Raw genomic sequence first — 57,671 nt, forward strand, 5'->3', positions numbered from 1 at the left:
CGGCTTTCAGTTCGTCTAGTGGGAAGAGTACCAATGGCGTACAGGTGTAGCTTGCCAACAGGAATTTTTTACCGTTAATTTCCGCAGTTGTGAAGGTTCGTATTGGCGAAAGTGTTTCATATTTCCCATGAGCCGCATGGTATATCTCCAATGAAGCTTCATCCTGTTTATTGGTAAATGGAAATGGAATACTACGAAATGTCGAATTAAATTCTTTTCCAGCCAATCCACTTACCAGAAGTTTCCCATCAGAAAAACCAATATCGGAAATAGCGGATACCCGGATCGAATTTCCTCTTTGATCTTTCGCGTCTTCCGCCGGAGCATTATTAAGTACCAGACTTGAAAAAGGTATATCCTTGGTGATGAAGGGCTTAATTTTGTCACCATCAATTTTGAACAACACCGGGGTTCCGTCGCTGTGCTGAACAGCAAGATATATACTTTTGGATATGGGGTTAACTGCCAGATCCTGAATGGTGATATTCTGAACTTCGGTACCTAACAATGCCGCAATTTTTTGATCTATATTTTTGATCTCAGTTGGCGTAGCCTTATTAAGAACAGCATCTTTTGTATCGACAGCAAAAACAGTTGCACTTTTGGAATCTCCGATAAACAGTACGCCATCCGGACCAAAGGTCAGCGCATTAATAGATTTGATTTCCGGGGTTCCAACAACAAACCCATACTTCCCACGGTTAAAACGACTCGTATTGGCCAGCAGTACAATTCCGACACATGCAACTGCCAATAATAGATATACTTTTTTCATATCTTTGTTAAAGTTAAAGCGTTAATTGTCAAGTAAATAAAACAATAAATCCTCGTTTTAACTATCCCGACAGACAGAAAGGAATGGTTTATCGACAGGGATCAAGAATGTGTCTGCGAAAGCCGCTTTGATAGATTAATGGTAGCTTAAAAAATCAAAAACCATGGGCGTGAGCTCATGGTTTTTGATATCTATATCAGACGTCGCAAATTTGAACGCCTTGTTGTAAAGATGCAATCGGATCGCGTTTAGGAATGAATTCCTGAGCAACATATCCCGTAAAACCGGTTTCAACGATTGCTTTCATAATTGCCGGGTAATTCAATTCCTGAGAGTCGTCAATTTCGTTACGTCCGGGAACACCACCAGTGTGATAATGTCCAATATATTTATGGTATTTACGAATTGAAGCAATTACGTCTCCTTCCATAATTTGCATATGGTAAATATCATAAAGCAACTTAAAACGCTCAGAGCCAACCATCTCGCAAAGCCCGGCACCCCATGCCGTATGGTCACACATATAGTCAGGGTGATTGACTTTGCTGTTCAACAGCTCCATGATCATGGTAATATTATATTTTTCCGCCGAGGCCATAAGACGTCTCAGCCCTATCGCACAATTTCTCATGCCATCTAGATCCGACATGCCACGTCGGTTTCCAGAGAAACATATCACTGTCGTGTAACCTGCTTCTTTGAGTTTTGGGAAGAGCTCTTCGTAACTTTTTACCAGTTCGTCATGAAGGGCCAGATCATTAAATCCCTTTTCAATACCCATTCCTGCACCGTTTGGCAAAGCGCAAGTCAAGCCATATTTCTGTAATACAGGCCATTCAGAAGGCCCCAGTAACTCAATGGACTTAATACCCATTTTTTTACAATCCTGCGCAAAGCTTTCGAGGGGAATTTTGCCATAACACCATTTGCACACCGAATGGTTGATATTGCCTTTTAATACCAGGGGTTTTACCGGTTCGAATGGTAAAGAAAAAGCATTCGTTTGGGTGGAAGCCAGGGTAATGGCCGCCAACGCCTTTTTAATTGAAGATCTTCGCGATAGGTTGGTTTTCATATGAAAAGAGTGAGTGAATTATTAAGTGAGCGAATGAATGGTGATGGTGAAAGAGTTTCCAAGTTTTGAAACTTTGGCGACTCTAACCAGAAACGAGAAAGCTGATCGCCTTATATTAAACGTCGCAGATTGTTACACCCTGTTTCAACGATGCGATATCGTCATTCCGACTTGGAATAAACTCCTGTCCGACGTAACCTTTATATCCGGTTTCCACAATGGCCTTCATAATGGCCGGATAGTTAAGTTCCTGTGTATTATCAATTTCGTGACGACCAGGTACACCACCGGTATGGTAATGAGCAATATACTTATTATACTTTTTAATGGTTGCGATCACGTCACCTTCCATAATTTGCATATGGTAGATGTCGTACAGCAGTTTGAATTTTTCAGAACCAACCATTTCGCAAAGCGCCGCTCCCCATCCGGTGCGGTCGCACATGTAATCCTTATGATCCACTTTACTATTGAGCAATTCCATCACAAGGGTAACGTTGTGTTTTTCAGCCAACGGTATCAACTGTCTCAAAGCAACCGCACAGTTTCGCATTCCATCGTCATCAGAGATGCGATTTCTGTTGCCGGAAAAGCAGATGATTTTATCGTAACCGGCCTCCTGAACACGTGGAATGATATTCTGAAATCCTGCAATCAGCTCGGCATGATTCGCTGGGTCACAAAAGCCTTTAGTCAGATTTCTGGTAATACCCTCTCCCCAGGGAAGTGCAGAAGTCAATCCATACTTTTTGATGACCGGCCATTCCTCCGGACCGACCAATTCGATGGATTTGATCCCGATTTTTTTTGCGTCCTGAGCCAGGGTTTCAAGCGGGATTTTTTGGTAACACCAGCGACATACGGAATGATTGATTTTTCCATTGAGCTTTGGCCCTAACATTTCTGCAGACCGGGCGAAGATATCCTGCAACGGCGTGACCGAAAGAATCCCTGAAGCTGCTGCTATATTTTTGATAACGTTTCTACGGGATTTATTTTGTTTCTGAGAATCTGACACTTTTAAAAAGCTTGATAGTTAATAATTTATGATGTTGTGACGGTGTTTTTAGCTACCGCCGGCGTTAGTAGGTCCCCTACCCTTTTACAATATTCAGGTCACAAAAAAAGGGTATTTCCGGTTGAAGGAAATACCCTAAGTAAAGAAGCGAAATTGTGTTACTTACCCGTCTTCGTTGATTTAGAATTCGAATAAATCGGATTTTTTTCGTTTCCGCCAGCCATCAGATATGCAATTAAATCTCTTAGCTCGTCAGGATTTAATCCGTTGATCAAGCCTGGAAGCATCACTGAAACAGTTGAAACTTTAATAGATTTAACTTGTTTCTTAGCGATTTTTCTAACCAATTTAGGATCAAATGGATTCTGTGAAATACTATAAGAAGTAGCATCCTCACTCAATTGACGACCCAATACCGTTTCGCCATTTTTCAATTCATAGATGAACGAACCATATTGATCTGATATCGTTTTGTCAGGAATAATAATGGATTCCAGCATATCTTTCACTGAGAATCTGTTGCCCAGTTGAGTCAAATCCGGACCGACATCGGCACCTTCACCTTTTATAGCATGGCATCTATCGCACATTACGGCCGAGAATATCATTTTTCCCCGTTCATAGTCGCGGTTTTGCAAACTATCTTGTACCAAAGCAACTGCCTGATCCACTTTCCATCCACGCCCAGGTCCCTTAGGGCTGTATAGTTTAACTAGGTCATTACCGCTGGTTGTCAATCTTTCTGCACCTGACAGTTTATCGTAATAAGCGTACTTCTCGGTAGGTACGTTTTTCAAAGCAATTTTACGAGCCTTTTCAACAAAACCGATGTAACTACGTCCTCCCTGAAAGCTGAAAGCTTTGTCAAACCATTTGAAATATTGTTCTCTGCTTTGATCGTTCCACCCTGTTTTGGCAAGACTCAGAACAAATGCATAATACGTTTGTTGAAATGGTGGAATTTTCTCCAGCATCCCGGCAATATCCAATCCGTACTGCGGATTACGAAGAATTAAATCGGCAGATGCAGTGGCAGTTTCGTTGTCTTTATCAACGAATGCTTCATCGTTCACCAATAGCTTCAAAGTCTTTTCGGTTGCACCCGGAGCTTCCAGATTGATCAGCACTTTGCTATACAATCTGTTGGCAAGTGCTGATGGCGACGGGAAGCTCGGGTTGATGTTGGCAATCAGTTTTTCCCTGGTAGCAGCCTCGGGAGCGCCGTTCCGGAACAGAGCAACTTCAACTGTTCTCAGATAATCCTGCTGCTTGGCCTCTGGCAATGCTTTCAGATTGATACTTGCCAATGCTTTCATCAATTCATTTTTTACCGTCGAACCTCCCTGACGTGCCAAAGCAAGCAATGCATATATCTTCACTTGAGGATCAGCTTCGGTCAACGCTTTTTGCTGCCATTCAGCAACTGGTTGATTCTCAACAGCTAGTCTTGCAGCATATCTGATGGCACGGTCAGCATGATTTAAATATGGCCATGCAGTAGCAACTGCCTTCGCATTTTTTCCAACATGAAAAGCTTCAAGATCTCTTCTGATTTTCCCTTCAGGAGTGATAACTGCTGTTGCAGTTGCGGAGCCGGCAGGAAGATTTTTGTAGTCTTTATAGTAAACCCGGTATAGATCCGACTCAAGTCGACGACCACCGGTAAGGAAGTAAAGTGCTCCATCAGGTCCTATGGCTCCATCTGTCAATGGAAGCGGAGAGCCTGAAAGAAATTCTTCGTGATCTGCTTTATAGGTTGCTCCGGAAGGCGAAAGGTGCAGTCCGTGCATGATACCAAAGCTCCAGTCAAATGCCAAAAGTGTGTTTTTGTATTTCGCTGGGAATTTAGCGTCTTTCAGATAAATCAGGTTGGTCGGTGAACCTTGTCCAATATTCATAACGGCAGGACGGCTATCTGGATAAGACGGAGCCCATTTGCCGTCTCCTGTTCTCCATCCAAATTCACCAGCACTCACAGCATGGCATACTCTGGTCGGGCGATACCATGGTGTACCAAAATCCCATTCCATATCTGAGTCATAGGTGAATAGATCACCTGCTTCGTTAAATGCGATGTCGAAAGGATTTCTAAATCCGGCTGTAACCAATTCCCATTTTTTTCCCTCCGGATCTGTGTGGGCAATCCAACCTCCAGGGGCGGCACGGTCGTTAGCATGACCTCTAGGGTCTTTGATCAATGGAAACAGGTTGTCGTCCTGCCATGTATTTGGCAAACGATAGATATCCATCTGTGGCAAATCCGTGTGGTTCCCTGCGACTACATATAATGATTGTTTGTCCGGAGAAAGGATTACGCTATGCGGACCATGTTCTCCTTCACCCTTCATTGCTTTCAGCAAGGTAATCTTGTCATATTGATCGTCATTATTCGTGTCCTGCAATCTGTAAAGACCACTTTGATCAGCAAATTTTGGGTTCGAACGGTTATTGACCATCACGTAAAGGCTGTTGAATGCATATAGCAAGCCATGTGAAAAGCCCATTTGAATTTTTGTTGTATCTCCGTTGATACCCAGCTTTTCTACTTTTGGTTTTTCAGTGGATCCGATCGGAGGCAATTTCAGGCGATAAAGGAAGCCATATTGGTCAGAAGCGATCATCCGGCCTTTATCATCGAAAGTCATCGATACCCATGAACCTTCATTGTTTTCTGACGGACTGTACAAATGCTCTGCCTGAAATCCGTCAGCCAGCTTTAATTTGCCCACTTTGTCATCTGCGGGGGGCAAGGTGTTCGGAGCGTGGTTACTCCATAATGTTCCACACACAGTCCCCACAGCCAACACAGCTACAAGTCCTGATGGGATTTTTAACCACTTTTTTTTACTGTGCATATTCTGGTAAGAGTTTAGAATGCAGTATGGTGATTGTGAAAAAATTACTTAGAATTATCTAATTAAGGCAAGTTTACTACTAATAAATAAGCCGACTATCCTGTTGTATCTGGTACTTGTCAAAAGTTTGATCTCTGAAACAAACAGGACGCAAATTAAGAGCGCGGTAACTGGATTGCCTTTTATAGATTCTTTAAACATAAAAAAGTCCGTCACACAAATGGTTGAATATAAGTGTAACGGACAGTTTTAAAAGAACGGCTTATCAGAATTCCGGTGTTAAAGCAGATTCAACTGCTGGCAAACCATAGTATTTATCCAGTACTGTGAATGCATTTCCAGGGGGAACTGCGCCAGCAGGGAAATAGTAGTTAAGCGGGTTAGCTTTTACTCGCGCACCATAAGGAACAATAATCTCCTGAATACGGTCGGTTCTGGTGATATCAAACCAGCGCTTGTTTTCGAAAGCCAGCTCAACGCGTCTTTCTTTGAAAACCGCTTCACGTACGTCTGCCTGAGACGAGGCAGTCGTTCCTGCCAATCCAGCTCTGGCTCTTACCATGTTCAGATATGGAATTGCGTCAGCCTGTTTGCCTTGCTCTGTAAGAGCTTCTGCAAGGAACAATAACACCTCTGAATATCTGAATGCAGGAAGGTTTTGGCCCGTATTGCCTTGGAGTGAATGCGGACGCGCATACTTCTTTATATATGGATAAACCTTGTTTTCCCGAGCGCTTTGGCTAAGCGTTACAAATCCAATGGTGATTTCCTTTCTTTTATCGCCTGTTTCATATGCAGCGATAATATCAGGTGTTGGGATATTGTTGTTTTCTCCCGAAATATCCTGAGGGTTGGTTGTACCGGTTATAGGGAAAAGTTCTTTTGCCAATATCGGTGTCGGGATAATCTGATAAATCAAATTTCCGTTGTAGCCAGCAGAACCTTCAAGGTACTGAATTTCAAAAACAGACTCAGCATTGTTTTTGTTGGCACTGGTACCTGAGAATGCATCGTCGTAGTTCGGCATCAAGGAATATTTGCCGCTTGTTACGACCTGTCTCGCAGCAGCTTCTGCTTCCGGCCATTTCTTTTGCGTGATATACAGCTCAGCTAATAACGTGAATGCACTTCCAGACGTAGCCCGTCCAGGCTCCTGAGCAGTTTTGTCCAACATCGAAGTTGAGGCTTCTTTTGCATCTTTTTCTATCTGAGCATATATCTGATCAACAGTGCTCAGAGGCAAAGCAGCAGCCGAACGATCGGCCACGGGCTCGAGGTGCAAAGGAACAGGACCAAATAATCTCACCAATTGGAAGTAAGCGAAGGCACGTAAAAACAAGGCCTGACCTTTTAGATTTGCTTTCACAGCAGCGTCAAAGTCTACGTCATCAATCAATGATAGAAGCTGGTTTGCACGAGAGATGATCAGGTAGTCTTGTCTCCATTGTTGAAGCACGTTGTCGTTCGCGGTCACACCATTGGCGGTAGGAACGGCGAAATCTGCAATATTTTCAGTTGCATCAACCGCTCCGAAAAGGATATTCCGGGCGTAGTAGGCGTTGTCCGAATGCAATTCTGTCAATTTCCAGATACGGTCATTATATATCGTCCGCAATGGGGTATATGTTGCATTCACCGCTTGTTCAAAATCCTTTTGGGATTTGAAAAAGGTCTCAGAGCTCAGCTGTGTTTCGGGTGTTACTGAGAGAAAATCATCAAAGCAACTGGTTAAGGTGAAACTGGCTAAGCATGCTAGTATAATACTTTTTTTCATCTTCATATTAGATAGTATTTTAAGGCTTGAGGCTTCAGGATTAGAAATTAAGATTGATCCCTACTGTCCAGGTACGTGGTACAGGATAGTTAGAAAAGTCGCGTCCCTGGCTCAGGTTACCGCCGTCTCCAGTAGCGTCACCACTCGCGCTAGTCTCAGGATTGGGCCCACCCCAGTATTTGGTGAATACATACAGCTGCTGAACAGAAGCATAGATACGGGCAGATTGGAAAGCCTTGGAAAGTTTATTGACCGTGTATCCAAGTGTTACGTTCTTAATGGTAAAGAAAGACGCGTCTGCAAGGAATTGAGTACTAGCCCAGTCTCTCTCTAAACCCGTGTAATTTCCACCGTTGTTAGTAGCACCAAACTTTCCGCTTCCTTCTGTAATCACCGTTGTTGCAACACCTTTATCATTGTTTTTCACTCTGAACCGGTCTTTCACACCTGCCACCATGTTGAATACCCCGTCCAAGTTGGCTGTACTATATAAATGCTGCACGTAAAGTTCATTACCCTGAGATCCTGAACCCGTAATCGACAAGTCGAAATTTTTGTAGGACATGTTGCTGGTCACACCGTAAGTAAATTTCGGGAACGGATTGCCAATAACAGTTCTATCATCTTTATCTCCACCGTTGGTAATTACGCCATCGCCGTTGATATCCTTGTACTTAATAACGCCGATAGCGGAACGGCCGGGAACAACCGGAGAGTTTTGCAGCTCTTCCGAGCTTTTGTAATATCCTTCTTTCTGTAATCCGTAGAATTGGCCAAAAGGTCTTCCCACCTGCGTAATATTCACTGCACCATATACGCGATCGATTCCATCAGCAAGAGCCATTACCTTGTTTCTGTTGAAAGAAATGTTGGCACTGGTTGTCCATTTGAATGCACCGATTGTGTTACGGGTAGTTAATGAAACTTCATTTCCCCAGAACTTAATCTCACCAATGTTGTCATTAAAGTTTCCAAAACCTGACTCCTGAGCGATCTGAACGCTATAAAGAAGATCTGTGGTTCTTTTGGTATAAAAGTCATAAATCAACTGGATGCGGTCATTGAAGAATCCCATATCCAAACCTACATCAAATTGCTTCGTTCTTTCCCATCCCAATTTAGGATTGGCAAGTGAAGTTACTGCCGCGCCCGCTCCGATATTAGTACCGAAAGGATTGTTCAAGGTATTGTTGATCAGCGCATACTGAGTGTAATTACCGATGTTATTGTTACCAATTACACCATAGCTACCTCTAATTTTCATGAACGATACAGTCCGGACATTTTTCAAAAACTCTTCGTCTGATATTACCCAGCCTGCAGATGCAGATGGGAAGGTACCCCAACGATTGTCTGCACCAAATCGAGAAGATCCGTCAGCACGAACGGCTGCGGTTAGCAAGTACTTACCTTTGAAGTTATAGGTAAGTCTACCAATATAAGAGGCAAGGCTCCATTGGTCTACTGAATTGGCAGTAGAGTTACCTCTTGCTACGTTGATCGCGCTCTGGATGGTATTGATGCGGTCGTCGGGATACACGCTCGCAGAAACTACCATCGCTTCACTTCTGAATTGCTGCACGGTCAACCCGCCCAACAACTCGAAATGGTGATCGCCAACAGATTTGTTATAAGTAGCATAATTTTCGTTCAGCCACGAAATGTTCTGCATATTACTTCTAACGCTAGATGCCGTAGTCGGGATTGGAACGTTGATCTGAAATGTGGCAGTAGATGGGTTAAAGAAAAGGAAACGTTGCGAGAGAAACTCAACATTGAATGTCGACTTCAGAACAAGCCCTTTGATGGGTTGCCATGAGACATACGCATTTGTAAGGACACTGACTTTTTTCGTTTCATTCGTTAACTCATTGGCTGCACGTACCCAGTTTGGATAGTTGAAGATGTTACCGGTACTTCCTGGGAAGGTATTGTATTTTGTCAATTCACCGTTAGCATCATAAATTGGCATCACCGGCCAGGTATGAAGGGCATTGAACAAAATACCTACACCACGGTTACCATCTGATCTAGGTGTATTATCAAACACATATTGAGGGGCAATATTGAAGCCCATCTTCACTTTGTCAGATATGTTATAGTTAGAATTTACGCGTAGAGAATAACGTCTGTAAGTATTGTTCAGAACAACTCCTTGCTGGTTAAATACCCCCGCAACTACGGATGTACTTGACTTTTCGTTGTTGTTTGAAACGGTCAACGTATAGCTCTGAAGGGGAGCGCGTCTCAACAATGAACCATACCAGTCGTTGTTTTTGCCAGCGTATTGTGAGGGATTCGCAAATTCCGTAGGAACTGTCTGGTTTTGGTCTTCGTAATATTCTTTTTTGAACTGAGCGAATTCTTCAGCGTTAAGCATTTTGATTAATCCGCGATCAGGCACACTTTGTGTACCGACGAAGACGTTCAGCCCAACTGAAGTTTTTCCTGTTTGGGGTCTTTTGGTAGTGATCAAAACTACACCGTTTGCCGCACGAGAACCGTATAATGACGTAGAAGCAGCATCTTTCAATACTGTAATGTCCTCAATTTCATCCGGGTTCATAGAGCCAATAGTCCCAGTAATCGGAAAGCCGTCAACTACGTATAACGGATCGCTACCAGCACTAACTGAAACTTGTCCACGAATTCTGACTGACATACCTTGTCCGGGTATTCCCGTTGTCTGGTTGATCTGAACACCGGCCAGTCTTCCCTGGAGTTTCTGCGCAATCTGTGAAACGGGAATATCTCTTATTTCATCCGCCTTAACAGTTTGAACTGCTCCGGTAATTTCCTTTTTCAACTGGCTACCATAACCTACAACCACCACCTCGGTTAATGCTTTCGCATCAACTGCCATTTTGAGGTTTACTGAAGTTTTGGATCCAATTTGCGTTTCCTGAGTCAGATACCCCACCGAAGAGAAAACAAGGATACCGCCATTGTCAGGCACTGATAGCGAAAATTTACCGTCTGTGTCTGTAACAGTCCCTGAATTTGTGCCTTTTAAAACGACACTTACACCTGGCAGCCCATCACCTTTTTCGTCAGAAATGGTACCTGTTACTGTTTTGTTGATCGTTGCTACCGTTAAGGTACCCGTAGAAGTATTTGGGTTAGGAAGGTAGGCATTTGATCCTGCAAAGGTAGAAGAGGTAAGTAAAATACCAGAGAATACCTTTATCAAGCACAGTTTGGACGGAATGTACCTGTCATAGTACAATTGCAATTGTCGAGGTTGATTCATAAATTTGATTGTTTTATTTAGATGATAGATAGACACCGACACTCTTCTATGTTTGCAGCACGCGAGAGTTCGGATTAATTTGGGCCGGGGGTACGCCAATACCCCCGGTTTTTTAATAAAGGTTTAGGAATAGGGTTAAGTCATTAGCAGTCTATTTTTTATGGGTAAATTAATATTTGATTATTGGCAATGATTTTCGAATCTATTTAAATTCCTTGCAATGATCCTTTGATGATTTGTTATTGGCCGAATGCCACATTTTTTCGCTGTCCCTACGTCCCTTTTTCTCTCTTCCTTTATGCCTTTTTGTTGACTCTCTTCAAGCTTTTGAAGAGCTGCTTTCAGCCCACCGTTGAACGGTTATATCTCCTATTATTTACTAGGATTGTACAATAATAAAAGTCTGTAAAAAATTAACTGTCCTGCTGTGTCTGGTATTAAGGAATATTTAATCTGGTAACCGTTATATTATCTACGGTAACGTTGAGGAATCCATAATGCAATAATAAACGTTTTAGCAAAGAAAAAGCCATCCGAGTGTTCGAATGGCTTTTCATCATGGATGGATACATTATACCAGGAGCTCTTTCACTACCTGCCCTTTTCCATCGGGTGTTGTGTAAAACGGACGCTTTTCTATTTCATACTGGGTTTCTGGTGGGATTCCCAAGGCATGGTATATTGTTTGATGGATCTGGTCAATTTTTACGGGATTTTCGATTGTTTTGCAAGGTCTCTCGTCAGCAGTTTTTCCATATGCGAATCCTTTTTTGATTCCGCCTCCAAACATGAGCATGGAACATCCGTCGGTAAAGTGACGGTGCATTCCGTAGAATTTCTCTTCTGAAAGAATATCAGGCTGCTGGACTTGCTCAAGCACTTTGGCATCTGGCCTTCCTTCTACCATCATATCCCTGCTAAACTCGCTTGCCAAAACGATCATCGTTCTGTCAAGATGTCCTGTTTTATCCAAATCTTTAATCAGCTGAGCGATCGGCCCGTCGATTTGTTTTTTCATTTCCTGAAGGCGGGTATGGCCGTTTTCATGCGTGTCCCATCCCTTGAATGGTTCGTACTCTGTTGTTACGCTGATAAATCTGGCTCCTTGCTCGGTGAGCCTGCGAGCCAGCAAACAGCCCAAACCAAATCGGCCTGTGTTATATATGTCATAACTCTTTTTAGGTTCAGTACTCAAATCGAAAGCTTTTGACTCCGGAGAATTTAGTAGGGCATATGCCTGCTCCATTGATCTCTTCAAAGATTCCCGCTGGTAATCGCTGCCAAACTCTCCCACCGGACTGTTATTGATCAGCTCATTGTATAATTGGTTTCTTCGTTCAAATCGCTTCGCGTCCATACCTACAGGGGGCCGAACACTTTCAAGACCCTGGCTTGGATCCGGAATAAAGAACGGCCCAAACTCATTCCCTAAAAAACCAGCAGTGTGAAATGCTTTTAGTTCTTCGGCCTCCCCTACAGAAAATCTTTGACCAATATCAATAAAGGCCGGGATTACCGGATTTTTAGGACCTAACTCCTTTGCGATCCACGAACCAATATGCGGTGCAGCGACCGACTGTGGGGGCTCATAGCAGGTGTGCCAATGGTATTGATGGCGGGAATGCAGGATATGGCCCATGTCAGCCGCGACATACGAGCGTATTAAAGTTCCCTTGTCCATCACACTTCCAATTGACTGGAGTCCGTCCGAAAAATGGATTCCATCAAGCACCGTAGGAACAGATTTGAACGTACTCAAAACGCGGTTACCCTCCATGTTTTTTTCAAAGGGCGTATATTTTTTTGGGTCAAAAGTTTCGGTGTGAGCCATCCCTCCGGCCATCCATAAAAGAATTACAGTATCTGCGGACGAATTAGCACCTGCTTTTCCCCGACAGCTGGTAAGAAGGCTGGAGAAAGGTGCTCCAGCTGCCAACGCACCCAACGTCGCTGCGCTTGCACTCCTTAAAAACTCTCGCCTATTCCAATTGTTGTATTTCATGTTGTTTTTAAATAACTGATTATGAATTATTTATAACACTTTAATTTCTTTACTAATAAAAAGTATTATAAGTTTAATATTTTTTATTAGTTCAATTCGTATTTATAGGTTAATATATAGCTAAAAGGCCTAATCATATAGTTCGTATTCTCCTTTTAATATATTAGTTGAAACTCCGGTACCAAAGCCATCGCCCATAACAAGTCTTCAATTCCTTCCTCGGTTGGCCTTGGTCCCAATATTTTCTTTGCTGACGCTAACTCTTTTTCAAGCGGTGCCCGCCCATATGCATTCTTATAAAGTTGCGTGACGATTGAGTCGGAAGTTGGATATTTTAGCCTCCATTCTTTTGCCCCACGTTTAATAGTCTCAGTGAATTTGTTTCCGTTCGTTAGTTCGAGAGCCTGGAGCAGATTCGCCTGCGATGTTCTGCTCGTTGTAACGGTTTCACGATTAGGTCTGCCAAGGGCGGTAAGGAATGGATCGTTTTTCACAAAGGCTGCACGCACAAATGGCATTCCACTTCTCGTGTTTTCCGGCAGGAGTTTTTTTACCAGCGCCGAATCTGCGTACATCGGAGCAAAGGCAAAACTGATGGCATCCGTGAATTGCTCCGCCGAAAGTCTTTTTCTCAACATCCCCGTAAACTTGTAATTATTAGCCATAATGTCTCCAGGTTCTTTCACAGAACTCGACGGCAGCTGATAAGTTTTGGAAGTTACAATCTGGAATATCAGCTTTTTGATATCATAACCGTTTTTCTCAAAGTCAGACGCCAGCCAATCTATCAAATCCTGGCTCCAGGGCATATTGTCCATCATGTCAACGGGTTCTATGATACCACGTCCGAAAAGTTGCGCCCATACTCGGTTTACCAGTGTACGGTATAGTCTTCCATCTTTTGGTTGAACCAGCAGATCTGCCAGCTGACGGAGCCTTTTTTCGGTACTTGCATTCACTGCGATCTCTCCCAATTCAGGAAAGAGTATCCGGGTTCCCGCAATTTTTCCGGTGGGTTTATCACAACGGTTAATTTCCAGCAATGTGTCAGCGAAGATGTTGGCGAACGCATATGAATCAGCCAATTTCCAGTCACTGATAAAGCTGTCATGGCAGGACGCACATTTTAAATTTAATCCTAGCAGAACCTGTGAAACGTTTTGAGCGGCTTGCATTTCGGTTCTTTGGCTGGAGTTGATCGTCCCCCTCCATTTTATTCCTTTTATAAATCCGGACGATTCTTTGGTAGGGCTGATGAGTTCCTTTACAAACCAATTATAAGGTTTATTGGTCTCCAGAGAAGTGTAAAGCCATTTTGTAATGTCAAACCTTCCGCCAGTGATGTAGCCCGTCCCTGAGTAGTCGTTTCTCAGTGCATCATTCCAAAATGACATCCAATGCTGGGCATACTCGCTATTTCTAGACAATAGTTCCGTTGCCAGTTTCTCTCTTTTCTGAGGATCATTGTCTGCTACAAAAGCCTCAATCTTCTCAGGTGGCGGAAGTAATCCGATCAAATCAAGGTATATCCTACGGATATAGATTTTGTCATTTACCGCAGGTTTCCATTCAATTTTATTTTTTTGAAAGTAAACATTCACGAACCGATCTATTGGCTGAACGACGTCTCCGCTAGCAGCCGGAAGTATAGGAGTACGAGGCGCAAGTTCGGCCACACGGTATATACTTTTTTCCTTGTCGGGCCAAGGCGCACCTTTTTCAATCCAATATGAAAGGATTTTTACTTCATTTGCGGTTAGTCTTTTTCCTTTGGTTGGCATGGCTTCTTTGTGTCCAGCCGGCAAGGTGATCCGTCTGATCAACTCACTTTTGCCGGGGTCGCCAGGGATCACCACTACTCCATCTTCACCACCTTTCATGATACTCGCTTTGCTATCCAACCGAAGGCCGCCTTTGAGTTTGGCCTCTCCATGACAGCTGTAACAATTATGTGCTAATATAGTTCTAACCTCAATATTCAGATCCTGAACTTGTTCGGGGGTCAAAGTGGCTGTGTTGCTGACAAACTGGAAATTGGAGTCTTCTGAGTTTTCAGCTACTGGTTCTGAACTAAACGAAGGAATGACACTGGATATATAGTCATCTCCGTGCGTAAGCAAGGCTCCGTAATGACCCGCTAGCGTTACGCCAAAAACGGTAACAAAAAGCAACGATCGGAAGACGGCAATCTTGTTGGTTTTTATAGCCCATGCAGCGAATAGCGAGAAAGCCATAGTCGCTATACCAGCCCAGCGGTGGATTTCCAGACTGTCGCCACCGTACTCTCCCGAACTTGCAAGCAGCAACCCGAAGGCCACCGATAAGACCGCGCTTCCGGCACCGATCCATACCAATAAACTTACAGCGTATTTAAGCTTTTCTGATTTATTCTTCCAATCGATGATTTCGAGCAATAACGCTACACAAAGCAAACCGACGGGAAAATGTACTAATAATGGGTGAAGCCGGCCAAGAAATTGCCAAAGCCAAAAAGTTTCAGTCGTTTGTACTAACACAGTTCAGTTTAATTTGGTGATTGGGTCTAGTAATAAAATACAAAATTTAAGAAGAACAATGCAAAATATGTCCGATGCAATTATACTTCCATTGAACTAGTTCGCCATCCTGTACTGTCATGGAAGTAGGTGCATCATATTATATAACGTTGTGGGATATAGAATATGCTATAAAAATGAGAGAACTATCCAGGTGAATAGTTCTCTCAATAAATTGACTACCAGATTAATACCCCGCGTTCTGAGTCAGCTTTGGATTAATCAAGATCTGCGGCGCCGGAATGGGAAGATAATATTCATAATCCGAGTACACATAATCCGTTGAATTGAAAGGTACACCACCTCTCGCTACAGTCGGATTTGCTCTTTCTCTTCCACCATGGGCATTCATGAAGGTCGCCCATTCAGTAGGAGTCATGGTTCTTTTGAGGTCTATCCATCTCTGGTTTTCAAAAGCTAGCTCAAGTCGTCTCTCCTTTAGAACCGCAACCTTAAAGGCAGCCTTGTCCAAGCCTGTCAGCTCAGTAAGTCCTGCACGTTTTCTAACCTGATTCAAATAGTCCAGGGGATCACCAGTTGGTCCTGATACCTCGTTTGTAGCTTCCGCTAGCATGAGCAACACATCAGCATAACGTAGAATAGGCCAGTTTGTGTTTGTTCTGTTTACGATGGTATGTGGGTAATTGTATTTAAATACATAAGGCACCGGATAGAATTTGGAATCCAACGTGAAGCCAGGCTTCAACGAAAGTTCCTTTCGAACATCCCCGGTTTCATATATTGACATAATATCGTTTGTTGGAACGTTCCGACCACCGTTACTTCCGGCAGCATAACCTGTTACGGCCCCTTTGGAAACCCTTGGTGCAAACACATATTCAAAGTTACTTTGTTCGCCAAGGTCATTATCTCCCTGATATTGAATCTCGAAAATTGATTCAACGCCGTTCTTTTTGTTTGGATCAAAGTTGTCAGCGTAGTTCGGTGCAAGCGAGTATCCCAGCGTTGTAACTTGTTTAAGAGTAGTTACGGCATCGCTGTACTTCTTGTTGATCAAATAAGTTTTGCCCAAAAGGCTCAAAGCAGCGCCTTTTGTCGCACGACCTTTGTCTGCTGCGTTGGCATATGCAGCAGGTAATAGGTCTGCTGCACTTTTGAGATCAGCCTCGATTTGAGCCCAGACTTCGGCTTGCGGAGATCGAACCAAATCGAAAGCGGGGTCGGGGGTGCTAAGAGTTGAAGTCACAATCACAACATCGCCGAAATAGTTTACAAGGTTGAAGTAGATATATGCCCTTAAAAATTTGAGCTGCCCTTCAACTTCTTTCTTACCTGTCTCGCTGATTTCTGCGGTTGCGAGCTTTTCCAATGTAAGATTATTGTTGTACAACGCGGCGTAATAGCCGTTCCAGAGATTGGCAATCTCACCATTCCCTGAGTTGACTGTAGAGAATTCGAAAGCTTCCCATCCACCAGCACCTCCTCTGTCTGAGGGGTTTAGGTCGATGGTCGTGTTGTCGGTCTGAAATTCTCCAAACAAATATGCAGTATTGTTCATGGCCTGAACCTGGCTATAAACGCCGTTCAGAGCCTGCTTGACCTGCGTCTCATTCTTATAGAAAACGTCGACGCCTACTTTTGTGGGGTCCGTTTGATCAAGAAAGTCGCTGCAAGAAAACTGCAGCATGCAAAGTGTTATTATTCCAATGGCCTTAATATTTTTCATCTGAATTAGTTTTAGAAGTTGATTCTGAGACCAGCTGAGTACGTTCTAGGAATTGGATATGACTCGTCGTCATTATTCAATTCTGTTCCGCCGCGAACACCGGCTTCCGGATTACTACCAGGATATTTGGTCCATATGAAAAGGTTGGCAGCGTTTACGAATATTCTGGCATCTGAAAGAACGCCTTTCATTTTTGGCAAATTATAACCGATGGTTATGTTCTTAAGCCAGGTATGTGTTCCATCATATACGTAACGTTCGCTACTTTCGCGAGACCACTTGAAGTAGTCGGTCCCACCCTGGGAATTTTTCGCATTAGGGTTGGATCCAGGATCTTCCGGTGATTTCCAGCGATCTTTTGCTTTTTCGAGTACATTGAATACACCATCCATATTCATAGTCGAAGCTTCAATATTTCTGTAGATATCGAATTTGTAAGCACCCATGAATAAAAGACTGATATCGAAGCGTTTGTAGTCCGCTCCAACGTTCCATGCCCAGGTAAATTTCGGGTTTGGATTTCCGATCGTAGTCATGTCTTTAGTATCATAAGATACGATTCCGTCTGGTCCGCCGTCAGGAGCTCCGTGCAAATCAGCAAATTTCATGGCACCAGGTATAGCTCCATCCTGTTTTGGCGCTGCATCGATTTCAGCCTGTGTATTGAAGATACCCAACTTCCGGTATCCGAAAATCATCCCAATCGGACTGCCAACCTGTTGAATATTGTATCCACCATATTGACTTCCTTGGAGGATGAAATCGTTCGCGCCACGAATAGCTAGAATTTTGCTTCTGTTGATCGTGATGTTTGCGTTGGTATGGAAGTTAACCCCACCCAATTTGACACGATAATTAGCCGCAAGTTCAAAACCTTGATTTTGTACTTTACCGAGATTCTTCAAAGTAGATGTAAATCCTGAAACCGCGGGGATATTGTAAGGAAGCAACATGTCATTGGTAATTTTCTTGTAGTATTCAAATGTGAAGACCAATGAGTTGTTAATCATTGAAAGGTCAAAACCAACATCCAATTGATTCGACTTTTCCCATGTCAGTTCCGAGTTGGCGAAACGTGTTACTGTTTTTCCGGGAACGAGCGTATTGTTGAACACATAGTTGTTCAACCCAAGAAACGCCAAGCTGGCGTAATTGCCATCATCTCCAGCATTTTGGCCTATTCCGAAGTTGTTATTTGCGCTTACGTTGTAGCTGTTGTTTCCAGTCATACCCCAACTGGCTCGGAATTTAAGGTCGCTCAGCCAATTGGTTTTTGGCATAAATCCTTCTTCTGAAATTCTCCATCCCACTGACGCAGCTGGAAAAGTACCATATTGATGACCCTCGCTGAACCTCGAACTTCCCTCTCTTCTAACACTCGCAGAAAGAAGATATTTATCTTTGAAGGCGTAGTTGACACGAGCCATATAGGCCATCATCGTCCATTTTCTTTCGATTGAATTGGAAGACCGAATTGTTGCATTTCCAAGATAGGGTGCCAAGTCGTCCGGGAATGTGTTACCTGAACCATACAAACCTTTTACCGTTTCCTGCTGAGCTGTGAAACCCAATAACGCATCCAAATGGTGATTTTCTCCAAAGTTAGTATTGTACGTAAGTAACTGATCCGCAGCATAGTTTCTCAATTCCTCGGAGTCGTCTCTTTCGGTTGCAATTCTTGGAGGCGCTCCATTACTACCGGTGGCAATGGTCAAACCTATTGTGGACGGTATATACTCTTTGTACTGATTGTAGTTGATCTTTGCATTGAGTGAAGACCTGAATTTAAGTCCTTTAGCCAAAGTAAGTTCAATATATCCATTTGCAAGTATGTCTGCGATATTACGAGTACGCGGAGAGTTTTTCAACACATAAAGCGGATTTGGAAATCCGAAAATATCGCCTACGCCGTTGTAATATGGGATCAACTCTCCTTTTTCGTTATAAGCCGGATATCGCGGATCACTGATAAGTGTCAGTCCGACTAATGCATTTCGACCATCAGTACTGGCAAGTGATGATTTGGAGTAACTACCAGCCATATTCACACCGATTTTTATAAATTTATTTACATCTCCCGAAATGTTGGTTCTTAAGGAAGCGCGGTTATAACCTGTATACTGCAGAGCACCGTCTTCTTTGTAGTAACCCAAAGATACCATGGACTTGATCGGCCCTTTTCCAGACATGAGTTGAACATTAGCATCCATATAAGGTGCATTGTTATTTTGGATCAGGTCAAACCAATTGGTGGAGTACTTTGTATCCGCCGGATTTCGGAAGTCTATTGGGATATCAGTTTCAGCGGGCAGTTTACCATTGGCCAATTTGTACCGACCAATAAATACCTCTCTTTTAAACTGAGCAAAATCCGGCCCGTTTAGCACATGGGTTTTTCTCGTATCAGGTACATTTTGGATACCATAATCTAGTGAAACACTGAGATTTACCTTTCCTTCTTTTCCTGATTTGGTGGTAATCAGCACCACACCATTCGAACCTCTGGCTCCATAGATCGCAGTGGAAGCAGCATCCTTCAGAATGGTTATGGTTTCAATATCATTGGGGTTTAGGTTTTGTCCTACGGATTGTCCCACAGGAAATCCGTCTATAACGTAAAGAGGATCGCTACCGGCGCCTAGTGAACTGATACCACGAATTTTAATATCAAATTGCTGGCCGGGTGTTCCACTTTTTTGTTTGATCACAACGCCGGGGGCCTGACCTTGCAACATTCTAGTCACATTGGATTTTGGCACTTCGCCAATATCGTCCATGTTGATAACCGATACCGCCGAAGTAACGTCCTTCCTTTTCTGGGTACCATATCCGACAACGACTACTTCCTCAAGGGCCTTGGTGTCGGCAGCCAGGGTAACATCCAAGATCGACTGTTTTCCAAGTGTTACTTCTTTACTTAAATATCCAACAAAAGAAAAAACCAAAACACGGGTTCCATTGTCCGGTACACTAATTGAATAGTTTCCATTTTCGTCCGTAACGGTTCCGTTATTCGTGCCTTTAAGAATTACGCTAACACCAGGTAGTCCGGCGCCTGCATCATCGCCAACTTTTCCTTTCAGAACTTGATCGGCAATGTTTGTTTCTTTTTGGGCAAAGTGAGTTGAATTGTTAGTAGCATGCGCTAGCGGGGACAAAAGTATTCCGCCACTTAGGAATGCACAAAGAAATGTGCTGCCTCTGGGTTTAATACCGTTGCCAGTCTGATTGAGTTGAAATTTAAACATTCGTCAGGGATTTTGAGATGAGAAAAATGAATGCAAAATTTTGGCGGACACCATATCAAATGGTTCCGACCATAGGGGTTCGGTTTAAAAACTAAAAAGGAGTTTAATCATATAGCGACGTTTAAGTGGAAGGTTAATAATCAGAATTAATCTTATTTAGATTTTTTAGAGAAATCTGTGAGCCAGGGAATCTGACTAAAATATCGACTAGGTTTGACGTGAAGTTTGTTCACAGTAGTAGTTAGGCATGATACTACTCAAAAATGAGAGTCTACGAAAAGTTATAAATTTCATGCAATATATTATACTAATGGCAAGCTAGCCAGAATGGAGCGCGGTACAATCCTGCTGTATCCTGTATTGAAGAAAAAATATCAATATTCTATTAATATAATTCGTAGTGGCGGGTAGTAATCATAGATGTTATTGAAATGTAGTGAACTAGGAAAAAATTTCGAATCAATTCGCACATTTGCAAAACATATGAAATTTTAAAACGAAAAAGCTCCTCTTTATATCAGGAGAGCTTTTTCGTTTTGGAGTTTGGGGGAGGTGGTGCTTTTTACGGTTTCAATTCTTGAAATGTTCCGTCGGAATAGAATAGCATCACGCGCTCAACCCTTCTTTCCGGTTTTTCGTCGGAATTATTCGCGCTGACACTTGTGTGTACTGATGTAGTATCCTGTGTTGCTTCTTTATGTAATTCTCGCGGCGATGGAACAGCCTCTTTTGGTAGTATTTTCGTATTATAATCGTCTGATTTATAGTTATTTGACTCGATCTCCATGGCAGGTAAATTTTCGTCATCCAAAATCCATTTCAACCCTAAATCCGGGAAACGTTTGACAATTTTCTGGACGATATCAAGGCTGGGCTTGTTTCTTCCGGCTAAAATATGTGAAATACTAGCTCTTTGAACACCGATTTCGTCAGCGAAGATCGAAGGAGACAGTTTCTTTGCAATTTGTATCTGTTTAATTTTGTCTGTTAAATCCATCAGTATGAAGCTAAATTGATTTACAAATATAAATAATTTAGTCAAGACTAAAAATACAAAACTAAATCAACTTAATATATAAAAATAAATAGTCTAGTGCAGAATAATAAACAACAAAAAAACCGGAAGAAACGATTTTATACGTCTTCCGGTTTGATTATTTAGTATTGTAAATAAATTTTATACAGCCACCTGATTATCCCTTAATGCGTCGTTTAGAGAGGTTTTTAGATCGGTGCTTGGTTTACGTTTGCCAATTATTAGTGCGCAAGGAACATGATAAGTACCCGCAGCAAACTCTTTTGGAAGCGTTCCGGGGATTACAACAGAATCTGCAGGGACATATCCTTTGTATTCTACTGGTGTTTCACCTGTTACGTCAATGATTTTTGAACTTCCCGTGATCGTTACTCCTGCCCCTAATACTGCTCTTGCGCCTACGCGTGCACCTTCAACTACTATACACCGAGATCCAATGAATGCTCCATCTTCAATAATTACGGGCGAAGCCTGAACAGGTTCCAGCACCCCTCCTATCCCTACACCTCCGCTTAAATGAACATTTTTTCCAATTTGCGCACAGCTTCCAACCGTCGCCCAGGTATCAACCATCGTCCCTTCATCAATATATGCACCTATATTTACATATGAAGGCATAAGGATTACACCTTTGGATATATATGCGCCATAACGAGCAACAGCGGGTGGCACAACTCTTACACCTAGTTCTGCATACCCTGTCTTTAGTTTCATCTTATCATGGTACTCAAAGATGCCGACTTCACTAACTTCCATTTGTTGGATTGGGAAATAAAGAATGATCGCTTTTTTTAGTGCTTCATTAACTTCCCAACTTCCGTCTGCCAAAGGTGTAGCAACCCTCAGGCGTCCTTTGTCAACTTCTTCTACAATACTTTTAATGAGATCAATCGAGGCAGGATTTTTTAAAAGCTCTCGGTTAGACCAGATTTCTTCAATCTGTTGAACAAATTCCATGTTAAACTATTTATTTAATAAACTAAATTTAAACGACTCTTAATCAGCTACTTACAAATTTATACAAAATGAAATATTAATACATATGCATTTTAACATATAAAGAAAACCGAAACAGACACATCGTTGTTACACATACAAAGATCATATATAGAGGCGAAAATACAAAAGGAAGAATAACTGAATAAGTGAGTTCAATCATACAATAATAACAGAAGTGCAATGCTAATTTTATTAGTAAATCTATAAAATACTATTAAAATTAGTAACTAAAGCTATTTGCTAAATAAGTTAGTACGCCTAAATAGCGGCTTTGTTTTTGCTTATATCCTGCTTAACTCGCGGATTTTTCTTAATATTGCCATCGGAAAACATAATCCTATTATTTATATGTCAAAAGTAAAAGTTGCTATCAACGGATTTGGTCGTATTGGACGCTTGGTTTATCGCCAAATCTACAACATGGAAGGGATAGATATCGTTGCGATTAACGATCTAACAAGCCCTAAGGTACTTGCTCATCTCCTTAAATATGATACTGCACAAGGTCGTTTCGACGCAGATGTGAAGGCTACTGATAAATCAATCATCGTTAACGGTGAAGAAATCAACATTTACGCACAACGTGATCCATCTCAAATCCCTTGGGGTTCCCACGATGTGGATGTTGTACTTGAATGTACCGGATTCTTCACTAGCAAAGAGTCAGCAGCTGCGCACATTACAGCAGGTGCTAAAAAAGTAGTAATCTCTGCTCCTGCAACCGGAGATCTTAAAACTGTTGTTTTCAATGTAAACCACAGCATCCTCGACGGATCTGAGACTATAATCAGTTGCGCATCTTGTACAACTAACTGTCTTGCTCCTATGGCTCAAGTTTTGGAAAACCAATTTGAGATCGTAAACGGTTTGATGACTACCATTCACGCTTATACTAACGATCAAAACACTCAGGATGCACCACATCCGAAAGGTGATTTGAGAAGAGCGCGTGCAGCGGCTCAAAATATCGTACCTAACAGTACTGGTGCTGCAAAAGCAATTGGTCTTGTTCTTCCTTCATTGAAAGGTAAACTGGATGGATCTGCTCAGCGTGTACCCACTTTGACTGGTTCATTAACTGAATTGACTGCTGTTCTTGGAAAAGAAACAACAGTTGAAGAGATCAATGCTGCTATGAAAGCTGCTTCAAACGAAAGCTTCGGTTACACTGAAGACGAAATCGTGAGCAGCGACATCATTGGAATCAACTATGGTTCACTATTCGATGCAACTCAAACAAGAGTTCAGAAAGTAGGAAATACGCAGTTGGTTAGAACTGTGAGCTGGTATGACAATGAAATGTCTTACGTATCTCAATTGGTTCGCACAGTACATTACTTCGCCAAATTGATCAAGTAATTTCCATTTGGTCCGTTAAGAAAAATGGTCCGCGCTTGCGGACCATTTTTTATTTCTTCTCACACATAATGTACTTGATCGTATATCCTTTTTCTACAAATATCTTTTCATAGTGCGTCCTGACGCCATGGTGATGCTCCAGCAACTCTGAATGATACAGATCATTTGTAAATTCAAGGATCTTAAAATCATCACCCTCGCTCAGCATTTCCAATGTATATTCATATAGAAACGAGCTGTCCGTTTTCAAACAGAAAAGTCCTTTGGGTTTCAAATACCCTGCGTAAGTGGTCAAAAACGAAGGATTTGTGAGCCTTTTCACCTCGTCCCTTTCCCGCACCTGAGGATCGGGATGAATGAGCCAAATCTCATCAAGCTCACCATCATCAAAAAACTCATCAGAATACTGGATTCCTGCCCGTAAAAAACACACATTCTGCAAGCCGGATTCGATTGCAGCAGCACTTCCGCGTGCTATACGATCACCCTTGATATCCATTCCAATGAAATTCCGATCCGGAAACAGCTTTCCCAATCCAATTGTGTATTCACCCTTGCCACACGCCAACTCCACTACAATAGGGTTTTCATTTTTAAAGTAAGCTTCATTCCACTTTCCCTTCAACTTATCATAAAGTGGCTTTCCTAACTCAATGACATTGTCAGCCTGCTGACAATATTCATAATGCATTAATTTTCTCCTTGGCATTACCTATATATAAAAACTACAACTCATTTAAATCCGCAACAACAAACGTGCTCCCACCCACATAGATAGAATCTGTTGGTTTACTATCCATTTTTGCCGCTGCAAGCGCCTCATTCACATCTGTATAAGTATTCCCAGCTAAACCATATATCGCTGCTTCCTCGCGCAGTTTATCACTTTCTAACGCTCTTAAATTCCCTGGCTGACAGAAATAATAAACCGCATTCTTTGGAAATAATTTTAGAACCATTGAAATATCCTTATCTGCTACAAAACCGATCACAAATCGCAAAGTGCTGGCCGGTACGGAACAGAATTGATCTATTGTAGATTGAAGTCCAGCTTCATTATGGGCAGTATCACCAACAATAAAAGGTTTTTCACCTAAAATCTGCCACCTTCCTTTTAGGCCAGTAATCGAGCTCACCGCCGATAATCCTTCAACAAGTTCCTCGTTTCCAATACTATAGCCAGCTGAACGAAGATGAGATACTGCCGCAAGAACTCCTTTGATATTATGCTCCTGATAAGAACCGGTGAGGTCTAAACGCAGCTCTATTTCTTCCCCTTTGCCAGCAGCATTTTCTTCAATCTGCAAATTCAACAAACCATCCCTGAGCTCGGAACTTCTAACACTGTAAATTTCTGACCCATACGTTACATTGGTATTGTTAAGCCTCGCAGCTTCTTCAAAAATTGCAGAAACTTCCCAGTTCTGATATTCACTTACAACCACTGGTACTCCGTTTTTGATAATTCCAGCTTTCTCCGTGGCTATTTTAGGCAGTGTATCTCCCAGAAACTGTATGTGATCGTAACTTACATTTGTTATGATTGATAATATCGGAGTGATAATATTTGTCGAATCAAGTCTGCCACCCATTCCCACCTCAATAACTGCTATATCTATCTTATTATCAGCAAAATAACTAAAAGCCATAGCCACAGTTACCTCAAAAAAGGAAGGCGAAAATTTATCAATGTTAGATTTATTATCATCGATAAATTGCGCTACAAACCCTTCGCTGATACTTTCCCCGTTTATTCTTATCCTTTCTGTAAATGATTTGAGATGGGGTGACGTGTAGAGTCCCACCTTATATCCTGCCTTCTGTAATATGGCGGCTAGCATATGGGAGGTACTTCCTTTACCATTTGTGCCCCCAACATGCACCGTTGGATATTTGTTTTGCGGGTCTCCAAGCGATTTACATAACTCCTCTGTAGTATGAAGGCCCGGCTTAAAAGCCCGGGCCCCTATATTTTGAAATACCGGTAATCTGCTGAAAAGATAATCTACCGCTTCCTTGTAATCCATGAACCTTAGCGTGAACGTATTTTAAAAGTAATCTTGCCAACCGATTCGTCAGGTACATTCGAAGAGCTGGACTTAAAAGTCAGCGATCTAACCGCATTTTTGTACTGATTCACCACAGCATAATCAGTGACAGTAGTATTGAAAGTCACCACACTTTTTACGCGACCGTTTCTGTCCACCGTTATTTTAAAGGTGATATCACCCGTAGCATCTGAATTGTCATTCACAACCGGGCGCTGCGTCCATGTCCATCCTGAAAGATCAAGACCAACTGACGTACCGCCGCCGCCGCCTTCTCCTTTATAAGTCTTGGCAAACAAGCTTCCGTTTTTCGCACCTTTATCACCTACGCCTTCCGCGTCATCACCGTTGTTGTTTCCGCCAACTCCTGACTTCGTTCCATTCGTTCCGTTACTTCCACTCTTGCTACCTGATGACTTCGTAAATAAAGCATCTTTATTCACCGCTTTTTCAGGTGCTGGTTTAGTGACAACTGGAGCTGAGGATGTTGCACTTCCCGCCGATTTCTTCACTTCTGTCTTTTCAGGAGCTTCTACCGGACTTTCTACCTTTGAAGTGATCGTGGGCTTCTCTGCAACTGTTTTTGTAGGCTTGGTAGACTCTATTTTTGGAGGTGTCGGTGGCGTTGGTTTTGGTGTTGCAACCGATTTTACCTTTTTCACTTCCTCCGCATCAGCACGCATATTCTCACGTACTTTTGAGTCGCTCGGCTTATTGAAAGTCTGAATATCTCCTTTGCCGACTTTACTTGTACCATAGTTAACTTCAACAAAGAGCTCCATCGGCTCTATTTTTGGAACCGAAGAGGTGAGCCGAATAAAGAAAAACAACACCAGCAGCGAAGCTGTAATCCCAAATGAGAGAGTCCAGGATACCGCTATTCTTTGCCGGTCTTCCGCTTGCATTGCTAACATATCAATATCTACTTTAATGATGTTTTGACTGGAACGTAAAATTATGCCCTTTATTATAAAAGCGGAAAGGGCTACGTGAGCCCTTTCCGCAATTTCACTTCGATATTATTTCTTGTGGTAGACCCACCCTTTTTCTCCTATAACCGCCTTTAACTTACTTGAAGCAGCATATGCCTCTCCCTCTTCGTTAAAGCCTTCAACGGCAACTTTAACCTTGTTGCTAAACTCGTCCGCCGGAATCAAAATTGCGTTTGGATATCCTTTGGCTTTCATTTCTTCTAAGAGCACTCCGGCTTGTCTGGTTCCTTTGAATGCACCTGCAATTAAAAAATACCTCTTTTCGCTGATATTAGATGTTTTCGCCAATTCAACCACCGGGATGGCAACTTCCACTGGCTTTGTTTCAGCATCTGTTAATGACAAAGAATCTGGTTGTATCGTTTTTTCCTCAACAACCACTGCAGGTGCCTCTACTTTGGGGGCATCAACTTTAACAGGAACCAACTCCTGCTTTTTGCTGCTATGGAAGTACGAAAATGGATTCAGATTACTCTTATTTTCTGCATTTCCGGTAACCAGAAAAAAGCTAAAATAAACCAAAAGTCCTGATATCATTGCTGCTGCGGCCCATCTGCCCCAATGCCTTTTCACTGCCACTTCATTCTCTTCTTCAGAATCAAGGTAAACAACTTCAGTGTCTTCGGTCGTTAAAGCTGGTTTAATTAAAGTGCGAGGCTCAACTGGGTTCACATCGATCTTATGAAACCCATACCAATCGTCTTTAAAGTAATTTTCAGAGCCTGGTTCAAAAACCAGTTTCCCTTCGGCATTACTTACAAACGAACCAATGCCTTCGATTCTCGCCACACCACTCTTATCCAGATTTTCCCGCAATGTACCTGTGTAAGAATTGATATAGGTCAGCGCATCTGTATGACTTACTTTCTCGTGTCTCGATATGTAGTTAGCCAGCAGGCCATCATCCAACTTTACGTACTCATTAAAAGCCAATCGCTTTGAAGGTGGTGCGAAGCTGCCCGAATTGTCGTCATAGAATGCAGGCACCTGGCGCGAGAGTAGCGCACCGAATCCCGGAATTACCACGAATTCAAATTCATTTACCAACTTTTGTATTACACTTTCAACAGGTATCATTCAGAATGATTTTGATTACTAGAAGCGAAGTTAAAAAGAAAAGGACAATCCTCCAATAAAGTTCAAGCCTTGCTGCGGGTAATATTGATATCGTTGATATTCTTTTCCCAGCACATTATTGATGGCCACAAAGGCAGAAAAGTTCTTGGTTAACAGATAATCCATCTTTAGATTCAGGTCAGCAATAACGGGAAGTTTTGTAACTACACCGCTCTGAAAATTCTTTGCCTTAATGCCTTTTAACATATAAAAGTCCGCAGTGAAAAATAGTTTCTTGCTAATCGTCAACGCATTAAACCAGTTAATTTTCAAGTCAGGTCGATGCCACGCGTATTCCGTCGATCCCATTGAGTAGTCAAAAAAGTTAACCTTCAATGATGTCTTGAACAAATCATTAAGGCTGTATCCTGCTTGCGCCGAAATCGTTAAAACCTTTGTTTTCGCGGGGTCATATATGATCGAAAACTTTGAAGTATCTACCAGCGAATTGTTGAAATTGTAAAAGTTTTTATACTGAGCCAAAGAGACTTTCCCCTCAAAACTGATTCCCAGATCCGTTTCACCTTTTATCCCACCTTGAATATCGTAGGTCTTCTCGGTATTGGCAACGATTACGTTCGGCCCTAGCCATTGATTTTCATCCAGCATACTTTTCAGAGTATTTCTGATTATATCCCCGTTATATCCAGCGAAAACGTGAATCCCATATGCCGGCGAAAAGTCAATACTCACAACTGGAAAAGCTCGTGTTCTATTTATATTCAGCTGATTATCTGTCTCATTAACAGCGTTCAACCCGGCAGTCACTGACAACTGATCTGTCACATATTTAAAAGTCGGCTTTACTCTGAACAAATTACGGTTATAGGTAAAATGGTCAACCCTTTGAGAAACAAAGGCATCTACGTCTAACAATGCAAAGAAATTCTCGTTGATTGGAATAGCTGCATTTAGTTGAGTTCCCCAATCCAATTCCGACGCACTATAATGATCCCGTAAAGAATTGAGGCTGGTTCTAACCGAATAATCAATGGCCACTGACGGATCTGTATTTTCAAATCCCAGGCTAAGGCCATATTGATTAACGACCTGTTTTAAGCTATCCCTATTGACAACGTAGCTCTCTGGTTGCGGCTTATAACCATAGAAATAATATCCTTTTCGATCGTAGTTTAAGGAAGCGTCTACTTTATACCCTTTCTGAATGTACTTACCTCCAACACGCAGGCTTGTATTCGCATTGGCTGAATTCTTATTATCAACAGGTCCATTCGCGGCAGAAAGATGCTTAACCTCCCCGGTGAAAACCAAGTCCGAAGATCTTTTACCGCCTACAAACATCTCACCTAAAAAGCGACCATAGTTTCCAGCACCTAGCTTGATGTAATTATTAAGTGCGTCCGCCGCTCCCTGGCGTTCCTTTTCATCGGAAGATACGGTTACTGCTGGTGTCAATTTGGGAGAAGCAATATCGAGATTAGGATCTACTATATCGTACGCTACTTTCTTCTTTTTGTCGTCTCCTTTAACCGGCTGAACTTTATCGAATACCTTATTAGCCGGAGCAAATTCAATACTCTTTTCTTTTACAATTTCATATGTCTGGCTTTCAATCTCTCCTTTTTGCGCGAAGGTATACTCTGCAGAGAAACCTAAAAGACTTAATATAACACCAGTGCGAACCAGGCGTAAATTCATATTTTTCAAATTAATTTTCGAATTACTTTTATCAGCTGACCTCATCTTCAAATTACTTTATCTGACTTAGTTTCGTTTTAGCCAGTTCCACTGCCTCCTTATCGTCCGAATTCTCAATAATTGAGTTTAAAGTGGCTTTCGCCTGACCGATTTCCTTCATGCCGAGATATACATCAGACAATAAAATAAAGGATCTTACACGCCAGTAATCATATCCCTCGAAGCCTTTCGCAGCTTCTATAATGGCTGTTTCAGCCTCTTTATACTTCTTATTTTTATAAAGAACCATAGCAGACCAGTAGCTCGCTTCTGCTCCATATTCATCTTTAGAAGTTGCTGCAATCTTTTTAAACTCCTCACCCGCCTTCGTCAAATCTCCACGCTCATAAGGAACCTTCCCTTGATACAGCTTCGCCTTGCCCAAACTCTCCGGAATGATACTGCCCGCGTTGATTACCTCTTTCGCATAGTAAAGTGTCGAATCATAGCTTTTGAGGGTATAATAGTTATCCATCAAGCCTGTCCAAGCAGCTACCTTGTCCTTAGGATTGTCCGAATTTCTGAGGAGAATCCTGAAATTGGAAACCGCATTGTTATAATTGCCACGCCCGATTTCGAGCTCGGCGGAACGTTGGGCCGCCGCAGCCACAAAGCTGGATCTGTTGGCACTGACCACTTTTCGGTAATTGGCCAAAGCTTCGTTGACATTACCCAGCTTGTCGTATGACGCTCCAATAAAATATACTGCATCATACTGATGGGAACTATGTGGATACGCGCTGATAAATTCGTTGAGGGAGGTGATCGCATTCTGATACTTTTCTGCATAAAACAGGTTGCGCACATTGTCAAACTCAACTTCCTCTAATTTGTCATTCGCCGGGTTGTTCTTCCGAACGACGCTCAACACCTGGTTGAACTCTTCAGGACGTCCAACTGCTGAATAACTTTCCTGGATACCTTCCAGGGCACTGCTCGCCGAAGGCGAATCAGGATATTCTGTCAACAGCTTGCGGAAATCGACGATCGCTTGCTCATGTACCTGCAAGTTGTAATATGACTGTGCCCTTCTCAGCAAAGCCGCAGGTATCAACGCGCTTTTAGGCGATTCGTTGATCATTCTTGTAAAGCCTTTTACAGCGGCCGAGTAACTTTGCTTCTGGAAATCAATATCTGCCATTTGGAAATACGCGTCGTCCAGGTATTTGGAGTTGGGATATTGCCTCAATAATAACTCAAATTGTTTTCGCGCCTCTTCCTCCCGGTTCATATAAACATATGCGCGTCCTTTCTGGAACAATGCATAATCCTTATCCGCTTTTCCCTTAATGGAAACCTGCTCATACGTGCGAACAGCTTCATCGTAATTTTTAGCGGCAAGGTAGCAGTCACCCAGCCGAGTATATGCATCTTCAATCATATCCCCTTCAATCCCATCCGTGTTTCCAACAAATTGCTTGAAATAAGGCAAGGCTTGGCTATACTTCTTTTGATTGTAATAGATATATCCCAATGCATACAAACTCTTTCTGCCATAAATACCTGATTTGCTGTTTTTCGAAATAGCCAGGTATTGACTAGCGGCCTCGTCCACTTTCTTAAGCCCCATCGTTGACTCTGCCTTGTAGTAGGTAGCAGAAATAGCTACTTGCTCGTCAAGTGGGAATTTGAGTGATTTATCGAAATTTGTGATCGCTTGTTGAAATCTTTCCTGATTGAAATCAATAACTCCCTGATTGTAGGTTAGCCTTTGATATGTTCCATTTATTTTAGCATTACGTTTAGGAAGACCTTCTATGTATTGAATGGCGCCCGTACTATTACTCGCATTAGCATATCCATCAGCTATCAACTCTGTCGCTTCTTCAATATGCTTGCTCTGAGGATATGCTTTCATGAAACTATTCAACTCACTCACGGCCGCAGCATTACTACCCATATCCAGCTGCACTTTGGCGTGGTTATAAATGGCCTCTTCCTTTACTACCTGATTAAAGTCCAGACTAGAGGCATTCCCGAAAGATATTAAAGCATTACTTAAACCATTCGTCTTTAAATAGCTGATTCCCAGTATATATGAAGAATACTGCGAAATAGAATCCTTCCCGGTTGAAACCCCCTTTAGGCTTGCAATAGCACCCTCATAATTGTTAGTGCGAAACTGTGCGTGACCATAATGTAATGCAACCGCCGGAGGAACAGCTCCAGGTTTCATCTTCTTGTAACGCTCATAAGCCGTAACAGCTTTAGCATAATCACCTTTCTCATAATATACTTCTGCTACATATAGCGCGACGTCATCCAGTTTAGTATTCCCCCTTTGCTGACTAAGTAACTTCTCGCCATACTGCAACAACTGATCATACTTTTTCAACTGATATAAAGACGAAATGATCCAGTTTGGAGCCTCATCTTTGTAGTATGGATGATTTTCTACACGTTGAAAATCCTGATATGCTTCTTCAAAATTATTTTTCTGATAGTTGATAACCCCCGCATAAAACGAAGCATCAGCAGCATGCTCAAAATCAACGACCGTTTTTACCTGATTAAAGAGTGGAAGGGCATTGTCCACCTGTTTGATATTATAATAGGACATTGCCAATTGGTAGGTTGTTTCCAGCTGTCTGGGAGAACCATTACTAGATTGAACGGCCTTTTCGAGGTAAGCAATGGCTTTTTCGTACTCACCAGCATTGTAATAGTAGTTTCCAAGATCCGCATATATCTGCTGAGCCTTAGGATGTTCCGCATGATTCTTTACAAAACGGTTTACCTCAATTTCGGCCTCCGGATAATTGAGGTACAGGCCTGAAACTGCGTAATAATACTCCGCGGTAACCTTGTTGTAATCATTGGTGGCCAACAACTTGTCCCTGGAATTTAAAAAAACCTGAAGTTCCTGACGGGCGGCCACATAGTTTGACTTCTCGTAATATTCCAGTCCGTTGCGGAAATGAGCCTCCGGTTCCGTGACGCCTAAAGTACTTTGAGCAAATAAGGGAGCAGATCCTGCAAAAAAGGCTATTCCTACAGAATACGCACCGTTTTTAATATTGGAAGAAGGTCTTTTAACCTTGTCCTGGGGCTTTTTAATTGGTTTAGTCATATAATGGTAAAAGACATTCCTTGTAGTACCTTACTAGTTAAAAGCTTTTTTCGTATCTAACGAAAAGCAAATTAAAAGAGTATACGACGATATTTTAAAGGTTACTTGATTTTGTTAACTAATTCAAAAAATTATTTCATTTCGACGCAATGTACCCATAAAATCCTCGGACATGGCTACAAACTTGTCGGCAACGGATACTATAAACGGTTCATCCAGGATTCGGTCAATTTCCTCCAGAGAGGTTATCTCGTAATCATCGATTTTGTAAGTTTGCTCATACAATCCCATTTCGATTTTAATAATGTATTTGTTATTCCATTGATACAAGCCAATCTTGAACTGCGGATGATCGATATCTTTAATATATCTCATTGAATACTAAATATAAATAACTGATGGTCAACACTAAACTAAATATATTACTAACACTACTAATTACTATTGGCATCTTTGGTTGTACAAGTCAAAGCAAAAAAGATGCTTCCGATTTTTTCTTAAAAGGTAATCATGAACTTTTATCAAATAATTATGCCGAAGCGATCAGGCTTTACGATGAAGCAATATCCAAAAACCCGGAATTCGCTGACGCTTATCTCAACAAAGGTATAGCTTTAATGAAATTAAACAGGAACAAAGATGCCTTTGACATTTTAACAAAAGCGATCGAAGTGGACGCCACTTTGCTACAAGCAAATCTGACGCGGGCAGAATCGGCTATTTTATTAGGCGACTTGAACAGTGCAGATGCCGATTTGAAAACTATTTCAAAAGACTATAAGGATTCCAGCAGATATTATCTTATCCATGGCGACCTGCTAACGGGTCGCGGAGAAACCTCAGCCGCCGTTGCCGATTATGACAAATCCATTTCCCTGGCGCCATCCAATTCCGAAGCATTTGTAAACCGTGGGGCTATATACTACGGAATGGGCAAATATGCGATGGCTAAAAATGATTTCCTGGCAGCAATAAAAATTAATCCGTTCCAGAAAGAAGCAATCAATAATCTTGGATTGATTGCAACCAAAGAAGGCAACTGGGTTCAAGCCCTCGCCTATTTTGATAAGATTTTAAGTCGGGATCCTTCAAATGCATTTGCTCTAAATAATAAAGGGTATGTTGAAATCGAAACTGGACAGCTCGCTCAAGCCAAACAAAATATAGAGCATTCGATTGAGGTTATGCCAGAGAATGGGTATGCCTTACGAAATTTGGGCCTGTATTATCTCAAAGTAAATAACAACTCAAAAGCCATTTTGGCTTTCGAAAAGGCGATCAGCTTTGAAGAACCTGTCGAATCCCTATATGGTCACGCGGGCCTGGCTTATCTAGCCAATGGCGACAAAGACAAGGCCTGCGAAACATGGTCAAAAGGCAAGCTCTTATCTGACTCGTTAGCGATTCGTTCATATGCAGCTAACTGCCCTTAACGTGAGATTTGATCCCTGACGAACTTTTTAAGACCCGTCCACACCAATTTATTTTCTGCCGGGTCGGTGAAAACCTCAAGCAATGAAATGGATTCAGAGGCGTTAATATGCTTAATTCCATTTTCAAGATCGGCTAATTCCCGAACCGCTATATAGTTGACACTGGCATCTGCGCATGTTCGTTCCATTGTCATACTATGCGAAGTTTCGAAATAATCTGACAATTCTGGAAGCTGGGACGGACCCTCGATCATTCGGAAAATATTTCCGCCTCCATTGTTTAGTACAATTATTCTCAAATTACGAGGAAGCGATTTTAAGAGAAACCCATTACGATCATAAAGGAAGGATATGTCACCGATTAAAAGACATACGGGGTTCTGTGAGACCAAAGCAGCGCCAATTGCAGTGCTTAAACTTCCATCAATTCCGCTTGTTCCCCGGTTGCATCTGATCGATATTAGATCGTCCCCCCCTCCGATTGCATTCACATATCTGATAGGCATACTGTTGCCAATTTGTATCTCATTTTTACCATTCAGATACATAAAAGCAGAATCTACTATCGTTAAATCATTTAACACTGATAGATTAGCCATGTAGTTGATCAACGACTTCTGTGCAATACGATCATAACGTAGCCATTTAACCAGAAAATTAGAATCATTTTCAGGTTCGGCATTTTGCACAAATAACTCATAATCAATCTTTTCAAATAGATTGTCAAAGAAATATTTACTTGCAACCGGAACAAGTCTCGTCACTGACTGTATAGGATCAGTCAAAAAATTGTCAGTTGATATATGCCAGTGATTAACCGCCGGGTACTTGCGCAAATAGAGCTTCAGTTCCTTGGAAATAAAGGACATCCCGGTAGTAATCAGTAAGTCAGGCCGAAGGCTTTCGTCGTCAACTGCTGACAAAAACAGATCATGATGTCTGATTACGTTAGTGCCTTTCCCCACATTAGATATCGAGTCAGCAACCACCGGGACATCCATTTCAGAAGCCAGTTTTAACAACCCCTCCCAATTGGAATTATCCAAATTGCTCTGTCCCACAGCTATTAAAATCCGGTCAGCATTGTGCCATTCCTCTACGATCTGGCTCCAATCCTCCAAACCAAGCGTGGATTCTGTTTTCACGCGCTCAATTTTCCTGACATTAATCGAAGGCGTTAAGATTTCCCCTGATTTCGGATAAAATGGCTCCCGAATTGGAACATTGATATGAACCGGTCCGTAAGGTTGAGAAACTGTTGTGTGTAGAGATTCATTCACCAGCCTATTTATTGCCCATAACGAATCAGGATGGCCGTAATCAGCTTGTAATTCCGCGAATTTCTTAACGTGAGCGCCGAAAATGTTGGTTTGAAAGATAGTTTGCCCGTCATATTGATGTGTCCATTCCTTAGGCCTGTCCGCGGAAAGTATCAATAGCGGAATTTGTTGAAAATACGCTTCCGCGACAGCCGGAGCAAGGTTATATACTGCGCTTCCGGAGGTACAGATTACAACTACAGTGTTCTTCGTCTCCTGGGCTATACCAAGGGCTATAAATGCACCTGAGCGTTCGTCAATCGCTACATGTAATTTGAAGCCTCCATGGCGCGTAAAAGCGAGTGTAAGTGCAGCACTTCGGGAGCCAGGAGAAACGATAACATGGCGGACACCATGAAGGTGACATAGCGCTGCAATATCGAGTATTGGTTGTAAAATGGCCATTCTATAACATCGTTGTATAAAAAAAGCCTCAAACGAGGCTCTTTTTAATTCATTTATTTCTAATCACTACGAAACTTATCCAAGATAAGTTTTCAAAGCTTTGCTTCTTGAAACATGACGCAATCTTCTGATTGCTTTTTCCTTGATCTGACGCACTCGCTCGCGAGTAAGGTTAAACTTCTCACCGATCTCCTCAAGTGTCATTGCATGCTCACCATTAAGACCAAAATAAAGCGCGATAACATCTGCTTCTCTTTGAGTTAAAGTACAAAGCGCACGTTGAACCTCTTTACGCAATGACTCATTAACCAACCCTGAATCCGGCTTATCTTCCAGATCATTTTCCAATACATCCAAAAGACTGTTTTCTTCTCCCTGAACAAACGGAGCATCCATTGAAACGTGTCTACCAGATATCTTCATGGTATCGACAACCTCAGAAGAAGAAATTTCAAGCACTTCTGCCAGCTCCTCAGGAGAAGGCTCACGTTCGAAACGCTGTTCCAGCTCAGAGAAAGTTTTGGATATTTTATTAAGTGATCCTACACGGTTTAACGGAAGACGGACGATACGAGACTGCTCAGCAAGCGCCTGCAGAATCGATTGACGAATCCACCAAACAGCATAAGAAATAAATTTAAAACCACGCGTTTCATCAAAACGTTGAGCAGCTTTAATCAAACCAAGATTTCCTTCGTTGATCAAATCACCAAGTGACAAACCCTGATTTTGGTATTGCTTAGCAACTGATACCACAAAACGCAGGTTTGCCTTTGTTAAACGTTCCAGAGCCAACTGATCGCCGTCTCTGATTTTCTGAGCTAATGTCACTTCCTCATCCGGCGTTAACAAATCTACCTTACCGATTTCCTGAAGATATTTGTCTAACGACTGACTTTCTCGGTTAGTGATTTGTTTACTGATCTTTAGCTGTCTCATTCGAAATTCTTAAATATTGAAATGTTATATAATCACGTCTGTTAGAGAACAACAATTTATACGTTTTTGTTCTCCGGTTTCGGAAGTAAGACTTTTCTTGACAAGCGATATTTCCCGGTTTTCTTATCTACTTCCACTAATTTCACTTGCACTTCTTCTCCAACTTCCAAAACGCCGTCCATTTTTTCAAGTCTGTCCCACTTTATCTCAGAAATATGAAGTAGTCCGTCTTTGCCTGGAAGGAATTCAACAAATGCGCCAAATGGCATGATCGATTTCACTTTACCAGAATATACCTCCCCGATTTCCGGAACGAGGATGATTCCTTTGATGCGAGCAACGGCCTTATCCATGGAAGTCTTATCGGCCGAGAATATACTCACGAAACCTGCACCATCCTTTTCTTCGATTGAAACAGTGGCACCGGATTCCTTCTGAATATCCTGAACCACCTTCCCTCCTGGTCCAATTACCGCACCAATCATTTCGCGGTCGATTTTTATTACGACGGCGCGAGGCGTGTGAGGTTTCAGATCTGCACGGCTTTCTGTGATCGTTTTATTCATTTCACCCAGAATATGCAATCTGCCGGCTTTTGCCTGAAGAAGTGCTTCTGTCAAAACTTCGAAAGAAAGGCCATTCACTTTCATGTCCATTTGACAAGCAGTGATCCCCTTTTCTGTTCCAGTTACTTTAAAGTCCATATCTCCCAAGTGATCCTCATCACCCAAAATATCGGAAAGAACGGCATACTTACCTGTTGCTGCGTCTGAGATAAGTCCCATGGCGATACCAGATACAGGCGCCTTAATCTTAAGACCTGAGTCCATCAAAGCCAAAGAACCTGCACAAACTGTTGCCATAGATGACGAACCGTTAGATTCAAGGATGTCGGAAACGATACGGATTGTATATGGATTGTCTTGTTCTACAGGTAAAACTTTCTTCAATGCTCTCAAAGCAAGGTTACCATGTCCAACCTCTCTTCTACCCGGTCCACGATTTGGTTTTACTTCTCCGGTTGAGAAACCTGGGAAGTTATAATGCAAAAGGAATTTGCTATATCCATTTTTAAGAGCTGAGTCAACTATTTGCTCGTCATTTTTGGTTCCAAGTGTTACCGTAGTCAATGACTGAGTTTCTCCTCTTGTAAATAAAGCAGATCCGTGTGCTCTTGGCAAAAAGTCAACTTCAGAGGCGATTGGCCGAACCTGATCAAGCGCTCTTCCATCGAGGCGTTTTCTCTCGTCCAAAACAAGCCGGCGTGAAGCTTCCCAAACAAGGTCGTTGAAATATCTTTTAGCCAATCCCTTGTCCAGCTCTTCGTCTTCACCGATTGATGCTATAAATTCTTCCCAAACAGCTTTAAAGCCATCCTTTCTAACGTTTTTGTTAGTGGAGCCTGCAGCCGCAACTGTATATATTTTGTTGTAAGCGAATGCTCTCAGGCGAGCTTCCAATTCTTCATCGCTCGGATCGCCAGGATATTCTCTTTTAACAGTATTACCAACGGCTGCTTCAAATTCCTTCAAAACGAGACATTGATTTTTGATAACGCTATGAGCAAGTCTAAGCGCTTCAATCACTTCGTCTTCCGACACCTCGTCCATTTCTCCCTCTACCATCGCGATGTCATCATAGGTAGCGCCAACCATCAAATCCAATGTAGCTCTTTCCAAAGCTATCGCGCCTGGGTTGACAACATATTCGCCGTCAATTTTAGCAACACGCACTTCAGATACAGGGCCGTTGAAAGGTATATCCGATGCTGCAAGAGCTGCTGACGCTGCAAGAGCTGCTAGTGCGTCTGGCAAAGCTTCATTGTCAGCAGAAATAAGTACTATGTTTACCTGGGTTTCAGCGTGGTAATCTTCAGGGAACAATGGGCGCAAAACGCGGTCCACAAGGCGGCTTATTAGAATTTCGCTATCTGAAAGTCTGCCTTCTCTGCGTTGGAAGCTTCCCGGGATGCGTCCTGCCGAAGCAAATTTTTCCTGATAGTCAACTGAAAGTGGAAGGAAATCCAAACCTTCTTTAATGTCTTTATTTGCAACTACTGTGGCAAGTAGCATGGTATCACCCATTCTTACTACTACTGATCCATCAGCTTGCTTAGCTAATTTTCCGGTTTCAATTGTTATTTCTCTACCGTCAGGGAGAGTTATAGTCTTCGTAACTATATTAAAGAGCATAGATTGTATAATTTGTGTAGCTGGTGAGCGCCATCCTGACGCTCCAAAATTTGCATTAATTTCCGCAAAAAATCAGGGAACCTTCTGATTAGATAAGGTTCCCTGAATAACATTACTTACGTATGTTCAATTCGGCAATAATCGCACGATAGCGACCAATGTCATTTTTGTTAAGATAATCCAACAATCTTCTGCGCTTTCCTACCATTTTAAGAAGCCCTAGTCTTGTGTCATTGTCTTTTTTGTGCGTTTTCAAATGCTCGTTCAAATAATTGATACGGTAAGTGAACAACGCAATTTGTGATTCAGCTGATCCAGTGTCTCCACCTTCTTTTTTGAATCCTTTGGCTTCGAAGATCTCTCTCTTCTTTTCCGCGGTTAAATACATGATTGTAACAACAGATTAAATAAATAAAATTTTGCAGCACCCTGCCGCAATAAGCTCGCAAAGTTACATTTTTAATTTTAAATATAAAAATATAAATTAACTACGTTTCTGCTATTGCTTTCCGGTTGAATATACCTCCCATTTTTAATCTCAGTTTTTTGATATACATCTGGTATACATCCTTCTCAAATAAACGTGAATCGCTCCTCGCTTTGCTCACAAAATACGCTCCGGCTATCGCCAGAACCGAGTTTGCCATCCATGCCCCAACCGGAACCTTAAGCATACCATCCTTTACCAGCTTATCTCCTTGAATAGTAAGCACATATAGCAAAATAAAGAAAATAATGGAAACCAAAACCGGAACTCCGAAACCACCTTTTTTGATAATTGCACCTAGGGGAGCACCGATCAAAAACATCACCAGACAGGAGATGGCCTGCGTGTATTTATGGTGCATCTCGAGCTCATATTTCGTCGCATCTTTCAGCCGCGTCGCCAAATATGAGTCGTTGGATTCTACGAAGCTCGCCATGCTATTACTTAAGCTTTTTGCATTGGTAATAATCTCCGCTTTCAGGCTGTCGGAAACGGGTTTCGCAAGCAATTCTTCTATCCATTTCCCCTTCCTGATGGTCTTGTCTGTCCCTTGTCTGTAATTGTATGAATAGTATTGCTGACTGTTGGGCAGCATATTCTTTTTTCCCTCCTCGTAAGTGGTGCGCAGGGAATCAGCAGAATGGGTAAGGTCCGTGATATTCTTCATGAACTCATGGTACTTGAATTGCTGCTCGTCCGTACGCTTCATACCAAAAGACGAGAGACTTTCGATCATTTTATAATGCTTGAAACCATTTCGCTGGAAAGTAGAATTTCTGGGCTGACCTCCACCGGCTACAGGGGAATTTATGTATACCGGCCTGCTTTGAGAACCGCTGGCCATATCGTTATACATCGTCCCGTTATATAGTTCGATTACGAGGTAACTGTTGTTATTGATGGAATACATGCGTCCTGAGTCTGCAAGGATAATCTGCGTGTTGCCAAACTCATATGAACGATTATTGTGCTGATAAATGACCATTCCGATCATTTTGCCATTGTCTAGCTTACGATCAACTTTTATGCTATATCCGGGCAGGTCATTGTAGAATATTCCCTCCTTGATCTTCAAAGTGGCCTTCGCTGTCTTGATATCATATAGGAGGCTATATCCTTTCAAATTAGCCCATGGTGAAACGCGGTCGTTGAAGAAAAAAGAAAAGACGCTTATGCCTACAGCCACCAGAAACAACGGCATCATCGTTCTGATAATCGATATCCCTGCACTTTTTATAGCCGTCAGTTCAAAGAATTCACCCAGATTCCCGAACGTCATCAGGGACGACAACAGCATCGCCAACGGCAGTGCAGTAGGCACAGTAATGAGACTGAAATAGAAGAATAATTTAGCGTAATCTGTGATGCCGAGATCTTTAGACACGAAATCGTCGATATAAAAAATCATGATCTTCATCAAAAAGATAAAAACCACCACCGACATTGTAATTGCAAAAGGGCCCCAAAACGACTTCAGGATAAGCTTATCCAGCTTTTTCATTAACTACCAACTATTTCTCTCAAATTATCTATAAACCCATCCCACAAAGAATGGAGCTCGTCCTGGTCCTTGTTGGTGGAATAGTCTACAACCCTCAAAAAGGTTGTTTGAGTTAAATCGCTTACTTCAAGTTTTAGTTCCACATGATTATTATCAAGATCGTCGTCGCTTGTGTTTTCAAAATCGAACCGAACCGACTTATTGATTCTCAAACTGGTTTGACGCGCGAAGTGGCTATCGCCATCCCACTGAAAATCATAACGATGATCGGGCAATACTGTCACTTTTTCCGCAAACCATTGTTCTAAACCCGAGGGAGTTGATATATAGGGAAATAATACTTTGGGCGAGGATCGTAATTCGAACTCTGTAATAAATTTAAATTTTTCCATATTATTTCAATTTTCGGTGAGCCCCTTCAAAGCAGGTTTACTCGTTGATTTTAAAAGTTGTAATATAGCATAAATCAATTATATAAAACATTATCGCGCAAATTCCTTTTTTATTTTTAAGAAAATTTTTGAAGAATTTTTGCAATCCGATTGCCTCGTAAAAAATTTTGACATACTTTTGCACCACAATTACGGCGGGGTAGCTCAGATGGTTAGAGCGTAGGATTCATAACCCTAAGGTCGGCAGTTCGATCCTGCTCCCCGCTACATAACTCAAAAGGCGTCCTTAAAAGATGCCTTTTTTGCGTTTTGGGCCATTATCTTGTTTCAATAAAAAGCTTGTAATAAAGATGCTGAATGTGTAGAATTCATATCCAAGTCGCGGTGAACGGCAGTTAGAGCCTGCTCCTGACTAGGATACTCAAGAGACACCTTAAAAAAAGGTGCCTTTTTTTCTTTCCCCTAAGCAAGAAAATCAGTCCCTGGATCCATGTACACAGTTTATGTCCTATATTCAATAAAATATGACAAGATCTATATTGGATATACCTCAGATTTAAGAAACCGAATACTTTCTCATAACGAGCTGGCAACTAAAGGATATACGTTAAGATATCGCCCGTGGATTGTTGTACATTCCGAAGAGTTTGAAACCAAGACTGATGCATTAAAAAGAGAAAAATATTTAAAATCCACACAAGGCAGAAAATTCATCTGGGATATCGTTCTTCAAAGTTTAGCACCTCCGATGCTTAGAACGTAGAATTCATATCCACCTCAAGGTGGACGGCAGTTCGATCCTGCTCCCCGCTACATAATTCAAAAGGCGTCCTTAAAAGTTAGAGTCTGCTCCCCGCTACGATTTCAAAATGCATCTTGAATAAAGGTGCCTTCTTTTGTGTTCAAAATGATTATTCTTTCCAAAATTGGAGAAGTCTCAAAGTCTGAATTGCACCGCTTCGGCCACCTCACCCCAATCCCCAATCCCATTATCCCGATCCTCAAAAAACATTCTTTCTCCGAATAGAATTAAAAACGCCTCATTTTAGTTAGTAGTTACATAGTTGAGCTTTCTGAAGAACCACCATGATATGAAGTTACTGTTACAATACCTCTCCCGATACAAAGGGTTAATTTTTCTTGCCCTCATACTTGCAGCCATTAATCAGGTATTTTCCCTATTAAACCCCTACATCCTCGGTAACTATCTGATTGATCCATATGCAAACAAAGCAGGGTATTTCCGCGAACAAGGATTAAGCAATGAATTTTTTAAAGGAATAAGTTTTGGCTTATTGCTGATCATTGGCTCGGCGATGGTGTCGAGAATTGCAAAAGCCTTTCAGGATTATGTTGTTAACGTTGTAATCCAGCAGTTTGGCGCCAACCTATATACCGATGGGTTGAGACACGCGCTACGTCTTCCTTTTCAGGACTTTGAGGATCAACGAAGCGGTGAGACGCTATCTGTTTTGCAGAAAGTAAGACAGGATTGCGAAAAGTTTATTACCAACTTTGTGAACGTACTGTTCGCAACTCTGGTTGGAATTGTGTTCGTTGTAATCGTAGCATGGAAGCTAAGCCCGTGGTTGCCAGTAATATACCTCGTCGGATCGGTGATACTGTCCGTTTTGATGAGTGTGCTGAGTAAGAAAATAAAAACGATTCAGAAAAGTATTGTCAAAGAAACAACGGCACTGGCTGGCTCAACCACAGAATCGCTTCGAAATATAGAACTCGTTAAAAGTTTGGGACTTACGCACCAGGAAATTGGAAGGCTTAACGCTACTACTTTCAGAATTCTGAAACTCGAACTTACGAAAGTGAAACGAATTCGCTCAATCAGCTTTGTTCAGGGTACGTTTGTGAATTTTCTTCAGCAGTGTATCATGTTTGCTTTGTTATTCTTCGTCTTCCGCGACAGGATCACTGTAGGTCAGATGATGATGATGCAGTTTTATTCCTTCTTCATTTTTGGACCGTTACAGGAATTGGGCAATGTAATTCTTTCCTACCGCGAGGCCGAAGCTTCATTGATCAATTTACAGTCACTTCTTAGTCGCCCTGTTGAGAGGAAACCTGCTTCCCCTATCTCCATCCATGAAATCGAGATGTTACAGTTTGACAAAGTCAGTTTCCAGCATAATTCAGCGAATCGACCGGCATTGGAAGAGATATCATTTGATGTAAAAAGAGGTGAAACAATTGCCTTTGTAGGTCCATCTGGCTCTGGAAAAACAACTTTGGTGAAACTGCTTGTCGGCTTATATCACCCAAAAGCTGGCGATATCTATTATAATGGTCATAATGGCCAGCTCATCGATTTCGACGAAATCCGGCACCGGATTGGCTTCGTAACTCAGGATACCCAGTTATTCTCGGGCACGATTAAAGAGAACTTGTTATTTGTTAACCCGAAAGCAACCGACGAAGAAATTTTGACGGTACTTGAAAAAGCTTCTTGCCTTAACCTTCTGGCCAGAGCTGAAGAAGGAATTGAAACGGTGATTGGTGAAGGTGGCTTAAAGCTTTCCGGCGGTGAACGTCAGCGTTTGTCTATCGCGCGGGCTCTTCTGAGAAATCCGAATCTGATCATTTTTGATGAAGCTACTTCGGCGCTGGATTCACTGACAGAAGAAGAAATTTCAAATACCATCCGGGAAATTACCGCTCAGCGCCAGCATATTACCGTGATGATTGCCCACCGTCTTTCAACGATTATGCATGCCGATCGGATTTATGTTCTGGAAAAAGGTCAGATTATTGAGACGGGAAGCCATGCGGATCTTCTCGAGGAAAAAGGGTTATACTTCGCCATGTGGCGTCAGCAAATTGGTGAGAGAAAGAATGAAAAAGTTTTAGCCTGATTTTTTGCTGGCCAGACTGCGCCACAGATAGAATACCAAATAAGATTCCCAACCACGAAAACGACTGAATAGCTCTTCTATTCGGTCGTTTTGTTTTCTGTGGGCTATAAGGTCATGCGCCTGCAAAGCATTGAAAAGCCCTATGTCGCCATATGGAATGCCCTGAGATTCTCTAAAAGATTTCATGAGACTGTAATTTGCCGTCCATATGCCAATCCCCTTGAATCCGACCAGAAATTGCTGACGCGCTAAAAAATCAGGAAGCGCGGCCACGATTTCGTTGCTGATAACACCGCTTTCGAATGATCTGGCGAGATTTACAATATACTCTGCCTTTTTCTGCGAAAATTGAAAAGGCCGAAGCTCATCCATGGCGACGCTCGCCAATACTGATGGTTTGGGAAACACAAAATAATCGTGACCTTGCCAATGGACTTTATCCCCATATGACTCAACAAGCCTTCTTTTTAACTTATATGCAAAAGTTAGATTGATTTGCTGACCAATGATACTCCAGCACAAAACCTCGAACAAACTCTGAATACCCATCATGCGCAGACCACTATATTCTTCGGCCATATAAGAAAGTACTGGATCCTGATTTAAGGCCAAATAAAAGGAGGTCATATCCCTTTCCATGTCAAACCAAAACACGATGTACTTGGACAGCAAGTCTTTCGTCAATTGGTCAGTCGGTCCTTCCAATATTTCGATTTGCAGAAAATCTGTTACCTCGGAGACCCTGAACAAAACGAGGGAATCACTCACTTCTATGACCTTTAATACTCGTTCGCTGTCGATTTCATGAAGACAATCGTCGTAGTTTCTATCCAAAAACCATAGACATTCTTTAAAGCTAAAAATCTCCGGCAGGGGTATTAAGATAATATTGTCTCGGTTCATGTCAATCCTGCACTCGCTGAATAATTAATGCAATATCTTAAAAATCAGCTCCCGAAGCAGCTCTCCTTCTGTATATGAAACCCCATCAATACCCTTCATGCGCGCATCGGATTCGCGCAGGTAATGAATGATATGGTTGACTTTTTGAATAGGATAATTTCGAATGGCAGAAAAATAGTCTTTCACAAAAAACGGATTAACTCCTAAAAGTACAGCAAGCCCCTTTTCAGACTTATCAGGACTAGCATGAGCTATCAACACTTTCGAGAAAAAGTTATATAATATGATCAGAATCGGCGCCAACGGATTGTCTTTCGAATTGGCTGCAAAATAGGTGGCAATCTGGTTGGACTTCATAACATCTCTGTTAATGAGAGCTTTCTGAAATTCGAAAACGTTGTAATCCTTGCTAATTCCAACAAAACGCTGAACAATATCCCCGTCTATCCCCTGGCCTACCTGCAAATTCACCATGATCTTCCGAATTTCGTTGGACAATCTTTTCAGGTCGTTCCCGATATTGTCCACCATCATCTGCACGGCCTTTGTACTGATTTTGACTCCCTCGGCCTGGCAATAGCCCATCAACCATTCAGGGAGCTTGTTATCATACATTTTCTTGGATTGCATGACAACCCCTTTCAAATTCATGGCCTTGATAAACGTTTTCCGCTCGTCCGCATTTCCATGAAAACAGAAAACGAGAATTGTACTATCCGGCGCGTTGACCGCATAATCTTCCAACCTCGCCTGGCTCTCCTTTTGGTCAATTCCACCTAATTTCTGAGCTTCCTTCACAATTACCAACTGCCGCTCTGCCATAAAAGGAAAGCGCCGGGCATGACTCAATACCGAAGATACATCCGTATCCTTTCCAAACATGATAAACTCGTTGAACCCCTTTTCACTCTCGGAAATTACCTTAGATTCAAGCTCTTCGGTCACCGCATCAATATAATATGGCTCGTCTCCATGAAGAAAATAAAGGGGCTTATATCTCTTTGCTCTGAGATCCTTCAGAACAACGTCAGGCGTTAGGGCCATACAAAAGTTGGGTTGGTATTTAAATAAAGAGGTACGAAGTTACTATATCCGCCAACCTTATTCCTTCGGATCCTGCATAAAATTTGCAGCTGCGACTACTAATTGCGGAAAGAAAGCATCGAATTTGCTCTCATAAATTACCTCATTATCAAACAATTCTGTGGTAGCTTTTTCGAGAATTTTAAGATAAGGTGTCCTCCTCGACATTCTCTGAAACGTGACGTCAATTCCATCATAATCAGCATACCCGGCCAACCAGTTTTCAGTGATCATATGATCTACCATTCTACGCATATCAACCGGAATCATGTCCGCCTTCCGCCGGAATAAGGAGTACATCCGTTGCGCGAACTCTGGCAAGAGCTCAGATGAATAATGTTGAAAATTTTTGGCCAGGAAATAGTCAAAATATATATCAATGATTATCCCGGAAACCTTTGGAAAACGCCCAGAAAGGATTTTACGCGTTTCCCGAACTACCGGATGATCGTCCGTATAGTAATCGATATATCGGTGCAGTCTTAAACCAAGCAGAAATTCCTGATCCCAGTCCGAGGTTTTCTCAGTTGCGAGGCTACCTTTTACAAAATCTCCTACATAGTTCCCAATAATCACCTTCTCCGAGTTCCCTGAAAGCAATAAGTGTGCTAAAAAATTCATATCAATGGCATTTTAATAAAATTGCCGTACGTTTGTTGTTAACTCAAAAAAGAGCAGAGAATTGCTTATAACAACCGTTAATTTAATCAAACAAGCATATGAAAGTCGAAAAAAATAATGTTGTCTCACTAACATATACACTTCAGATTCCTGATAGCGAAGGTGACATGGACATTGTGGAGGTCGTCACCAATGAGGATCCCATGTTCTTTATTCAGGGTATAAGCGGTTTGCCTGAAGGTTTTGAGCAACAAATAGAAGGCTTGGTTGCAGGAGATCATTTTGAATTTACGGTTTCTGCGGAAGAAGGATATGGCGAGTACGATCCGGAAGCTGTAGTTGATTTGCCAAAATCTGTTTTCAATATGCCTGACGTTGATCAGGACGAACTTTTGCAAATCGGCAATATCGTTCCGATGACAAATGAAGACGGCGAGAGATTGCACGGACAAGTGGTGGAAGTTCGCGAAGATGTCGTGATCATGAACTTCAATCACCCACTGGCCGGAAAAGAAATGCATTTTGAAGGCGAGATACTATCCATCCGCGCGGCTACGGCAGAAGAAATCAGCCACGGACACGTTCATGGCGACGGCGGAGTTCACCACCACTAATAATAATAGCTTTTAGCGCGAGATTCTATTTCCAAGATATCGTTCCGGGGTTTTCGGCATTAGCTGGAAACCCCGAATTGTTCTACTTCCACGCCAAACCGTTTTAAAAATTCCACGCCTTCTTCAACAGCAATTCCTTTATATGCTGCATACGAATGAAGAAAAATTACCTTTTTGATCTTCATGGTGTAAATCACTCTGGCACAAGCGATACAAGGCGCCAAAGTGACGAACAATGTCGAACCTTCAATATTGGAACCGTTCTTGACGGCGAACAATATGGCGTTCTGTTCGGCGTGCAAAGCCAGTGAACAACTGCCTTTTGCATCTCTTGGACAACCCACTTCCGGAAATTCTTCATCACAATTATGCGTACCAGCTGGCGGACCATTGTAACCAATTGAAATGATTCTCGTATCTTTCGTTAGTACTGCCCCAACTTGTGCTTTTATACAATGTGAACGCTTGGCCAAATTTTTTGCAAGGTCCATGAAAATATCATTAAAGGGAGGGCGTTCAACACTATCAGGTGAAATCATCGTAGAAATGAGTGAATAAGGTGCAAACTTAGATAAACCATGGGTGCATTTCAACAAAAATGGATGAGAAAAATGGTCAGAGCTCTTCTGATCTCCTCCTTTATATTTCTATTCTCAGCAGTTTCACCGCAGGACAATCCCTTCCTTTTCGATTTAAACAAGGCTCCGGAGATGTCGCGCCAACCTTATGATTTCTATATCCAGAATGTAGAAGATCTGCGTACGCCTAAGGGCGGACGGATTGGAACGCTATTGTCTAACGGCACTACAAGGCCCCTTGTTATGCAAGGCAATACCGAAAACGAGCTTTTTGACTATTGGCGACGCATGGCACCGTTCAAGCAGGATTTATTGCCCGTATATGTCACGGTCAGGAAGTTGGAAGTAAATGAAAAACAAGCTGGAAGCAACAAAATCAACGGCGAAATAACACTGTCACTGGCTTTTAGGTGGTATCGCGATATGAATCCTGTGCAGCTCACTTCATTTCAGACTACCGCGACATATTCTCGTCCTGAGGGTAATTATTTACACGATGACATTTTGCTCAAACTACTGAATCAGGCGATGGTGAATTTCAGCCAATGGGTCAAAACTAATAAGGGCAAAAATCCTGCGCTTTTACGAAATCTGATATTGACTTTCCATGATATAAGACCTGTAAGTGAAGAAGACACCGTCTTCTATTCGCCAGACAGACCATTGATCTGGGATGATTTTCGTGCAGGAAATGTCCGGCCAGGCAGCCGGTATGCAGCTGCTGTTTTTACAAATTTTGCATATGAAGGAACTGCATATCCGAACGGAAATGACCTGGTGGTTGATATCGGTTTGAAGGTTTTTATGGTTAAAAGTAATTCATGGGCAAGAGAAGAAGCTAAAAACGGCGGCTCACTTCGACATGAACAAATTCATTTTGATATCGTCCGACTAAGTGCCGAGCGTTTTAAAGACCGGCTTCGCAGGGCAGAATTGACGATTGAAGATAATGACAGTGAGATTCAATATCAGTTTTTGGAAGCTTTTCGGGAAATGAACGAAATGCAAAAGGCTTACGACGAGGAGTCAGGACACGGACAGAACAGATTCATGCAGGCTGAGTGGGACAAAAAAGTGGCAAGGCAAATCGCGCAACTTTACGAATCAAAACCGAAAGAAACTTTCTGACAAATCGTGGTGCGGAATATGGTTTTGCTTTAACACCTTATCCATTTCGCCACGACGCCTTTTTCCGATTTGTCCTCCCAATAATATCTTCGCTTTGCCGGTCTTGACTTTCGATACATCAACCGGCGAATTAAACATTGCGTAGTCCAAACCTGTCAAATCCCTGACCGGAGAACCCATATAAATTAGTTTCTTGTCCCAAACAGTCAACTTTCCAGAAGTAGAAGTTCCCGACGGTAGCAAGTCTTGTTTATCCCGAAAATAAACCGTGTGCAAAACGCCAGCCTTTACCGCATAGTTTTTAATATGAAACCCGTAATCAATGCCATCCTTATCGAAAGTGCTATCGGCGAGGACATACAGAGAATTTCCCTTCTTGAAACCGGCTACTGAGTGTCTGGGTATAGAAAAAGCAAATGCTTCATCATTGAAATATTTCTGCGTATCGACTGACAATGAATAAATTACGAATACAACATTCACCATCACAAAAGCTCTAAGATATTGAAACGAGGCACGATGGTAGGCCAGCCAGCCAATCAGCATGGACACATATAGTATTGCGACCTCAATTTGATCAAATGCCAAATTATCAAACCGGCTAAATGGCAAATATTGCGTTAAAGCAGCAAAGAAATTGGTAAGCGTAGCAAAAAATTCCGCAACCAGGCTGGCCACATGTGTGAGCCAATCCAAATGTACCGCACTGAAAAATAGCATAACCAGTGAGGCATTGAGGGCCATATCTATGCAAAAAACCACAATGGGATTGAGTAGCCAGAAGTAGGTTGGAAATTGATGAAAAGCATAAATCATCACCGGAAAAGTAGTGATCTGTGCGGAAAAAGCGAGAGCCGTAACGCTCCACAGATTCTTCATAAACCATGAATCCAACACGAATGCTCGATTCAAAGGTTTGTAGAAAAGGAAAATTCCCGCCATTGCGAGATATGTCAACTGAAAGCCAATGCCAAACAGACTCAGAGGATCAAAAAGCAAAATCAAAAATGCCGATAAGGCTAGCGTATTCATGCGTTTATCTTCCCTTCCCGAAATTTGGGATATTAGGAATACCAAACACATGATCGTTGCCCTGACAACCGAGGAAGGTAAGCCGGTCACCAATGCATAAAAGCACAGAATTGAAGCAATGAGCAATGTATATGAAATTTTGCCAATAGGTATCTTCCTCATCCAGCCAAGCAATCTTCCCAGAATCAGAAAAATAATACCGACGTGCAATCCAGAAACGGATAATATATGAATGGCTCCTGCAACTTTAAAATCTTCAATCTGTTCCGTGCGGAGGTCGTCCCGCCTGCCCAAGATTACTGCTTTTAGAAGTCCATAAGCCTTGTCATCCTGTATATTTTTCCGAAATACTCGATCTGCCCATTCTGAAACGTGCAGGTGCAAATACCTCCAGCTATTTTTATTCTTTACACCTTCTTTTTTTACAAAATGCCCGTCCTCAGCAAAACCTGTCGTCACGATTCCGCTATTCCAAAGATATTCGGCATAATTGAATTCATCAGGATTCTGTGGCTTCATTGGTGCTCGAAGCTGGCCTTTCACTAAAATATGATCTCCAGGTGATGGTATATAACTTGCGTCTAATGGAATGCTTAACAAAATCGAGGCGTCAAAATCCCTCCAGCCTGATTTGAAATGAAGTCTTTTACCATCTGCCAGAAATCTTAAACTTCTCGCCCGCTTTTCCGGCAAAGATTTAATTATCACTTCATAATAATCGTGAGAGAAGGAGGCCTCTTTTTGGAGCCGGGTCAATGTGTCATTTTTGAACCAGGTCTGACAAACTCCCGCAAAAAATAGAAGAAAATTAATTAGCAACCCGACAATGCCCTGAGAACGCCGCCTGTAAGCAAACCATGATGAAATAAAAAGGAAGCAAGTCAATAACGATAACACGATGCCATCGGACTGGTTAGGAAACCAGTTCAAATTGCCAAAAATAATGCCGGCAATATATAAGAAAACAAACCCTACGAAGGGTACCTGATGCAGCATTCTTCGAACTATCGGATAATAAAGCGCTTCGTTACGCTTTCAGTTGGCGTAGTTACCCGAAGTAAATACAGCCCCGAAGGATAGTTCATAACATTGATTTCTGACTGATTTAAAATATCTCCTTGTAATCTAACGCCGCTCATATTGAACAAGTCCAGCGTGAAGGGCTGAAAATCAGGAGTATATATATCAGCTCTTAGGTAATCTGTGACGGGGTTAGGATATAAATTTACCAAAACAGTGGCTCCGGTGCGACGCGAGTTTTCCACCATTTTCTTTCTCCGCGGACTAAGTTCAAGCACCACGTTCATCCGATCTGCCTGGTCTTGGGTAAAAACACTCATACAACGGTCAGGAGAATAATCCATATAGTTCTCGATCATATTGCGGGTGGCAAATCCCCTGCAATTAGAAAACACAGGTGTACAGTTCAGATCCGTCACTTCGTTTGCATAAGCGGCTGGCGGAGTGTCATTACAATAATCTGTGCCACAATATTTATCGCCCCAGGTATGCAGTAGTCCAAGCCAATGCCCCACTTCGTGCGTTGTAGTGCGCCCCAGGTTATATAGGCCGCTCGTAATGGCCGGAACATTTCGTCCAAAATAACGATAGTCAATAATAACGCCGTCTGTTTGGGCATTATCCTCTTCCGTAATCAAATCCAACCCCTGAGTACCCACAGTATCCCTGGTTACGACCGGAAACTGTGCCGCCCCCAAATATCTTGAAGAAAGTGTGCAAACCCAGATATTCAAATAGCGCTCAGTAGGCCAAGGTGGCGAAATCCCGGCTAATTTAACATCATCAAAAATTGGATTGAATTCGGTTACGTCTGAATATGTCCGCACCGTTCCGGCCAATTTGAATTGCACCTTCGTGTCGACGGCCAGTGAATCAGTATAGAAACCCTTATATCCCGACGTATTGGAATAATCTTCATTCAACACCTCTATCTGGTTCACAATCTGCTGATTAGTGATATTCGGATTTCCTGCCTTACCGTCCCCTTCGCTATTACCAGCATTTGGCGAGTTATGAATGACATGCACAACTACCGGAATTGTTAATACTTCGTTAGCATATGTTCGAAGATTCGAACGTTTCTCCTGCAGATATTCCTGGATAATTTGCTCACTCCTCTGACGAATATTAAGCAGTTGTGGATTTCTTAAAAATCTTACAGAATCCGCCTCGGTAGTAGCACAACGCTTTACCGGTACGGTATCACGCTGTGCTACCGCGAACGCGGTATTTAATAGAATGAAAGCGAAAGTGAATACGAGATCAGTTTTCCGATTTTTCATACGCAGCAAGTATATCTTTAACCAGACGGTGTCTCACCACATCATTGCCGTCTAGCTCCACGAAACTGATACCTTTTATTCCTTTTAAGAGCGTCAAAGAATCGATGAGCCCTGATTTTAGATTCTTTGGTAAATCGATTTGAGACTTGTCACCTGTAATGATGGCCTTACTACTTGGTCCCATCCTTGTCAGGAACATCTTCATCTGCATCGGCGTAGTGTTTTGTGCCTCATCGAGTAATATGAAAGCATTATTCAAGGTTCGTCCACGCATGTAAGCCAGTGGTGCGATCTCGATCGTACGGTTTTCCAGATATAATTTGAGCTTTTCCGGCGCAATCATATCATCAAGTGCATCATATATTGGGCGCAGGTACGGATCAATTTTTTCCTTTAAATCTCCTGGTAAAAAACCGAGACTCTCGCCAGCTTCAACTGCAGGACGCGTGATAATAATTTTCCTTACTTCTTTGTTTTTTAGCGCCCTTACGGCAATGGCAACCGCAGTATACGTCTTACCCGTACCAGCCGGGCCGACAGCAAATACCAGGTCAAACTTCCCGGCGGCGTCTACTAATGCTTTTTGATTTTTGGTTCTGGCCTTCACCACAAGGCCTTTATTACCATAAACGATGACATCATCATCGTCTTCCGCAACCGGAGCCTGAGTGCTCTCTACTCCTGTTAAATACCCCTTCACGTTGTCATTCGTGACTTTACCATACTTCTGATAATGTGCTACAAGTGAATCCAGTAAATCAGTGATACGCATTATTTCAGGTGCTGTTCCCTGAATTCTGATCTCATTCCCTCTTGAAATGATTTTACTTTGTGGAAATGCTGCGGCGACTACTTTGATGTTCGAGTTGTGAATACCAAGAAAGTCCACCATGGATACATCTTCGAGCGTGATAATTTTTTCTAGCAAATGAATAGAAGTTTTGTGTGAGCTGATTTTATGTAAAATTTAGTAATAATAACCAACAATCTGAGGATTCAAAATCATAAAATATCTTCATTCTCCAAAACTTAACACCGAAAAATAAAAAAGTATTGATCAACTGATTCATTATCAGCCGAAAGACTATTCGCCGGAAAGGTTAAAAAAAATGTTGTTCTGTTAACCCTTTTCTCACACGATATCTATGCCTAATTTTGTAATAATCATGGATAATCAAGACACCACAAAAAATTTTGGAAGTACAGGAAATCGTGCCGGCGCGGGACGAAAAACTGTAAGTGCCAGAACCCCGAACGCAGACCAGATCTTCAGCAAGTTGCCTCCACAAGCAATTGACCTCGAAGAGGCTGTATTAGGTGCTTTGATGATTGAAAAGGATGCGTTGACCGCCGTTGCGGATATTCTTCGCCCTGAAAGCTTTTACAAGGAATCTCATCAACGTATATACAAGGCCATTATTACGCTTTTTGCTGATTCTGAGCCGATTGATATGCTTACCGTGTCTTCAAAATTACGAAGTACGGGCGAAATTGAACTGATCGGCGGGGCTGCTTATATCATGGAATTGACCTCTAAAGTCAATTCTGCTGCTAACATTGAATTCCACGCGAGGATTATTTCTCAGGCTTCCATCAAAAGGGAGCTGATCAAGATATCTTCCGAAATTCAGCGTGAAGCCTTTGAAGAAACCACAGACGTATTTCGTTTGCTGGACAAGACCGAGCAGGCGCTGTTCCAGATCTCAGAATCGAATATCAAGAAAAACTATTCTGATATGGGAGCGTTGATGCGTCAGGCATTAGCCGAACTCGATCAGAAAAAGAATAATAAGGATGGTCTGACAGGTGTTCCTTCGGGTTTCAGTGCCCTAGACAGGCTGACATCAGGCTGGCAAAAAACTGAATTGATGATTCTCGCGGCTCGTCCTGGTATGGGTAAAACGGCTTTCGTCGTTTCATCGCTACGAAATGCTGCGGTTGATTTCAATATGCCCGTTGCGATTTTCTCTCTTGAGATGTCGTCGGTGCAGCTGGTCAATCGTCTTATATCCGCGGAAGCTGAAATTGATAGTGAAAAAATCCGTAAAGGGAGTCTGGCCCCACACGAATGGGAGCAGCTTCACCATCGGATTCACCGGCTGACTAACGCCCCTATATTTATCGATGATACCCCTGCCCTTTCAATTCTCGAACTTCGCGCAAAATGCCGTCGTTTGAAAGCGCAGCATGACATCCAGATGATCGTTATTGACTACCTTCAGCTGATGACCGGCGATACCGGCGGAAAAGGTGCTGGAAACCGTGAACAGGAAATTGCGATGATATCCCGCTCGCTTAAGAACCTTGCAAAGGAGTTGGACGTGCCGGTAATTGCGCTCTCACAGTTGAGCCGGGCAGTGGAAACACGTGGTGGAGAGAAGCGACCGCAACTATCCGATTTACGTGAATCCGGATCAATTGAGCAAGATGCGGATATGGTATTGTTCTTGTATCGTCCTGAATACTACGGAATTACAGAGGATGAATCAGGAAATTCTGTGGCGGGGATAGGTGAAGTGATCGTGGCGAAAAACCGGGCTGGTTCTTTGGATACCGTCCAACTCCGGTTTATCGGTAAGTATACGAAATTTGCAGATTTGGATAGTGGATTCTCCCCGGCTCCCTTCTCGGTAGACCGGCCAATTCAGACACCAAATCCGATTGGTTCGTTTGAAAATTCCGGAATGCCATCAGGCGGCGGAACAATCCGAAGTCGTGCAAATGACCTCACTAATTTTGATTATAAAGGTCCTGAAAATGAAGTTCCGTTCTAAGCAGAACAATTTGACATAGCTATAAAAACAGAGAAGGCATTGAAAATCAATGCCTTCTCTGTTTTTATAGGATATACCTTCTTCTACTTTCTTACCAAAAGTGCCACATTCTCGACGTGGTGCGTATTTGGAAACATATCTACCGGCTGAACTCTGGTTATTTCGTAATCGTCTGCCATCAACGCCAAATCCCGCGCCTGAGTAGCAGTGTTACAACTTACATACACGATCCGATCCGGAGCCGCTTTTAATATCGTTTCTGTCACAGGGACATCCATTCCTGCACGTGGAGGGTCTGTAACGATAACGTCGGGCCTTCCGTGTTGCTTCAAAAAGCTTTCATTCATAATCATCCGCATATCCCCGGCAAAAAATGAAGTATTGGTGATTCCATTCAATTGCGAATTGACACGCGCATCCTGAACGGCAGCTTCCACATATTCTACACCTACAACTTTCTTCGCTTGCCTCGCCACGAAATTCGCGATTGTCCCAGTTCCAGTATACAAATCGTAAACAGATTCGTTTCCAGTCAGACCTGCATATTCCCGGGTTATTTTGAACAAGTTATAAGCTTGTTCGGAATTAGTCTGATAGAAAGATTTTGGACCTACTAAAAAGGTAAGATCTTCCATCGTTTCTCGAATCGTCGTAGTCCCCGCGTAATTGATCACTTCCTGATCCTGATAAGAGTCATTCCCTTTCAAGTTAATGATATAGTTCAAAGAGGTTATCTCAGGATGTTTGGCAATCAAAAACTGCATGACAGCTTCAATAGCCTCAGGATCGTTAGCACCAAACTGCACAATGACCATAATATCCCCTGAATTCGCGGTCCGGATTACAACATTCCGCAAAACTCCTACGTTGAAACGAACATCATAGTAGACAATACCACTTTCCTGTCCAAATGCATTCAGAGAGTTTCTGATTGCGTTAGACGGATCTGGCTGCAAGTGGCAATGATCAACCGTAAAGATCTTGTCAAAGCGTTTCGGAACGTGAAAGCCCAGCGCATTTTTCGTAAATTTCTCTCCAGAATCGAGCTGCTCTTTAGTCAGCCATCTCCAGTTTGAAAAAGTGAATTCCAATTTGTTACGATAGTATTCCGTAGCCGGCGCACCAATAATTGGATTAATTGAAACACCCCGAAAATGACCAATCCGTTCAAAATGATCCACTACCTGCTGACGCTTAAAATTCAACTGGTTGTCATATGCTATATGCTGCCACTTGCAACCCCCACAAACTCCAAAGTGGCTACAATAAGGTTGGGTTCTTAATGAAGATTCCGAGTGAATTTTTGTAACAATTGCCTCCTTCAGCTTCTTTTTTGTTTTTACAACCTGTAGGTCCACTACGTCGCCCGGTGCCACATTTCCCTCAACAAAAACTACCCCCTGATCAGATTTATAAATACATTTTCCTTCCGCAGCAAAGTCAGTAATTTCAACTCTCTCGTAACTTATACCTTTTGACATATTTTTTTATTAAATTCTCAAATTCTTTCAGAAATTCCTTTCGTTACGGTCCGGCTTATGCGTCTAAAATTTACTGTTCTGGTTTGCCTTCTGCTGCTTTCAATCGTCTCAAAAGCGACTCATATTGTCGGTGGTCAATTGTTTCTCAAAAACAATCCCAGTCAATATTATAACCAAACGGTTGGCCTGACCATGTATTTTGACGCCTTGAACGGTAACCCCGGCGCCGAAGATCAATATGTTAACATTTTCTTTTTTCGGAAACGTGACAATTATGCGATCGGTTATGTTCAAGCCGCAAAAATAGAACGAAAATCCGTCACATATAACAATCCGGACTGTGAAATGTCCACACTCCTGACTTACATGATCACGTATTCTGTGGATGTAAGACTCGACGCAAGCACGTTTTCAGACCCTGGCGGCTACTATATGGTATGGGACAGATGTTGCAGAAACGGATCAATTACTAATATCCAAAATCCGGGGGACGCCGGAAGTTTGTTCTATCTGGAATTCCCTCCGGTATCGAAGGACAATAAAAATTTCATCGACTCCTCTCCCACTTTCCCCGCCCTTGTGGGTGACTATGCCTGCGTAAATACCCCTTTCCTGTTCGATTTTGGAGGAATAGACCCGGACGGCGACAGCCTGGTCTATTCCCTTACTACTCCTCTTCAGGGAGCATCAAACAAAGACAACCCGGCGGCCGATGCTGTGGGTATGGCAAATTATCCTAAGTTAACATGGATCAACGGTATAACTGTGGCTAATATGATACCCGGCCCTCAACCCCTAACGGTCAACAGCAAGACAGGAATGCTATCCGTAACTCCGGGAAACACGGGGCTGTATGTCTTTGCCGTCCGGGTCGATGAATATCGTGACGGTGTAAAAATCGGTAGCCTCACCCGAGATTTCCAACTAAAAGTACTCGATTGTCCGAAAGCATATCCGCCAAAACTTCTATTTAAGCCACAAGGATCCAGTGTCTTCTACACCGAGAATAAGGTAATAGATATGAAACTTTCGGACCCCAACTGTTTTGAAGTAATGGTTACC

The 57,671-nt window shown here is 42.3% G+C and carries 41 protein-coding genes and 1 tRNA gene (2 of these 42 cut by a window edge); 9 read left to right on the forward strand and 33 right to left on the reverse strand.

Features of this window, described 5'->3' with window-relative positions:
• The 12 genes from AC1XUD_RS05445 to AC1XUD_RS05500 all read right to left on the reverse strand — a co-directional run.
• On the reverse strand, positions 1–775 hold the 5' portion of the coding sequence (locus AC1XUD_RS05445; protein WP_483359952.1) for a hypothetical protein. The gene continues 335 nt to the left of window position 1, outside the view; the window shows 775 of its 1,110 coding nt (coding positions 1–775); the start codon lies at positions 773–775; its stop codon lies off the left edge, out of view.
• A 196-nt stretch (positions 776–971) separates the two neighbouring features.
• Entirely contained in the window at positions 972–1,850 is an 879-nt protein-coding gene (locus AC1XUD_RS05450; protein ID WP_483359953.1) for a hydroxypyruvate isomerase family protein, read from the reverse strand.
• Between the two features lie 115 nt (positions 1,851–1,965).
• Positions 1,966–2,868 carry a hydroxypyruvate isomerase family protein gene (locus tag AC1XUD_RS05455; protein WP_483359954.1) on the reverse strand — a complete coding sequence of 301 codons (903 nt, stop codon included), beginning with the start codon at positions 2,866–2,868 and terminating at the stop codon, positions 1,966–1,968.
• A 158-nt stretch (positions 2,869–3,026) separates the two neighbouring features.
• Positions 3,027–5,723, reverse strand: a complete 2,697-nt coding sequence (locus tag AC1XUD_RS05460) for a PQQ-dependent sugar dehydrogenase (RefSeq protein WP_483359955.1) — start codon at positions 5,721–5,723, stop codon at positions 3,027–3,029.
• 265 nt (positions 5,724–5,988) lie between these two features.
• On the reverse strand, positions 5,989–7,497 hold the full coding sequence (locus tag AC1XUD_RS05465; protein WP_483359956.1) for a RagB/SusD family nutrient uptake outer membrane protein: 1,509 nt from the start codon (positions 7,495–7,497) through the stop codon (positions 5,989–5,991).
• Positions 7,498–7,537: 40 nt separating this feature from the next.
• On the reverse strand, positions 7,538–10,747 hold the full coding sequence (locus tag AC1XUD_RS05470; RefSeq protein WP_483359957.1) for a SusC/RagA family TonB-linked outer membrane protein: 3,210 nt from the start codon (positions 10,745–10,747) through the stop codon (positions 7,538–7,540).
• 571 nt (positions 10,748–11,318) lie between these two features.
• On the reverse strand, positions 11,319–12,749 hold the full coding sequence (locus AC1XUD_RS05475; RefSeq protein ID WP_483359958.1) for a DUF1501 domain-containing protein: 1,431 nt from the start codon (positions 12,747–12,749) through the stop codon (positions 11,319–11,321).
• A gap of 155 nt (positions 12,750–12,904) precedes the next feature.
• A complete protein-coding gene (locus AC1XUD_RS05480) occupies positions 12,905–15,265 on the reverse strand; it encodes a DUF1549 domain-containing protein (RefSeq protein WP_483359959.1) in 2,361 nt (786 codons plus the stop codon).
• A gap of 226 nt (positions 15,266–15,491) precedes the next feature.
• Entirely contained in the window at positions 15,492–16,991 is a 1,500-nt protein-coding gene (locus tag AC1XUD_RS05485) for a RagB/SusD family nutrient uptake outer membrane protein (protein ID WP_483359960.1), read from the reverse strand.
• An 11-nt stretch (positions 16,992–17,002) separates the two neighbouring features.
• Entirely contained in the window at positions 17,003–20,239 is a 3,237-nt protein-coding gene (locus AC1XUD_RS05490; RefSeq protein WP_483359961.1) for a SusC/RagA family TonB-linked outer membrane protein, read from the reverse strand.
• A 562-nt stretch (positions 20,240–20,801) separates the two neighbouring features.
• Positions 20,802–21,236, reverse strand: a complete 435-nt coding sequence (locus AC1XUD_RS05495; RefSeq protein ID WP_483359962.1) for a helix-turn-helix transcriptional regulator — start codon at positions 21,234–21,236, stop codon at positions 20,802–20,804.
• Between the two features lie 180 nt (positions 21,237–21,416).
• Positions 21,417–22,232 (reverse strand): 2,3,4,5-tetrahydropyridine-2,6-dicarboxylate N-succinyltransferase, encoded by an 816-nt coding sequence (locus tag AC1XUD_RS05500; protein ID WP_483359963.1) that lies wholly within the window; start codon positions 22,230–22,232, stop codon positions 21,417–21,419.
• Positions 22,233–22,622: 390 nt separating this feature from the next.
• On the opposite strand from AC1XUD_RS05500, the gene gap reads away from it, so the two are divergent.
• Complete coding sequence (gene gap, locus AC1XUD_RS05505; RefSeq protein WP_483359964.1) at positions 22,623–23,633, forward strand: type I glyceraldehyde-3-phosphate dehydrogenase; 1,011 nt, start codon at positions 22,623–22,625, stop codon at positions 23,631–23,633.
• Between the two features lie 49 nt (positions 23,634–23,682).
• Here the strand turns inward: gap and trmB are convergent, their stop codons facing one another.
• The 7 genes from trmB to AC1XUD_RS05540 all read right to left on the reverse strand — a co-directional run bounded on the left by trmB (position 23,683) and on the right by AC1XUD_RS05540 (position 32,932).
• Positions 23,683–24,342 (reverse strand): tRNA (guanosine(46)-N7)-methyltransferase TrmB, encoded by a 660-nt coding sequence (gene trmB, locus AC1XUD_RS05510; protein ID WP_483359965.1) that lies wholly within the window; start codon positions 24,340–24,342, stop codon positions 23,683–23,685.
• 16 nt (positions 24,343–24,358) lie between these two features.
• On the reverse strand, positions 24,359–25,660 hold the full coding sequence (locus AC1XUD_RS05515; protein WP_483359966.1) for a bifunctional folylpolyglutamate synthase/dihydrofolate synthase: 1,302 nt from the start codon (positions 25,658–25,660) through the stop codon (positions 24,359–24,361).
• 5 nt (positions 25,661–25,665) lie between these two features.
• On the reverse strand, positions 25,666–26,595 hold the full coding sequence (locus tag AC1XUD_RS05520) for a hypothetical protein (protein WP_483359967.1): 930 nt from the start codon (positions 26,593–26,595) through the stop codon (positions 25,666–25,668).
• Between the two features lie 105 nt (positions 26,596–26,700).
• On the reverse strand, positions 26,701–27,750 hold the full coding sequence (locus tag AC1XUD_RS05525; protein ID WP_483359968.1) for an HU domain-containing protein: 1,050 nt from the start codon (positions 27,748–27,750) through the stop codon (positions 26,701–26,703).
• Positions 27,751–27,780: 30 nt separating this feature from the next.
• The gene (locus AC1XUD_RS05530) at positions 27,781–29,448 is read right to left on the reverse strand and encodes a TonB-dependent receptor (RefSeq protein WP_483359969.1); all 1,668 of its coding nucleotides are present in this window, start codon (positions 29,446–29,448) and stop codon (positions 27,781–27,783) included.
• Between the two features lie 52 nt (positions 29,449–29,500).
• Complete coding sequence (locus AC1XUD_RS05535; protein WP_483359970.1) at positions 29,501–32,557, reverse strand: tetratricopeptide repeat protein; 3,057 nt, start codon at positions 32,555–32,557, stop codon at positions 29,501–29,503.
• Between the two features lie 123 nt (positions 32,558–32,680).
• On the reverse strand, positions 32,681–32,932 hold the full coding sequence (locus tag AC1XUD_RS05540) for a hypothetical protein (protein ID WP_483359971.1): 252 nt from the start codon (positions 32,930–32,932) through the stop codon (positions 32,681–32,683).
• A gap of 23 nt (positions 32,933–32,955) precedes the next feature.
• Between AC1XUD_RS05540 and AC1XUD_RS05545 the strand changes: the two genes are divergently transcribed.
• The gene (locus AC1XUD_RS05545; RefSeq protein WP_483359972.1) at positions 32,956–33,990 is read left to right on the forward strand and encodes a tetratricopeptide repeat protein; all 1,035 of its coding nucleotides are present in this window, start codon (positions 32,956–32,958) and stop codon (positions 33,988–33,990) included.
• On the opposite strand, the gene menD is transcribed toward AC1XUD_RS05545, so the two are convergent.
• From menD to AC1XUD_RS05575, 6 genes are all read right to left on the reverse strand, one after another.
• Positions 33,987–35,714 (reverse strand): 2-succinyl-5-enolpyruvyl-6-hydroxy-3-cyclohexene-1-carboxylic-acid synthase, encoded by a 1,728-nt coding sequence (gene menD, locus AC1XUD_RS05550; RefSeq protein WP_483359973.1) that lies wholly within the window; start codon positions 35,712–35,714, stop codon positions 33,987–33,989. The genes AC1XUD_RS05545 and menD overlap by 4 nt on opposite strands.
• 75 nt (positions 35,715–35,789) lie before the next feature.
• Entirely contained in the window at positions 35,790–36,653 is an 864-nt protein-coding gene (locus tag AC1XUD_RS05555; protein WP_015810559.1) for a sigma-70 family RNA polymerase sigma factor, read from the reverse strand.
• 56 nt (positions 36,654–36,709) lie between these two features.
• Positions 36,710–38,845, reverse strand: coding sequence for a polyribonucleotide nucleotidyltransferase (gene pnp, locus AC1XUD_RS05560; RefSeq protein WP_483359974.1), 2,136 nt, complete (start codon positions 38,843–38,845; stop codon positions 36,710–36,712).
• A 112-nt stretch (positions 38,846–38,957) separates the two neighbouring features.
• Positions 38,958–39,233 (reverse strand): 30S ribosomal protein S15, encoded by a 276-nt coding sequence (gene rpsO / locus AC1XUD_RS05565; RefSeq protein WP_483359975.1) that lies wholly within the window; start codon positions 39,231–39,233, stop codon positions 38,958–38,960.
• A gap of 100 nt (positions 39,234–39,333) precedes the next feature.
• The gene (locus tag AC1XUD_RS05570) at positions 39,334–40,833 is read right to left on the reverse strand and encodes an LptF/LptG family permease (protein WP_483359976.1); all 1,500 of its coding nucleotides are present in this window, start codon (positions 40,831–40,833) and stop codon (positions 39,334–39,336) included.
• Complete coding sequence (locus AC1XUD_RS05575) at positions 40,833–41,225, reverse strand: START-like domain-containing protein (RefSeq protein ID WP_483359977.1); 393 nt, start codon at positions 41,223–41,225, stop codon at positions 40,833–40,835. Before AC1XUD_RS05575 ends, AC1XUD_RS05570 begins: the two co-directional genes overlap by 1 nt.
• Positions 41,226–41,418: 193 nt before the next feature.
• Here AC1XUD_RS05575 and AC1XUD_RS05580 point away from each other — a divergent pair.
• The 3 genes from AC1XUD_RS05580 to AC1XUD_RS05590 all read left to right on the forward strand — a co-directional run bounded on the left by AC1XUD_RS05580 (position 41,419) and on the right by AC1XUD_RS05590 (position 44,092).
• A tRNA-Met gene (locus tag AC1XUD_RS05580) sits at positions 41,419–41,492 on the forward strand.
• A gap of 223 nt (positions 41,493–41,715) precedes the next feature.
• The gene (locus tag AC1XUD_RS05585) at positions 41,716–41,988 is read left to right on the forward strand and encodes a GIY-YIG nuclease family protein (RefSeq protein WP_483359978.1); all 273 of its coding nucleotides are present in this window, start codon (positions 41,716–41,718) and stop codon (positions 41,986–41,988) included.
• A 328-nt stretch (positions 41,989–42,316) separates the two neighbouring features.
• On the forward strand, positions 42,317–44,092 hold the full coding sequence (locus AC1XUD_RS05590) for an ABC transporter ATP-binding protein (RefSeq protein ID WP_483359979.1): 1,776 nt from the start codon (positions 42,317–42,319) through the stop codon (positions 44,090–44,092).
• On the opposite strand, the gene AC1XUD_RS05595 is transcribed toward AC1XUD_RS05590, so the two are convergent.
• The 3 genes from AC1XUD_RS05595 to AC1XUD_RS05605 all read right to left on the reverse strand — a co-directional run bounded on the left by AC1XUD_RS05595 (position 44,084) and on the right by AC1XUD_RS05605 (position 46,699).
• A complete protein-coding gene (locus AC1XUD_RS05595) occupies positions 44,084–44,926 on the reverse strand; it encodes a DNA-3-methyladenine glycosylase family protein (RefSeq protein ID WP_483359980.1) in 843 nt (280 codons plus the stop codon). The two genes, AC1XUD_RS05590 and AC1XUD_RS05595, sit on opposite strands and share 9 nt — an antisense overlap.
• 93 nt (positions 44,927–45,019) lie before the next feature.
• Positions 45,020–46,039 (reverse strand): DNA polymerase III subunit delta, encoded by a 1,020-nt coding sequence (gene holA, locus AC1XUD_RS05600; RefSeq protein WP_483359981.1) that lies wholly within the window; start codon positions 46,037–46,039, stop codon positions 45,020–45,022.
• A gap of 57 nt (positions 46,040–46,096) precedes the next feature.
• Entirely contained in the window at positions 46,097–46,699 is a 603-nt protein-coding gene (locus AC1XUD_RS05605) for an acyl carrier protein phosphodiesterase (protein WP_483359982.1), read from the reverse strand.
• A gap of 98 nt (positions 46,700–46,797) precedes the next feature.
• Here AC1XUD_RS05605 and AC1XUD_RS05610 point away from each other — a divergent pair, with 98 nt between their 5' ends.
• Positions 46,798–47,313, forward strand: coding sequence for an FKBP-type peptidyl-prolyl cis-trans isomerase (locus AC1XUD_RS05610; RefSeq protein WP_483359983.1), 516 nt, complete (start codon positions 46,798–46,800; stop codon positions 47,311–47,313).
• Positions 47,314–47,372: 59 nt separating this feature from the next.
• Here AC1XUD_RS05610 and AC1XUD_RS05615 read toward each other — a convergent pair whose 3' ends face one another.
• Positions 47,373–47,804: a deoxycytidylate deaminase gene (locus AC1XUD_RS05615; protein ID WP_483359984.1), complete on the reverse strand. Its 432-nt coding sequence runs from the start codon at positions 47,802–47,804 to the stop codon at positions 47,373–47,375.
• Positions 47,805–47,891: 87 nt separating this feature from the next.
• Between AC1XUD_RS05615 and AC1XUD_RS05620 the strand changes: the two genes are divergently transcribed.
• A complete protein-coding gene (locus AC1XUD_RS05620; protein ID WP_483359985.1) occupies positions 47,892–49,019 on the forward strand; it encodes a DUF922 domain-containing protein in 1,128 nt (375 codons plus the stop codon).
• Here AC1XUD_RS05620 and AC1XUD_RS05625 read toward each other — a convergent pair.
• Genes AC1XUD_RS05625 through AC1XUD_RS05635 form a run of 3 tightly spaced genes read right to left on the reverse strand, consistent with a single transcriptional unit; the run spans position 48,996 to position 53,282 of the window.
• On the reverse strand, positions 48,996–51,047 hold the full coding sequence (locus AC1XUD_RS05625; RefSeq protein WP_483359986.1) for a ComEC/Rec2 family competence protein: 2,052 nt from the start codon (positions 51,045–51,047) through the stop codon (positions 48,996–48,998). The two genes, AC1XUD_RS05620 and AC1XUD_RS05625, sit on opposite strands and share 24 nt — an antisense overlap.
• Before the next feature lie 8 nt (positions 51,048–51,055).
• Positions 51,056–52,354, reverse strand: a complete 1,299-nt coding sequence (locus tag AC1XUD_RS05630; protein ID WP_483359987.1) for a M43 family zinc metalloprotease — start codon at positions 52,352–52,354, stop codon at positions 51,056–51,058.
• The gene (locus tag AC1XUD_RS05635; RefSeq protein WP_483359988.1) at positions 52,335–53,282 is read right to left on the reverse strand and encodes a PhoH family protein; all 948 of its coding nucleotides are present in this window, start codon (positions 53,280–53,282) and stop codon (positions 52,335–52,337) included. Before AC1XUD_RS05635 ends, AC1XUD_RS05630 begins: the two co-directional genes overlap by 20 nt.
• Positions 53,283–53,520: 238 nt before the next feature.
• On the opposite strand from AC1XUD_RS05635, the gene dnaB reads away from it, so the two are divergent.
• Entirely contained in the window at positions 53,521–55,128 is a 1,608-nt protein-coding gene (dnaB, locus tag AC1XUD_RS05640; protein ID WP_483359989.1) for a replicative DNA helicase, read from the forward strand.
• An 83-nt stretch (positions 55,129–55,211) separates the two neighbouring features.
• Here the strand turns inward: dnaB and rlmD are convergent, their stop codons facing one another.
• Complete coding sequence (gene rlmD / locus AC1XUD_RS05645; protein WP_483359990.1) at positions 55,212–56,609, reverse strand: 23S rRNA (uracil(1939)-C(5))-methyltransferase RlmD; 1,398 nt, start codon at positions 56,607–56,609, stop codon at positions 55,212–55,214.
• A gap of 57 nt (positions 56,610–56,666) precedes the next feature.
• Between rlmD and AC1XUD_RS05650 the strand changes: the two genes are divergently transcribed.
• A protein-coding gene (locus AC1XUD_RS05650) for a T9SS type B sorting domain-containing protein (RefSeq protein ID WP_483359991.1) crosses the window boundary here: on the forward strand, positions 56,667–57,671 show its beginning. It continues 1,200 nt past the right edge of the window; 1,005 of the gene's 2,205 nt are visible here — the first part of the coding sequence; the start codon lies at positions 56,667–56,669; its stop codon lies beyond the right edge, outside the window.

This window comes from Dyadobacter sp. HNCC25DJ184, from assembly GCF_056895215.1.

Bases quoted from the DNA above. Each gene is read 5' to 3' on its own strand.
- AC1XUD_RS05450 (WP_483359953.1), bottom strand. From the start codon at position 1,850: ATGAAAACCAACCTATCGCGAAGATCTTCAATTAAAAAGGCGTTGGCG.
- AC1XUD_RS05460 (WP_483359955.1), bottom strand. From the start codon at position 5,723: ATGCACAGTAAAAAAAAGTGGTTAAAAATCCCATCAGGACTTGTAGCT.
- AC1XUD_RS05465 (WP_483359956.1), bottom strand. From the start codon at position 7,497: ATGAAAAAAAGTATTATACTAGCATGCTTAGCCAGTTTCACCTTAACC.
- AC1XUD_RS05470 (WP_483359957.1), bottom strand. From the start codon at position 10,747: ATGAATCAACCTCGACAATTGCAATTGTACTATGACAGGTACATTCCG.
- AC1XUD_RS05475 (WP_483359958.1), bottom strand. From the start codon at position 12,749: ATGAAATACAACAATTGGAATAGGCGAGAGTTTTTAAGGAGTGCAAGC.
- AC1XUD_RS05485 (WP_483359960.1), bottom strand. From the start codon at position 16,991: ATGAAAAATATTAAGGCCATTGGAATAATAACACTTTGCATGCTGCAG.
- AC1XUD_RS05490 (WP_483359961.1), bottom strand. From the start codon at position 20,239: ATGTTTAAATTTCAACTCAATCAGACTGGCAACGGTATTAAACCCAGA.
- AC1XUD_RS05495 (WP_483359962.1), bottom strand. From the start codon at position 21,236: ATGGATTTAACAGACAAAATTAAACAGATACAAATTGCAAAGAAACTG.
- AC1XUD_RS05500 (WP_483359963.1), bottom strand. From the start codon at position 22,232: ATGGAATTTGTTCAACAGATTGAAGAAATCTGGTCTAACCGAGAGCTT.
- gap (WP_483359964.1), top strand. From the start codon at position 22,623: ATGTCAAAAGTAAAAGTTGCTATCAACGGATTTGGTCGTATTGGACGC.
- trmB (WP_483359965.1), bottom strand. From the start codon at position 24,342: ATGCCAAGGAGAAAATTAATGCATTATGAATATTGTCAGCAGGCTGAC.
- AC1XUD_RS05515 (WP_483359966.1), bottom strand. From the start codon at position 25,660: ATGGATTACAAGGAAGCGGTAGATTATCTTTTCAGCAGATTACCGGTA.
- AC1XUD_RS05520 (WP_483359967.1), bottom strand. From the start codon at position 26,595: ATGTTAGCAATGCAAGCGGAAGACCGGCAAAGAATAGCGGTATCCTGG.
- AC1XUD_RS05525 (WP_483359968.1), bottom strand. From the start codon at position 27,750: ATGATACCTGTTGAAAGTGTAATACAAAAGTTGGTAAATGAATTTGAA.
- AC1XUD_RS05530 (WP_483359969.1), bottom strand. From the start codon at position 29,448: ATGAATTTACGCCTGGTTCGCACTGGTGTTATATTAAGTCTTTTAGGT.
- AC1XUD_RS05535 (WP_483359970.1), bottom strand. From the start codon at position 32,557: ATGACTAAACCAATTAAAAAGCCCCAGGACAAGGTTAAAAGACCTTCT.
- AC1XUD_RS05540 (WP_483359971.1), bottom strand. From the start codon at position 32,932: ATGAGATATATTAAAGATATCGATCATCCGCAGTTCAAGATTGGCTTG.
- AC1XUD_RS05545 (WP_483359972.1), top strand. From the start codon at position 32,956: ATGGTCAACACTAAACTAAATATATTACTAACACTACTAATTACTATT.
- menD (WP_483359973.1), bottom strand. From the start codon at position 35,714: ATGGCCATTTTACAACCAATACTCGATATTGCAGCGCTATGTCACCTT.
- AC1XUD_RS05555 (WP_015810559.1), bottom strand. From the start codon at position 36,653: ATGAGACAGCTAAAGATCAGTAAACAAATCACTAACCGAGAAAGTCAG.
- pnp (WP_483359974.1), bottom strand. From the start codon at position 38,845: ATGCTCTTTAATATAGTTACGAAGACTATAACTCTCCCTGACGGTAGA.
- rpsO (WP_483359975.1), bottom strand. From the start codon at position 39,233: ATGTATTTAACCGCGGAAAAGAAGAGAGAGATCTTCGAAGCCAAAGGA.
- AC1XUD_RS05570 (WP_483359976.1), bottom strand. From the start codon at position 40,833: ATGAAAAAGCTGGATAAGCTTATCCTGAAGTCGTTTTGGGGCCCTTTT.
- AC1XUD_RS05575 (WP_483359977.1), bottom strand. From the start codon at position 41,225: ATGGAAAAATTTAAATTTATTACAGAGTTCGAATTACGATCCTCGCCC.
- AC1XUD_RS05585 (WP_483359978.1), top strand. From the start codon at position 41,716: ATGTACACAGTTTATGTCCTATATTCAATAAAATATGACAAGATCTAT.
- AC1XUD_RS05590 (WP_483359979.1), top strand. From the start codon at position 42,317: ATGAAGTTACTGTTACAATACCTCTCCCGATACAAAGGGTTAATTTTT.
- holA (WP_483359981.1), bottom strand. From the start codon at position 46,039: ATGGCCCTAACGCCTGACGTTGTTCTGAAGGATCTCAGAGCAAAGAGA.
- AC1XUD_RS05605 (WP_483359982.1), bottom strand. From the start codon at position 46,699: ATGAATTTTTTAGCACACTTATTGCTTTCAGGGAACTCGGAGAAGGTG.
- AC1XUD_RS05610 (WP_483359983.1), top strand. From the start codon at position 46,798: ATGAAAGTCGAAAAAAATAATGTTGTCTCACTAACATATACACTTCAG.
- AC1XUD_RS05615 (WP_483359984.1), bottom strand. From the start codon at position 47,804: ATGGACCTTGCAAAAAATTTGGCCAAGCGTTCACATTGTATAAAAGCA.
- AC1XUD_RS05620 (WP_483359985.1), top strand. From the start codon at position 47,892: ATGGGTGCATTTCAACAAAAATGGATGAGAAAAATGGTCAGAGCTCTT.
- AC1XUD_RS05625 (WP_483359986.1), bottom strand. From the start codon at position 51,047: ATGCTGCATCAGGTACCCTTCGTAGGGTTTGTTTTCTTATATATTGCC.
- AC1XUD_RS05630 (WP_483359987.1), bottom strand. From the start codon at position 52,354: ATGAAAAATCGGAAAACTGATCTCGTATTCACTTTCGCTTTCATTCTA.
- dnaB (WP_483359989.1), top strand. From the start codon at position 53,521: ATGGATAATCAAGACACCACAAAAAATTTTGGAAGTACAGGAAATCGT.
- rlmD (WP_483359990.1), bottom strand. From the start codon at position 56,609: ATGTCAAAAGGTATAAGTTACGAGAGAGTTGAAATTACTGACTTTGCT.